Here is a 56,922-nt window from a genome sequence, read left to right as displayed (position 1 = left end):
GAGCGGTACGACATGCTGCTGCTGCCGCCGTCGTTCCCGTACGGCGGCATGGAAAACCCGCGCATGACGTTCCTGACGCCGACGGTGATCGTTGGCGACAAGTCGCTGGTGTCGCTGATCGCGCATGAGCTGGCGCACAGCTGGTCGGGCAACCTGGTGACGTTCGCCACCTCGAAGGACGCGTGGCTCAACGAAGGCGTCACGTCGTACGTGGAGAACCGCATCATCGAGGCGCTGTACGGCAAGGAACGCGCCGACATGGAGAACGTGATCGAGCGCAACGAGCTCAAGCAGGAGTTCACCGAGGAAAACAAGGCGCTGCAGTCGCTGGCCGGCACGCCGGGCGTGCTGAAGGATCCCGACGACAACCTCAGCTCGACCGTCTACACCAAGGGCGCGTGGTTCATGCAGTTCCTGGAGCAGCGCTTCGGCCGCGCGGATTTCGATGCGTTCCTGCGTGGGTACTTCGATCACTTCGCGTTCCAGTCGATTTCCTCGCAGCAGTTCGCCGACTACGCCAAGGCCAACCTGCTGGAGAAGTTCCCGGGCAAGGTGACGCAGGGCGAGTTCGACGCGTGGCTGCATGAGCCGGGCGTTCCGGCCACCGCGCCGCAGACGACTTCGGCACGTTTCGATGCCGTCGACGCCGCGCGCAAGGCATGGCTCGACGCCGGCACGATGCCCGCGAAGGACGCCAGCGCGAAGTGGACGACGCAGGAGTGGGTGCACTTCGTCGAAGGCATGCCGGAAACGCTCAAGCCGGAGCAGCTCGCTGCGCTGGATGCGGCTTACCACTTCACCGGTACGCCCAACGGCGAGATCGCGCAGCGCTGGTATCCGCTGGCGGTGCGCAGTGGCTACACGCAGGCGAACGCGGAAATCGCGAAGTTCCTGGAACGCGTCGGCCGCCGCAAGCTGATCATGCCGACCTACAAGGAACTGGTGAAGACGCCCGCGGGCCTCGCGCTCGCCGAGGAAACCTTCGCGAAGGCCAAGCCGGGCTACCACCCGATCACCACCGGCTCGGTGGAGACGGTCATCGCCGACGCGAAGGCTGCGGCTGCGAAGTCGAAGTAAGTTGATCAGCTCCGTGGACTGCGGTTCCGCCAGCTTTGGTCGAAATGGCGCAGTCTCCCTCCCTTTCGCGCAGCGAAGGGGAGGGTTGGGGTGGGGTACGAGCGCGCAGCGCGAGTTGCTCTTGGTTCCTGTAGAAGCAAACGCCAAGGCACCCCCTCCCAACCTCCCCCTTGCGCTTCGCGCAAAGGGGAGGGGTTGTCCTGCCAGTGCCTTGCACCGGTGGCGCGCACCGAAGAAGGCGCAATCGTGAAGACGCGCTTCCTCCGGGGATGTGCGGGCGTTGCGCTTGCGGTGGCGATCATCGCCACAGCGGTCGCCGTCGACCCTTATGCCCTGGTCCGCATCGAATATGCCCGCCAGCGCGTTGCCGCCAACCTGTCGCGAGAAACTATCTACGTCGCCGGCCACCGCTGGGTCTACGCCCACAACGATGACGCGCCCGCCGGCGCACCCACCGTTGTGATGCTGCACGGCTTCACCGGCAGCAAGGAAAACTGGTATCCCGTCGCGGCCCGCTTGCGCGGTCGCTACCGCCTCTTGATCCCGGACCTGCCGGGTTGGGGCGAGAGTGAACGCAAGCCGGCGACCGACTACGGCTTCAATGCCCAAGCCGGATACGTCGATGCCTTCATCCGCGCGCTTTCGCCGGGGCGGCCGGTAGTGCTGCTGGGGCATTCGATGGGTGGCGGTATCGTACCGATCGTGGCTGCACGTTATCCGCAGGATGTGAAAGCGGTCGGCCTGCTCGCCGCGGCGGGCGTGCGATTCCGCGACAACCAGTTCGGTCGCGACGTGCTGGCCGGACACAATCCATTCGCCGTCACCGATGCGGGGTCGCTGGATCATTATCTCGACATCCTTTTTTTTGATCGCGCCGCACGACCGTTCATCCCCTGGCCGGCATCGACCGGTTTGATCCGCCGACGCCGCGCTGACGGCGACTTCGAGCAATCGGTGCTCGATCACATCGGCCGCGGCGATGAACGCTTCGCGCCGGGAGAAGCCGCGGACGCCGTACGCCAGCCGGCACTGCTGCTGTGGTGTCGTCGCGACGCGGTGATCGATGCCAGTGCGATGGCGTTGTACGCTGCACGCATGCCACAGGCGCGACAGGTGATGCTCGATGGTTGCGGCCACCTGTCGCTGATGGAGCGCCCCGGTGAAGTGGCGGCTGCGGTGGAAACACTGGTCGATACGATTCCGAACGAAGGTCCACGATGATCAAAGACACGCAACTCAAGCGCGCGCAATTCCATGGCGCGCAACTCGAACGCTTGCATTTCAGGGGAGGGTCACTCGCCCTGGTGCTGTCCGCCGCATTTGTGCTCGCTGCGTGCCAGCCTGCGGAAGATCCCGCTGCTGCAGCCGCTGCCCAGGCGGCACAGGCCGCCGCGAAAGAGGCCAAGGCCGAGGAAATCGGCAAGGCATTCGACTCGCAGTTCTCGCAGCACAACTGGGAACTGGCGCGTGCGCACGGCGAGGAGCTGATGCTGACCTATCCGGACAGCCCGGTGACCGCGCGCATCAAGCCGCAGTTCGAGGAAGCCAAGGCCAAGGCCGATGAAGCGCGCGAGAAGCTGCGCCTGGCCGCGCTGTGGGATTACGCCAGCCAGCCGGTGAAGGGTGGCGACCAGTTGTCGGCTGCGCTGTATTCCAAATCGGCGGTGAACGTCGGCGGACCCAGTCCGTATCCGGTGCGGCTGATCTTCCGCGACCATCCGTCGTGGGGCACGAGCAGCTACCTGGTGCTGGAGAACGGCGACTTCGATTGCTATCGCGGCTGCAAGGTGCAGGTGAAGCTGGACGACAAGCCGGCGAAGGCGATGGCGGCGTCGCGTCCGGATACCAAGGAAGCGATCGCGATGTTCATCGAGGACGAGAAGGCGCTGTGGAAGATGGCGCGCAGCGCGAAGACGATGACGATCGAGTTTCCGGTCAAGGCCGGTGGCAAGCGCACGGCGGTGTTCGAAGTGGGTGGGCTGAACGCTTCGAAGTTGCCGAAGTGGTGAGTAAGTTGCGCTGCCGGGGTGCGGTTCGGGTGTAGTGGGGAACTTTGCGGCGGGGTGGGCGTGGGTTCGCGCTAGCGCGATGGTGGAAGGCGCGGTGGTTTGTCTGTGCAGGCCGCCCGCGCGGCCTCGTTAGATGTCGAGACTTGGGTTTGGTCGCGGGCGGGCCGCCCGCGCGGCCTCGTTGGCGCCGAGGCTAAGGGGTTAGTCGTGGGCGTTCACGCGATTCGACTGCCGCGGGAGTAAGCTCCGGTCACGGCGGCGACACCCACCCGGGGTAGTCCCGCCTGGTCGGCGCGATGCAGGATGCGCGCGCCGCGTCCACCAGCGGCGCCGCTGCACGGGACGATGGGCGGATGCCTCGCGGAGGCCGTCATGCTTTCCCCACGCCTGCACAACCTGCTCGATGAGCACCATGCGCCATACCAGGCATTCGCCCACGACCGCACCATCACCGCGCACGAAACCGCCGCGGCCACGCATATCGGCCAGCAGCAGTTCGCCAAGACCGTGATGCTCAAGGTCGATGGGCGCCTGGCGATGATGGTGATGCCCGCTTCCTACCGGATCGACCTCACGCGGCTGTCGCGCGCACTCGGCGGCGACGTGGTCGAACTGGCCAGCGAGAACGAGTTCAAGGGTGCCTTCGCCGATTGCGAAGTCGGCGCGATGCCGCCGTTTGGTCATCTGTACGGCATGCCGGTGTACGTGGATTCACGCCTGGCCCAGCAGCCGGAAATCGCGTTCAACGCGGGTTCGCATACCGATGTCGTGCGGATGCCGTACGAGGAATTCGAGAAACTCGCCCAGCCCGAACTGCTGTGGCTGGCACATGTGATGTGACGGCCTGATGTGACGGCATGATGCGACGGCAGGCGCCGTCGCTCGAGGTTGCCGGCCAGACTCCCGCAGGGCGGGAGCGTTCGCATGCGCTATTCCGCGGCAGCGGCCTGTGCGACTGCGCTGCCCGGTGCCGGCAGCGGCAGGCGCCGGCGGAATTCGCGTTGCAGCAGCACCAGGCTGATCACTGCCTGCAACGCCATCGTCGTCATCGACAGCAGCCACAGGTGGTGCAGCTGGAACCAGGGCTGGCGCGACATCCACACGGCGGGCAGCACGAAGGTCAGCAGGCGGCTGGAACTGCTCAGGAATGCAGGCAGCGTGTTGCCCAGCGCCTGGAACATGCCCGAGCAGGTGAACACCAGTCCCGAAGCCAGGAAGTTCCAGGAGATGTAGGTCAGGAACTCCGTCGCTACTGCAATCACGCCGGTGTCGTGGGTGAAGCCACGCACCAGCAATTCCGGCCGCCACTGGCACAGCAGTGTCAGCGTCACCATGATCGTGCCGCCGAACCAGGCCGCCGTGCGGAAGGTGTCCCGCGCTCGCTGCGACTTGCCGGCGCCGACGTTCTGGCCCGCGACCGGCGCAGCGGCGAACGCGATCGCCATCACCGGCAGGAAGATCGCCTGCATCACCCGCGAACCGATGCCGAATCCGGCCTGCGCATCGGCGCCGAAATCGCGGATCACCCAATAGATCACGCCCATGTAGACGAAGAGCAGCGCGAACTCGCCGCCCGGCGGCAGGCCCACGGCCAGGATCCGTCGCCACACGGTGGCACGCATGCGCATCAGCGCGCGATCGAAGCCGACGTAGTGTTCGAGCCGCACGAAGTACAGCGCCATCAGCACCACGCCCACGACTACCGCGATCGAACTGGCCAGCGCCGCGCCGGCGACGCCCATCGGCCGCCCGGTGCCCCAGCCGGCGATCAGCACCGGCGCCAGCACGGCGTTGAGCACAACGGTGATCAGCTGCACCACCATCGTCGGCTTCGCGATGCCTGTGCCACGCAATGCCGAGCCCATCGACACCAGCGCGAACTGCAGCGCGAGACCGGGCAGGAACCAGTGCAGGTAGGTGATGCCGGCGGCCGTGGTCGCCGCGTCCGCGCCCAGCGTGCGCATGTACGCGCCGCTGAATGCCGAGCCGCCCACCGCGACCAGCACGGCACAGCCCAGCGACAGCAGCAGGCTCTGGTTGAAGATCAGGTTGGCGTCCGCCTGGTCCTTGCGACCGGCGGCATGCGCGATCAGCGCCATCGTGCCCACGCCCAGCACCTGCGTGAGCGCCATGACGATGAACTGCACGTTGCCCGCGGCGCTGACGCCGGCGATCGCGGCGTCGCCGAGCTGGGCGACGAAGTACAGGTCGATCATGAAGTACAGCGTCTGGAACAGCAGGCCGATCGCAATCGGCGCGGCCATCCGCAGCAGGTGCTTCGGAATCGAGCCTTGGGTCATGTCGTGCATGGGGATATAGCGATCGGTGGGTTCTTCTAGGGTCGCATCCAGTGAATGATTCCGCCAATTTCCATGCACGGCGCGATGTCGCTTGCCCGGGACAAAAACCGCCTACTGGAAAAAAAGCGCCCTGTTAGCAGGGCGCAAGGTTCCGATTCAGATTTTTCGCTGGCGGAGCAGCCAGCCATAAAACCCCGATACGGCGCGGTAGTCACCGGCTGAGAGCTCGTGTTGGAAAGCCTGTTGCATTGTTGACCCGGGGGGGCATCCTGCGTTCGAACAGTAGGCCGCTACCTCTAGCGAGTTGGGGCCGCACCCGCCGGCCTCCCCGCAGCTGATGAGCGTCGATGCCTGAGACCAGGCTGTCATCAGTTCGGTCATTCCAAATTCCTTGCTTCCGTTAGGAATCGCCTCCGCAAGCGGGAACTGGCCCGTCTCGAGCAATATCTGCCCGGCTGAAAACAGCTGGGAATAGTCGGGCGCGGTACGTATGGCCGCCATCGATTCACTCGCGGCCACGCCTTTCCCTGACTCTCTCAGCACCTTGGACAAGTCCTTGATTGGTCCGGCGATTTTGTATTTCGAATAGTCGAAGCCTTCGCACAACTTGACCACTCGTGCGACGGCCCAGGCTCTTGTTGGATCAGCTTGAGAGTTTTCACCCAGTGCTCCGTGCGGGTCGAAGTCGTCGCCACACACAAGTGCTGCCCGCTCGATCAAAGAAATCATACGAGGGTCGCTTATCTCGCCGCTCGGGCCGGCTACAGCTTCGATGGCTGTTGCCAGCGAAGCCCCAGAATCCAGAACCGCGTATAGGCCATCCTTGGCTGCCTTTGGCGCGAAGTCTGCATCGTGAAACGCCTGATTTGGCAGGGTGTCGCTTGTGCTGGAAGGTTCGGCTAAGGAAGCATGTGCTTCAGTCGACTCGCTTCGGTGCTGACTCCAAAGGAAGTATCCGCCGAAAGCAGTCGCAACCATTGAGCCGAGGATAATTGCTCGCCTTAGATAGTTGGACATGACAGGAGGCTTCCTGGAACTGGGGCGGGGCTGATCGGATCGGAAAACAGCGGGGAGGTAATCTGCCAGCGTTCTGTAGAGCCGTCGTCGTATCTGACCCTGACCAATGCGCCACTAGTGAATATGGGCTTGCCCGTGGCAAGCCGCGCTGCCTGGGTCCTGGTAATGTCCACGGCCGCATGGAGGTGCCGGTCCATTACGTCCGACTGCAATTGGCCTCATATGGATTGTTGGCCGTATCCAAGGCGCTTCCCACGAGGCTACTGGTTCCCGTATTGATGCCTCCACCGGCACCACCCTCTCCCATTCCCCCCCCCGCCGCTTCCTCCCTCGCCGGTCCCCATGCTGTCGGTCAACCAGCAGTTTGCTGAACTTGACCCATGACGGTGCCGTATACGCATGTTATGGCGGCATTCGCATCAGTGGCTGCGAAGGTGAGTCCCAAAGCTAAGGCCGTTAGAACGTTGCTGTTCCTCATCGTAACTACACTCCATGTAGATTGGATTGCCCCCAGATTGGGGCGGGACATTTGGCCATGAGGCACACGGCCTGGCAAGGCAGCGCAGCGCGGCCAATGCAAGTGCATTACCCAACAAAAAGCCCCGCCGGAGCGGGGCTTTTCTATTCGTTGCCGAACCCGCAGCGCGGGCCGTCTCGATTACAACGCGTAGCCGAACTGCTGCCTGAACTGCTCGGCGAATTCCGCGTAGTCGAAGCGCTGGTTCTGCGTTCCCGGATGCTCGACCTTCAGCGCGCCCATCAGGTTGCCGATGCGGCCGATCGTCATCCAGTCGTAGCCCTTCTCGATGCCGAAAATCAGGCCGGCGCGGAACGCGTCGCCGCAGCCGGTCGGATCGGTGACGCGGCGTTCGTGCGCGGGCGGGATGTCATGCGTCTTGCCGTCCGCGTGGATCGTCGCGCCCTTGGGGCCGCGGGTGACGATGTATGCCTTCACCTTGCCGGCGATTTCCTGCTCGCTCCAGCCGGTGCGTTCCTGCAGCAGGTTGGACTCGTAGTCGTTGACGGTGACGTAGTCGGACTGGTCGATGAACTCGCGCAGCTCCGCGCCGTTGAACAGCGGCATCGCCTGGCCCGGATCGAAGATGAAGGGGATGCCGGCCGCGGCGAATTCCTTTGCGTTCTGCAGCATGCCATCGCGGCCGTCGGGGCTGACGATGCCGAAGGTGACGTTCGGCACGTCCTTCACGTGGTTCTCGTACGAACGCATCATCGCGCCCGGGTGGAACGCGGTGATCTGGTTGTTGTCGTGGTCGGTGGTGATGAACGCCTGGGGCGTGAACAGCTCGTCGATCACCTTGACCCGATCGAGCGGAATGTCCTGTTCAGCGAACCAGTCGCGGTACGGGCCGAAATCCTGGCCGACGGTCGCCATCGGGATCGGGTCGCCGCCGAGTAGTTTCAGGTTGTAGGCGATGTTGCCCGCGCAGCCGCCGAACTCGCGGCGCATGCGCGGCACCAGGAACGAGACGTTGAGGATGTGCACCTTGTCCGGGAGGATGTGGTTCTTGAACTGGTCCGGGAACACCATGATGGTGTCGTAGGCCAGCGAGCCGCAGATCAGGGCTGCCATCGGGTTTGGTCCTGTTTCATGGCCCCGGGGCAGGGGCCGTTCGGGTGGCGGTCGGCGCACCGATGGTCTGGCGGCGTCCGGAAGGCGGGTAGGGTAGCCGCGGGCCCCTTCCCAAAGCCAGCGCCAGTGCCGGTTTTGAGGAAAATTTCCTTGTTTGGACAATGGCCTGGGCGTAGGCTACCGGGTTCCTTGTGCCCCTTCCCCCCACGGCCAGTTCCGCTGGCAATCACGGCTGATTCCTGATGTTCAAGAAGTTCCGCGGCATGTTCTCCAATGACCTGTCCATCGACCTGGGCACGGCCAACACCCTCATTTATGTCCGCGGGCAGGGAATCGTGCTGAACGAGCCGTCCGTGGTCGCCGTGCGCCAGGACCGCGTGATCGGCGGCAACCGCTCGGTCGCGGCGGTGGGTTCGGAGGCCAAGCAGATGCTCGGCCGCACCCCGGGCCACATCAACACCATCCGGCCGATGAAGGACGGCGTGATCGCCGACTTCACCTACACCGAGGAAATGCTCAAGTACTTCATCCGCAAGGTGCACAAGTCGCGCTTCCTGCGCCCCAGCCCGCGCGTGCTGGTCTGTGTGCCCTGCGGTTCGACCCAGGTCGAGCGCCGCGCGATCAAGGAATCGGCTGAAGAAGCCGGTGCGCGTGAGGTCTACCTGATCGAAGAACCCATGGCCGCCGCCATCGGCGCCGGCATGCCGGTGACCGAGGCCCGCGGTTCGATGGTCGTCGACATCGGCGGCGGCACCACGGAAGTCGCGGTCATCGCCCTGAACGGCATCGTCTATTCGCAGTCGGTCCGCATCGGCGGCGACCGCTTCGACGAAGCCATCATCGCCTACGTCCGCCGCACCTACGGCACCCTGATCGGCGAAACCACCGCCGAGCGCATCAAGCTCGAGATCGGCTGCGCCACGCCGCAGAAGGACCCGCGTTCGATGGAGGTCTCCGGCCGCAACCTCGCCGAGGGCGTGCCGAAGATGGTGAAGCTCAATTCCAACGAAGTGCACGAAGCGCTGCGCGAGCCGCTCGCGGGCATCGTGGCGGCCATCCGCCTGGCGCTGGAGCAGACCCCGCCGGAGCTGTGCGCCGACGTCGCCGAGCGCGGCATCGTGCTCACCGGTGGCGGCGCGCTGCTGCGCGACCTGGATCGCCTGATCAGCGAGGAAACCGGCCTGCACGTGCAGGTCGCGGATGATCCGCTGACCTGCGTCGCGCGTGGCGGTGGCCGTGCGCTGGAACTGGTGGACATGCACGGCAACGAGTTCTTCGCGCCGGAATGAAAAAGCGGGAGACGGCGCGCGGAAAGCACGACTTCTGCCACACACCGTCTCCCGGTTTTACGTCAATGATGCTGTGCCCCGCGTCGCGCGTTCGCCACGTCGACCATTTCCACGATCCCCTCCGTTGATCCCCTGACGTGCCTTCCTACGCCGGTCCTTCCACCAGCCGCTCCGGTGACCTTGCTGGCACGCTGCAGCTATTGGCGTACCTGGCGCTGGGTGTGGTCCTGCTGGTGCTGGACCACCGCGGCGGCTGGCTCAGCCGCGTCCGCCAGCAGGCGCAGACGCTCGTCCAGCCGCTGCGTGCCGTGGCGGGCATGCCCGGGCAGGTAGTCAGGACGGTTTCCAACGACGCCGGCACGCTCGGCCAGCTCACCGTCGAAAACCGCCGCCTTCGCAACGAACTCCTGGTCACCCGCGCGCGCATGGCGCGGCTGGCGACCGTCAATGCCGACAATGCCCGCCTGCGCGCCCTGCTCGGCGCTGCGGAGCAGGGCAGCCTGGACGTCCAGCTGGCGCCGATACTCACCATCGACCTGGATCCGACCCGCCAGCGCCTGGTGCTCGGTGCCGGCAGTGGCGACGGTGTCCGCGTCGGCCAGACCGTGATCGACGCCGGTGGCGTGCTGGGCCAGATCATCGAAGTCGGCCCGTTGCAGTCCACGGTGCTGCTGCTGACCGATCCCGACCACGCCATTCCCGTCGCCATCGCCCGCAACGGCGTGCGCCTGGTGGCTTACGGGACCGGCCGCGTCGACCAGCTCGCGCTGGCCAGCGTGCCGCTGTCGAGCGAGGTGAAGGTCGGCGACGTGCTGGTGACGTCGGGCCTGGGCGGGCGCTTCGCCGCCGGCTTCCCGGTCGGCACGATCACCGCGCTGCGTCCGGACGAGAGCCGCGCCTTCCTGGTTGGCGACGTGAAGCCTTCGGCCGAACTCGACCGCGGTCGCGACGTGCTGCTGCTGCGCACGTTGCCGTCGCGGCCGGTGATCGGGCCGGGCACCGTGCCGGCCGCCGCGCCGGTTGAAGGAGCGGCGGCGCCAGTTGAAGGAACTTCGGCGCCAGTTGAAGGAACTTCGGCAGCAGGCACCACGCCGGGGCAAGCAACGAAGGCGGCTGCTGGCGCGCCTGCACCCGCACCTGCTGCGGGAACGACGCATGCAGCCGCATCGCGCACTGCGCAGCCTGCAGCGACCGGCCCCGCGCGCCAGATTTCATCGCCGGCTGCTGCAACGTCGACCGGCACGCCGCCGCGCACGCCGCAGGCGCCCCCGCCGCAACCCGAACCCGCCGCGGAGCACCGCTGATGCGCGCCCGCTCCTCCCCCTGGATACTGCCGCTGAGCCTGCTCGTCGCGCTGTTGCTTGGCCTGCTGCCCATGCCGAGCGTGCTGCAGCAGCTGCGACCCTACTGGCTGGCGCTGGTGCTGGCGTACTGGGTGATGGAAGACCCCGACCGCGTCGGCCTGGGCTTCGCGTTCCTGATCGGGCTGGTCGCCGACCTCGTCATCGGCAGCCTGCTGGGCGAACAGGCGCTGCGACTGGTGGTGATGACCTTCATCCTGCAGCGCTTCCGTGCGCGGATGCGCTTCTTCCCGTTGTCGCAGCAATCGCTGGCCATGGGCGCGCTGCTGGTCAACGACCGCATCGTCACCGTCGCCATCCACTGGCTGCTGGGCGTTCCCAACCTGTCCGGTGCGGCGTGGTTCGGCCCGCTGGTCGGCATGCTGCTGTGGGTGCCGGTGTTCGCGCTGGTGGACGGGCTGCGGCTGGGCTGGCGCCGGCGCTGATGTCCCTGCGTCCGCGCCGCCGCTTCATCAAGAACGCTGCGATGGAGGCGGAGCAGTTCCGCCGCCGCGCGTTCGTCGCCTTCAGCTGCGTGATGCTCGCGCTCGCCGGACTGGGGCTGTGGTACTTCCGCCTGCAGGTCTGGCAGCACAGCGAATACGCCACGCGCTCGGAAGCCAATCGCATCAAGCTGCGCCCGGTGGTGCCGGCGCGCGGGCTGATCTACGACCGCAAGGGCCGCATCCTGGCCGACAACGTGCCCGCGTTCCGCCTGGACGTGACGCCGAAGGAAGCCGGCGACACCAGCAAGTGGCTGCCGGAGCTGGCGAAGATCGTGTCGCTGTCGAAGGAAGACATCGACAGCTACGAAGCCAACCGCTTCGTCGCGCGCGGCTTCAAGCCGGTGACGCTGAAGCTGCGCATCAGCGAGGAAGAAGCCGCGCGCTTCGCCGTCGATCGCTGGCGCTTCCCCGGCATCGAGCTGCAGCCCTACCTCAATCGGCGCTACCTGTACGGCGAATTGTTCTCGCACGTGATCGGCTACGTCGGCCGCGTCGATGCGGCCGACCTGAAGGAACTCAGCGACGCCGATGCCGCGCTCAGCCACGTCGGCAAGACCGGCCTGGAGCGCTATTACGAACAGGCGCTGCGCGGCACGGTCGGGTTCGAGAAGATCGTCACCAACGTCGATGGTCGCCCGATGTCGTCGGCGGGCCGCGATCCGGCCAAGCCCGGCGCGGACCTGCGCCTGAGCATCGACCTGGACCTGCAGCAGGCGATGGTCACCGCGTTCGGCGACAAGGACGGGGCGGCGGTGGCGGTGGATCCGCGCACCGGCGAGATCCTCGCGATGGTCAGCCTGCCCGGTTACGACACCAACCTGTTCGTCAACGGCATCTCGCATAAGGACTACCGGTCGCTGATGGACAACCCGTCGCGGCCACTGTTCAACCGCAACGTGCTGGGCGGTGGCCCGCCGGGTTCGACGGTGAAGCCGCTGATTGGCCTGGCCGGCCTCGACAGCGGCCTGCGCACGCCGGAAACCAAGGTGTTTTCGACCGGCACGTTCTACATTCCCGGCCAGCGCCGCGGCTGGCGCGACGCACACGGCGGCGCGGGCTGGACCGACCTGCGCAAGTCGATCTCGCACTCGGTGAACTTCTACTACTACAAGCTCGCCTACGAGATGGGTATCCAGAAGTTCGATACCTACATGTACAAGTACGGCTTCGGCGAGAAGACCGGCATCGACCTGTCCGGCGAAACCGTCGGCGTGGTGCCTTCGCCGGAATGGAAGGCCAAGCGCAGCAAGGAAGGCTGGTACCCGGGCGAAACCGTCAATGCCGGCATCGGCCAGGGCTACTGGGTCGCGACCGCGCTGCAGCTGGTGCGCGGCACCGCGGCCATTGCCAACGGCGGCAACCTGCGCCGCCTGCACATCGTCGCCGACCGCCGCGATGGCTACGACCAGCCGTGGCGCGCGGTGCCGCAACCGGCGCCGACCCGCATCACCGACAACGCGTCGAACCTGCGCGCAGTGCAGGAAGGCATGATCGCCACGATCCACGGCGGTGGCACCGGCGCGGCGATGGCACGCGGTGCGCCGTACATGATGGCGGGCAAGACCGGCACCGCACAGAAGATCAGTCGCAAGGGCAGCGTGAGCTTCGATCCGCATTCGCTGCCGTACAACCTGCGCCACCAGGCGTTGTTCGTCGGTTATGCACCGGCTGACAACCCGACCATCGCCATTGCGGTGTCGGTCGAACACGGTGGATTCGGCGGTACCGCCGCGGCGCCGATCGCGCGCAAGGTGTTCGACGCGTGGCTGCTGGGCAAGATGCCCGAACCGGAAGTGGCGACCACGCCGCACCCCGCACCCAACACGCCGCCGCCGCCCGATGAGGATGCGGTGCAGCTGGTGGTTCCGGACGCGGGCGGCCCTCCCGCGGCAACTGTTCCCGCAACCACTACGCCCGCGCGCCCGGCACCGGTTGGCGTCGCGCCGACGCGGCCGCAGGCCGTGAAGCCGCCGGCGACGCCGGCAACCCAGCCGCCCGCCCGACGGACGCAGGAGCCGACGCGATGAGACTGCTGCTGCGCTGGCTGTTCGACATGTTGCAGCGCTTCACGCGCACGCTGGACCTGCCGTTGCTCGGCGCGTTGCTGGCATTGATGGCGATCGGCCTGGCCGTGCTGTACAGCGCCGGCGACCAGTCGATGCGCCTGGTGGTGGCGCAGGGTTCGCGTTTCGCGATGGGCCTGGGCGTGATGTGGGCGCTGTCGCGGTTGCCGACGACGCAGCTGCGCAACTGGACGCCGTGGGTGTATGGCCTGTCGCTGGTTCCGTTGCTGATCGTGCTGGTCGTCGGGCAGGGCAAGCACGGCAACCTGTGGATCAACCTGGGCGTGTTCTATTTCCAGCCGGCCGAAGTGCTCAAGCTGAGCCTGCCGATGATGGTCGCCTGGTACCTCAATCGCCGGCCGTTGCCGCCGCGCTTCAGCGTCGTGCTGCTGGCTGCGGTGATCATCGGCGTGCCGACGGGACTGATCCTGCTGCAGCCGGACTTCGGCACGGCGATGCTGGTGGGCATCAGTGGCGCGTTCGTGCTGTACCTGGCGGGCCTGCCGTGGTGGTGGTTCGGCGCGGCGTTCGGCGCGGTCGGCGCGATCGCACCGATGGCGTGGTTCTGGCTGCTGCGGCCGTACCAGAAGGACCGCATCCTCACCTTCCTCAATCCCGAATCCGACCCGCTCGGCACTGGCTGGAACATCATCCAGTCGAAGATCGCGATCGGTTCGGGCTACTGGACCGGCAAGGGCTGGGGCGAAGGCTCGCAGTCGCACCTCAACTACATTCCCGAGCACACCACCGACTTCATCTTCGCGGTGCTGAGCGAGGAGTTCGGCTGGCTGGGCGTGATGACGGTGCTGGCGCTGTACCTGTTCGTCATCGGTCGCTGCCTGTGGATCGCGGCGGGTGCGCGCGATGGCTATTCGCGGCTGGTGGCCGGCGCGCTGGGCCTGGCGTTCTGCGTGTACGTGATCGTCAACGGCGGGATGATCGCCGGGATGCTGCCGGTGGTGGGCGTGCCGATGCCGTTGTTGAGCTACGGCGGGACGTCGGCAGTGTCGCTGCTCGCGGGGCTGGGCGTGGTGATGGCGGTGCAGGCGCATCGGCCGGTGCATGCGCGGTGAGTTGCCCAGGCGCTTGCCTGAACCACGCATTCATCTGAAATCAAAGGGTTTTTACTCCTGGAACCCCGTGCTACCCTCGGCCGCAATGAGCCGATGCCCGTATTCCCACGCGTGGATGGCACTGCCTTTCGCGCTGTCGCTAACGCTTGCGGCCTGCGCCACGCAGGCAACGCCGCCCACTCCCACGCTTCCTGCACCGCCGGCAACGGCCGTGGCTGGCGCCATCGCCTATGCGCCGTCGCATCCGCCGAGCGCGGAGGAGCGCATCGCGTTCGTGAATGAAACCGCCAGCAAGTACGGCATTGCGCCGCCGGTGATCGAGTCGGTGCTCGCGCGCGCGCAGATCCGCGAGGGCACCATCGCCGCGATGTCGCGTCCGGCCGAGACCAAGCCGTGGCGCGATTACCGTCCGATCTTCATCACCCAGCAACGCATCGACGGCGGCCGCGCCTTCCTCGCCGAGCATCGCGACCAGCTGGCGAAGGTCGAGGCGAAGTACGGCGTGCCGGCGGAAGTGATCGTCGCCATCATCGGCGTCGAAACCAGCTGGGGCGCGAACACCGGCAAGACCTCGGTGCTGGACGCGCTGTACACGCTGGCCTTCAATTACCCGCGCACCAACCTGCCGGAAAAGATCGCGCGCGAGAACCAGCGCGAAGCCTTCTTCCGTGACGAGCTCGGCCAGCTGTTCGCGCTCGGCAAGGACACCGGGCTCGACGTCACCACGCTCACCGGCAGCTACGCCGGCGCGATGGGCTGGGGCCAGTTCATGCCGTCCAGCTATCGCCTGTATGCGGTCGACGGCGATGGCGACGGACGTCGCGACCTGTTCAACGACGTCGACGATATCTTCGCGTCGGTCGCCAATTACTTCGTGGTCAAGGGCGGATGGATGCGTGGGCAGCCGGTGATGGCGCGCGCGAACTACACGCCGGGCACCGTCGCGCTGGTGGATTCCAATGGCGAGCCGGTGCATTCGCTGGCAACGCTCGCGCAGGCCGGCTACACGCCGCTCGCTCCGGTGCCCGCTGGCATCACCGGCGCGCCGATCGTGCTCGATGGCGCCAACGGCGACGAATACTGGCTGACCTTCCGCAACTTCCGGGCGATCTGGAGTTACAACAACTCCATCCGCTACGCGACCGCCGTGTACCAGCTGTCAGAAGCCATCGCCGGTCGCGACGTTGCCGTGGAAGCCGCGCCCGTTCCGGCAGGGCCGGGCGCATGAGGGCGCTGCTGCCGGCAGCGCTGGTGCTGGCCCTGGCCGCCTGTGCCGGGGTGCCGAAGAAGTCTCCGCCGCCGCCCACGGCCTCGGTCGGGAAGGGCGAGGATCGCCCCGCGACGGCGTCGTCCAAGAAGCAGTCGCCCTACGCCGCGGCACAGGAAGATCCGGGCACGCGCGGCCATTACGTCGCCGGCGGCCTGTACGCGCCGCATGTTGCCGACAGCGTCCCCGACGACATCCCCGATGTCGATTCCATTCCCGAGCCCGAAGTCACCGACGAGCCGCGTTCCAGCGTCGGCAACCGCAAGTCCTACGCGGTGCTGGGCAAGAAATACCAGGTCCTCGACAGTGCGCAGGGCTACGTGGAAACCGGCGTCGCTTCGTTCTATGGCAAGAAGTTCCACGGCCGCCGCACGTCCAACCTGGAGGTGTACGACATGTACGCCTTCACCGCCGCGCACAAGACGCTGCCGCTGCCCAGCTTCGCCCGCGTGACCAACCTGGACAACGGCAAGTCGGTGGTGGTGCGCGTCAATGATCGCGGGCCGTTCCACGCGGGCCGGATCATCGATCTGAGCTATGCCGCCGCGACCAAGCTCGGCTACGTGAAGAACGGCACCGCGCGCGTCGAAGTCCGGGCGCTCACTTCGGGCGAGGACAAGCCGGAGTACGCCGGCGCCGCCAACAATCCGCCGCCGTCGAAGGATGGCACCAGGGACAGGAAGCCGGCGAAGGCCGACGCGGCAATCGCCACGCGCAAGCCCGCCGACGACAGTGCGATGGACAAGCTGCTGGCGGCGATGCCGATCGCGACCGCGTCTGCGGCGGAGACCACGTCGACCAGCGGGCTCGCCAGCGCGATGCCAGCCTCGCGGTCCGCACCGTCGGCTGCCGATTACCGCTTCGACATGCGCAAAGACGGTCGCACCATGACCGCAAACGAATTCGAAACCTGGATGAAGTCGCGACAGGTGCGCGTGGCCACCGGCAAGCCGGGGACGCCGCAGGCGACGGCGGTCCCGTCGGCACCGGTCGCGGGCTCGTCGGGTCCGGCTTCGGTGGCCGCAGCCGCTCCGCCCCCGCCGGCACCGGTCCAGGCCGCCGCAGCGGTGGCCAGCACGGTGCAGGGCGAAGACCGCGTGACCCTGCAGGTCGCGGCCTTCTCCGCGCGCGACAACGCCGACCGTGCGCTGCGGATGCTCCAGGGCGCCGGAATCGATGCGGCACGCCTGCTCGACGGCAGTGCCAACGGACAGAAAGTCTGGCGCCTGCGCGTGGGGCCGCTGGCCGCCACGACGGCGCCGGAACTGGCCGCGCGCATCGTCGGTCTGGGCTTTGGACAGCCGCAACGGGTACGGGAGTAGCATCGCCTCGTCCGTTCGCAGCGAAGGATCGCGGCCTCTGGTTTTTTCTACAGATTCAGTCATGGAGCAGGCCAACGCGCTGCTCTAGGATTTCCGCCTTTCCCGCAATTCACGGGCCGGCCATGGCCGGCCTTCCGGAGTCGTACAGATGAAAGCCCGTCCCATCGTTGCCGCCGCGCTCGTGGCCGCATCCGCCCTGGTCACCTCCGTGGCCGGTTTCGCCGTCGCCCAACAGCCCGCCCGCCCGGCCGTCGCACCCGCCAGCGACGCGATGCCCGTTCCGCCGCCGCCGAAGATCACCGGCACGGCGTGGGTGCTGGTGGATTACGCCAGCGGCAACGTGCTGGCTGGCGAGGGCTACGACACCCGCCTGGAACCGGCCAGCATCACCAAGGTGATGACCAGCTACACCATCGCGGCCGAAGTCGCAGGCGGCAAGGTCAAGCCGACCGACGCGGTGATGATGAGCGAGAACGCCTGGCGCACCGGCGGCGCCGGTACCGACGGCAGCTACAGCGGCTTCGAGGTCAACAAGACCGCGCCGCTGGAGCAGATGGAAAAAGGCATGGCGATCCAGTCCGGCAACGATGCCGCGATCGCCCTGGCCGAGCACGTCGCCGGCAGCGAGGAGAGCTTCGCCGCGCTGATGAATGCCTATGCCGCGCGCATCGGCATGAAGAACTCGCACTTCGTCAACGCGACCGGCCTGTCCGCGCAGGGTCACTACTCCACCGCGCACGACCTGGCGCTGCTGGGCCGCGCATTCATCCGCGACTTCCCCGAGACCTACGCCTACAACAGGATCAAGGAATTCACCGTCGGCCCGATAACCCAGCCCAACCGCAACCGGTTGCTGTGGCTGGATCCGGCGGTCGACGGCATCAAGACCGGCCACCATTCCGGCGCCGGTTACTGCCTGATGGCATCGGCACTGCACGGCGACCAGCGCCTGATCAGCGTGGTGATGGGATCGACCTCCGATGACCAGCGCACCACCGACAGCCAGGCGCTGCTCAACTGGGGTTTCCGTTTCTTCGAGACCCACAAGCTCTACGACGCCGGCAAGGCGATCGCCAAGCAGAAGGTGTGGAAGGGCACTGCCGACGAAGTCCAGCTCGGCCTGTCCGAGCCGATGCTGGTGACGGTGCCGCGCGGCAAGTACAACCGCCTCAAGCCGTCGATGGACCTGCCCAAGACACTCGTGGCACCGATCGCCAAGGGCCAGAAGGTCGGCACGGTGAAGGTGATGCTCGACGGCAAGATCATCGCGCAGCGTCCGCTGGTCGCGATCACGGCGGTGGAGCAGGGCGGATTCTTCAAGCGCCTGTGGGACGAGCTGTGGATGTGGTGGGAGTCGGAGTGACTTCGGGCGTCCGGGTTGGCGCGTAATCGCGGCCCGGCCCCGGTTGGGGCGCTAAGCGTGGGCTACCTCAGCGTGGCCCCCGCACCGGCAACAACACGTTGAGCGACCAGGGCTGCCTTCGGGCGGCCCTGTCTGCTTTGGACCGCCAGCGCCGCCGACACGGCGCCGATGACAACGGGCGACCGTGGTTTGACGATCCGGGAATGCGCCCCGGCGCCGGACTAAACCCGCAGGAAGTACGGAATCGCCATCAGCGCGGCGCCAATCAGGACCATACCCCAGGCGCTGGACACGAAGTACGGGAACACCATCAGCGCGATGCCGCACACCAGCGCCACCGGGGCCTGCTGGCGCCGGCCGTAGATGAAGTAGCCCAGCCCGATCGAGCTGAACACCACGCCCCACATCAGTACCGCAAAGTCCATCGGTTGGTCCGTCGGCGCGATTGGGCGCATCCTACGCTCCCTTGGATTGTCCGGCCCCGCACCCATATCGCGCCGATGGAAATCAAGTCCGAAAACGCCGAGCACGGCTTCCAGTTCCCCGGCACCTTCGAGCTGTCCGCCATGGGCGCCGCGGACAAGAACCTCGAAACCGTATTGCCCACCCTGCTGCTCGATGCCGGCATCGGGGTCGTGCAGGAGACAGTCAGCTGGAAGCATTCGTCCAATGGCCGCTATGTGTCCGTGCGGATCAGCTTCCACGCCGAAAACCGCGAGCAGTACGACCGTGCCCACGCCGTGCTGCGCGAGCATCCGGAAGTGAAGTGGACGCTGTGACCGCCCGGCAGCACGGGAGCACCTGCGCATGAACGCGAACGCCTGCCTGGATGTGTTGCCGCCTGCGGACGCGGCGGCGCCCGTGCCGGTAGCGCTGGCGCGCGACCTCGGGCGTCAGCCGTACGAGCCGGTCTGGCGCGCCATGCAGGCCTTCACCGACTCCCGCACCGACACCACGCCCGACGAACTCTGGCTGGTCGAGCATGACCCCGTCTTCACCCTGGGCCAGGCCGGCAAGCCCGAGCACGTGCTGATGCCGGGCGACATCCCGGTCATCCACGTCGACCGCGGTGGCCAGGTGACCTACCACGGCCCCGGCCAGATCGTGCTGTACCCGCTGCTGGACCTGAAGCGGCTGAAGGTGGGGGTCAAGGAGTACGTCTGCCGGGTCGAGCAGGCCATGATCGACACGCTGGCCGACTGGAACATCCATGCCCAGCGCCGCGACGGTGCCCCCGGCGTCTACGTCAACGACGCCAAGATCGGCGCCCTCGGCATCCGGGTGCGCCGGGGCTGCACCTTCCACGGCCTCGCCTTCAACATCGCGATGGACCTGGAGCCCTTCATGCGAATAAATCCTTGTGGATACGCGGGGTTGCAGGTGACCTCGATGCTAGACTTGGGCGGCCCGTCCAGCCTGGACGCGGTCAAGCCGGTGCTGGTCCAGCACATCGCCCGCCTGTTCGGGCTGTCGGTGGAAACCGCCGCGGCGCCCGAACTCCCCGCCGTCGCCTGAGTTGCCCATGTCGTCCGCTCCCGATTCCTCCGCTCCTGGCGGCTCGCTGAAGTCCATTCCCCTCGCGGTCGTGGGCGGCGATGCGCCGGCCACCCTTCAGCCGACCCCGCTCCAGGAAGGCGTGAAGCAGCTCGGTGGCGACAAGATCAACCGCTCGCCGGTGCAGTTCGCCGACGCGCCGGTGCTGCGCAAGCCCTCGTGGATCCGCGTGCGGATTCCGTCCGGCAACTCGGTGCAGCAGCTCAAGGCCAAGCTGCGCGAGAACCGCCTGGTCACGGTGTGCGAGGAAGCCAGCTGCCCGAACATCCACGAGTGCTTCAGCCACGGCACCGCGACCTTCATGATCCTGGGCGAGGTCTGCACGCGTCGCTGCTCGTTCTGCGACGTCGCCCATGGCCGTCCCAAGCCGCCGGACGCCGGCGAGCCGCTCACCCTGGCGACCACCGTCGCCGACATGGGCCTGAAGTATGTCGTGGTGACCAGCGTCGACCGCGACGACCTGCGCGATGGCGGTGCCCAGCACTTCGTCGACTGCATCGCCGCGATCCGCGAACACAGCCCGAAAACCAAGATCGAAACCCTGACGCCCGATTTCCGCGGCAAGGGCCGCATGGACCGCGCGCTGGAGATCTTCGCCAAGGGTCCGCCGGACGTGTTCAACCACAACATCGAGACGGTGCCGGATCTCTACACCAACGTGCGTCCCGGCGCCGACTACCAGTGGTCGCTGACCCTGCTGCAACGCTTCAAGGCGCAGCACCCCGACGTGGCGACCAAGAGCGGCATCATGCTCGGCCTGGGCGAGACGATGGAGCAGGTCCAGGCGACGCTGCGCGACCTGCGCGCGCACGACGTCGACATGATCACCATCGGCCAGTACCTGCAGCCGACCGCGCACCACCACCCGGTGATGCGTTACTGGACGCCGGACGAGTTCAAGGAACTGGAAACCTTCGGCTACGCGCTGGGCTTCACCCACGTGGCGTCCGGCCCGCTGGTGCGCTCGTCGTACCACGCCGACCGTTCCGCGATAGAGGCCGGCGTCGTCGCCTCGGCGTAAGCGCCGGGACGAAGCCTTCGCGGAAGCGTAGGGCGGGCTCAAGCCCGCCGCTGGTGTGGGATGTCGCGTTCAGGCTGATCTGTGCTTCACGAGGATTCGCCGGAGGGTGCCTCGACGGGTGCCGGCGGGATCGCGGATGGCGGGCTTGAGTCCGCCTTACGACCACCGGAGCACCTCATGGAATCGGCTCTGATCGTCGCGCATGCTGCGCGCCGCCCCCTGCGGCCGTGCACATTGCTGAACGCTTTCCACGCCGATTCATGGCTGTATCCGGGAAATCGGCCCGACGGCACGTTCTGATGCGTCCATGGCAGTGACAGCGCCCGCAACTTTCGGCACTGTGGGGCGGTCGAATCCCGCGACATTCTTGATCCGGGCCATACCGGCCTGCGAGCCCCCGCGATGAACTCCAAGACCCCACGCTCCTTCCCCGCACCTGCCAAGGTGCTGGTCGCCTTCCTCCTCACCGCGCCGCTGGTCCTGCTCGCCGCCGATGGCGCCGGCTCCTCCGCACGGCTCAATGGCGCCACTGCCGACCAGTCCACGGCGGCCGGCCTCGTCTATGGCCTGCTGTCCGACAGCAAGTACGCTTACCGCCCGCGCGCGCTGGACGACACGTTGTCGGCCGACATGTACAAGCGTTACCTGGAGTCGCTGGACGGCAGCAAGCAGTTCTTCACCGCGCAGGACATCGCGAAATTCGACGCGTACAAGTTCAAGTTCGATGACGCGATCAAGTCCGGCAAGCTCGATCCGGCCTACGCGATCTTCGCCGTTTACCGCCAGCGCTTCGACGCCCGCGTGGCGTATGCGCGCAGCCTGCTCAAGCAGGACATCTTCGACTTCACCGGCAGCGACAGCTTCCAGTACGACCGCGAGGACGCCCCGTGGGCTGCCGACAACGCCGCGCTCGACACGCTGTGGAAGCAGTCTGTCCGCAACGACTGGCTGCGCCTGAAGCTGGCGGGCAAGAAGCCGGAGGACATCCGCAAGACGCTCGACAAGCGCTACAACAACATGGCCAAGGGCGTGGGTGAGCTGAAGGGCGAGGACGTCTTCCAGACCTTCATCAACAGCTACGCCAACGCGATCGATCCGCACACCGATTACTTCACCCCGCGTTCGGCCGACAACTTCAACATGACGATGTCGCTGTCGCTGGAAGGCATCGGCGCGGTGCTGCAGAAGCAGGACGACGTCGTCGCGATCCGCGAGATCGTCCCCGGCGCGCCCGCCAGCAAGTCCGGCAAGCTGAAGCCCGGTGACCGCGTCGTGGCCGTCGGCCAGGGCGAGAGCGGACCGATGGATGACGTGATCGGCTGGCGCATCGACGACGTCGTCGACAAGATCCGCGGCGCCAAGGGCACCAAGGTGCGGCTGGACGTCATTCCGGCCGAAGCCGGCCTGGACAGCCATCCCAACCGCGTCGTGCTGGTGCGCGACAAGGTGCGCCTGGAAGACCAGGCGGCGAAGTCGGAAATCATCAACCTGCCGGCGACCAACGGCGCGCCCGCGCGTCGCGTCGGCGTGATCAAGCTGCCCGGCTTCTACCAGGACTTCGAAGGCCGCCGCCGCAACGATGGCGACTACGCATCGGCGACGCGCGACGTCGCCAAGCTGCTCGCACAGTTGCGCACGCAGAACGTCGAAGGCGTGGTGCTGGACCTGCGCAACAACGGCGGTGGTTCGCTGACCGAAGCCATCGAGCTCACCGGTCTGTTCATCGATCGCGGCCCGGTGGTGCAGGTGCGCGAATCCGGTGGACGCGTCGGGGTGGAAGGCGACACCGATGCCGGCATCGCGTGGGAAGGCCCGCTCGCGGTGCTGATCAATCGCGGTTCGGCCTCCGCGTCGGAAATCTTCGCGGGCGCCATCCAGGACTACGGTCGTGGCCTGATCATCGGCGAGACCACCTTCGGCAAGGGCACCGTGCAGAACCTGTTCGACCTCGACCGCTGGCCGGCGAATGAGAGCGCGCGCTTCGGCCAGGTCAAGTTCACCATGGCGCAGTTCTTCCGCGTCAGCGGCGGCAGCACGCAGAACAAGGGCGTGGCGCCGGACATCGCATTCCCGGTCACCGTGGATGCGAGCGAGTTCGGCGAAAGCACCTACGACAACGCGCTGCCGTGGACCCGGATCGCGGGCGTCCAGCACACGCGCTACGGCAACTTTGCGCCGCTGTTGCCGAAGCTGGAATCCATGCACGCCGCACGCGTTGCCAAGGACAAGGAATTCCAGTGGTGGAGCGAGGACGTCGCCCAGTTCCGCGTCGATCGCGCCAAGAAGTCGGTATCGCTCAACGAGGCTGATCGCCGCGCCGAGCGTGACCGCGACGTCGCCAAGCGCAAGCAGCGCCAGGAAGAACGCAAGGCACTGGGCCTGGCGATCGATCCGCTGGCCGACGACAGCGCCGATGACGGCCTGGCGTCGAGCGAGCGCGACATCGCCAAGGACGCGGCGCGCGAGAAGCTCGCCGAACAGCGTCCCGATCCGCTGCTGCGCGAATCCGCTTCGATCCTCGCCGACGCCGTCCAGCTGCTGAACAACGACGGCACGCTGTCGGCGCAGGTGCTGCCGGAGGCCTCCAAGCCCGGGCATTGGGCGGACTGACGGGGCATTTCCCAGGCTGCGCCCGGGAAACCCCACCCTGCGCTGCCACACCCCCATTCGCGCCTGCAGCGCGAATCGCCCCCTGACTCAGGGGGCTGTGTGCAGCGTGGAGGCTGGTCGCAAGAATCGGATATCGGGCACCTTCGGGTGCCCGTTACGCTTGGGGCCATGAACGCCATGGTCAAGAAAACCACCGCCTTTGGAGCCGGGTCGCAGGACAGGCTCGAGCTGGCCCGCAGCCTGCTGGATGCCGGCGAGCCGTCGTTGAACGAGCTGGCGGTCGCCGTCGGGCTCAGCCCATCGCACCTGCAACGCCGCTTCACCGCGCGCTTCGGCATCAGTCCCGCCGAATACCTCGCGCAGCGCAAGCTGGGCACGTTGAAGTCGGCATTGCGCGGCGGCAGCGATGTCAGCGCCGCGTTGTACGACGCCGGCTACGGTTCGCCTTCGCGTGTCTACGAGCGCGGCGCGGCGAAGCTGGGCATGACACCGGCGCGCTACCGTGCCGGCGGCGTCGGCGAGGACATCCGCTGGAGCCTGATCGATACCGCATTGGGCACCGCACTGGTGGCGACCACGCGACGCGGCATCTGCATGGTCGAACTGGGCGAGGATCCGGCACTGCTGGAGGCGAAGCTGCGCAGCGAATTCCCGCATGCCACGCTGGATCGCGTGGATGCCGGTCGTGACGAATTCCTCGCGCCGCGCCTGCGCGCCGTTGCCGATGCGCTGGCGGGAAAGCAGGCGCAGGTCGACATCGACCTCATCGGTACGGTCTTCCAGAAGAAGGTCTGGGACGCGCTGATGAAAATCCCGCGCGGCCAGACTCGCAGTTACGCGGAAGTCGCCGCGCAGCTGGGTGCGCCGCGCGGCGCCCGCGCGGTGGCAAGCGCCTGCGCGCACAACCGCGTCGCGATCGTGGTGCCATGCCACCGCGTGGTGCGCGGCGATGGTTCGCTGGGCGGTTATCGCTGGGGGCTGCCGCTCAAGCAGCAGGTGCTCGAGCGCGAAAAGGCCGCGTGACAGGTCGTCTTGGGTGGCGTTGCCGATGCGCTGTCATGACGAAGATGAATGGCCTCGCGGCCGATTCTTCATGGCGCTGCCCCGCGTCCCACAGGCAGGAAGCGATAGGGACCAGGTAGACGTGCTCAGCGCTTGCGCCGCGTGGGCGGCCGTGTCGGCAGCGCCAATCCCAGCTTGACCGGCTCGAACACCATTCGCGTTTCGTAACGCTTGAGGTTGTCGTCGCCGCCGAACAAACGCTCGGCGACTTCGCGCGTATGCGCGAGGCCGGTGGTGGCCAGGACCACCAGGTAGTCCCATTCGCCGGCCAGCACGTAGCACTGCTGCACTTCCGGTGCCGCGCGCAGGCGGGTGTAGAGGGTAGCTGCGTGCCGCGCCGATTCGCGCTCCAGCGCGACCAGCACCATGGCGAGGGTGATGTTGCTCAACTGAGCGGGATTGAGCACCGCGACCTGCCGCATCAAACCGCTGTCGCGGTAGCGCTTGATCCGGCGCTGTACCGCGCTGGCCGACAGGCCGACTTTCTCGCCCAGTTCGGTCAGGGTCACGCCGGCGTCGCGCTGGAGGAGCTCCAGCAGGCGATGGTCGAATTCGTCCAGGGTGAGGGGTGCGGACATTACGCAAAATTATTGCGTTCATGCGCATGTTTTTTCAACCGTGATGCTTGGCGCATCGATACGATTTTTCCATCACGTCGATGGCCGATCGCAAGGGAACCCCACATGATCCCGCTGGACCAGTTGTTGCTGTTCGCCGCCACCGCGCTGGTGATGGTGCTCACACCCGGGCCGAACATGGTGTACCTGGTGTCGCGGTCGGTGAGTCAGGGGCCGCGCGCCGGAGTGATTTCCCTGTTTGGCGTGGTCGCGGCCTTCCTGCTGCACCTGTCAGCCGTGGCCGCCGGGCTGACCACGCTGTTCATGGCGGTGCCGCTGGCGTATGAGGCGCTCAAGCTGGCCGGTGCAGGCTACCTGCTGTACCTGGCCTGGCAGGCGGTAAAGCCGGGCGCCCGTTCTCCGCTGCAGCCAGCGCTGCTGCCGCCGGACTCTCCGGGCAAGCTGTTCCGCATGGGCTTTCTGACCTGCCTGCTCAATCCCAAGGCGGCGGTGCTGTACCTGTCGATCCTCCCGCAGTTCATCGATCCGCATCGCGGTTCGGTATTCGCACAGAGCGTTGCGCTGGGCGCCTTGCAGATCACGATCAGCTTCACCTTCAATCTGTTGATCGCGCTGTCGGCTGCGGGCATCGCCTCGTGGTTTTCGCGCAAGCCGACGTGGATGGCGGCACAGCGCTACATGATGGGTGGCGTGTTGGGCGGGCTCGCGTTGCGCATGGCGCTGGAACCGCGGCGCCTGGCCTGACCTGGGCATCGAGGGCCGGGCACAAGGAGAACAGTGATGAACGACGCGACATTGCAGGCGCTGGCCGATTTCCCGCGGTTGCTGGCGGCGCACTATGCAGCGGTACCTGCGGGTTTCGCGCACTGGGCGCCCGCGTCGTGGGAGGGCATTCCGAGTGAGCACTTCACGCCCATCGAACAGCTCGCGCACGTGCGCGACATCGAGATCATCGGCTACCAGGTGCGCATCGATCGCACGCTGCGCGAGGATTGCCCGCTGCTTGCCGACATCGACAGCTACGCGCTCGCGGCGCAGCGTGGTTACGCCACGAATACCGATGCAACCAGGGCGCTGGAGGAGTTCAGCGTGGCGCGCCAGCACACCGTGCGACGACTTGCCACACTGTCTGATGAGGCGCTGTCGCGGCGTGCGATCTTCGACGGCGTGGGGCCGGTGACGGTACGTGGCCTCATCCATCATCTGTGCAGTCACGACCAGCAGCACCTGGCGGGATTGCAATGGTTGCTCGCACGCATCGACGCGGCGCGCCTGGAAGGAGTGCGCCCGGAAGGAGCGCGCATGAAAGGCGCACGCATGGACGCGACGCATATTGAACCAGCGCGCACGGAGGCAGCGCATACGGAAGAAGCGCGCATCAAGGCAACTTGAACGCATCCCCTGCAATTTCGTCAACGCAACCGGCCCCCAGATCATGAACACCATTGCAGCACCCGCGCCACGCACCGCCTCCGCGCTCGCCGTTGCACTCGCGCTGGCATCGGTCTACGTGCTGTGGGGTTCGACCTACCTTGCCATCCGCTTCGCGCTGGAGGGCTACCCGCCGTTCCTGCTTGGTGCGATTCGCATGACCATCGCCGGATCGCTCATGTACGCCGTGCTGCGCTGGCGCGGCGTCAAGCCGCCGACCCGCGCGCAGTGGCGCACGCTGGGGGTGCTGTCGATCTGGATGGTCGTGCTGTCGAACGCGATGGTGAATCTGGCCGAGACCCAGGTGAGTTCCGGCCTGGCCGCGATCGCGGTGGCGTCGATGCCGCTGTTCGCTGGCGTGTTCGCGATGCTGCGCGGACGGCATCCGTCGCGGATCGAATGGGTCGGGCTGGTGGTCGGATTCCTTGGCGTGATCTGGCTCAGCGTCGGCGGTGAGTTGTCGGGATCGATGCTCGGACTCGTGTGCCTGATCATCGCGCCGCTGGCCTGGGCGTGGGGATCGATCTGGAGCCGCGACCTCGACCTGCCCGAACCCTTCATGGCCGCGGCCGCGCAGATGCTGATGGGTGCCGCGTGGCTGTACCCGCTCGCGTTGCTGAAGGGCGAGCGACTCGTCGCCATGCCGTCGATGGGCGCAACGGCGGCGTTGCTGTACCTGGTCGTCGCGGGCTCGATCTTCGGTTTCACCGCGTATATCTGGTTGCTGCACCACGTGCGGCCGGCGCTCGCGACGAGCTATGCGTACGTGAATCCGCCGCTGGCGGTGTTGATCGGCGCGCTCATTGGCGGCGAAACCTTCAGCGCCCGCGACCTGGGCGCGATGGCGGTGATCCTGGTGGGCGTGGTGATCATTACCCTCGCGAAGGCGCGCGCTTCGGCGCCGTCCGCGCCGGCGTCGCCCGCCAAGCCTGTCGGCGACCCGGCAAGCGAACCCGCCAACGAGCCCGTCGCATGAATCCGGCCACGGAAAACCGCACGGGCCTGTGGGTCGCTGTTGCATCGTTCGTGCTGTGGGGCTTGATGCCGTTGTACTGGCACCTGCTCAAGGCCGTGCCGTCGTTGCAGGTGGTCGCGCACCGGGTGGTGTGGAGCACGCTGCTGGTCGTCGCGTGGCTGGCATGGAAGAACGGCCGCGCCTGGCTTCGCACCGCCCTGGCACGACCGCGCGCGGCGTGGATGCTGGCGCTGAGCGGCGCGCTGATCGGCTTCAACTGGAGCCTGTACATCTGGGCGATCAACGCCGGCCACGTTGTCGAAAGCAGCCTCGGGTATTTCATCAATCCGCTGTTGAACGTCGTGCTGGGTGTTGCTTTCCTGCATGAGCGCCTGAGCCGCGCGCAATGGGCGGCGGTTGCACTGGCGGCGCTGGGTGTTGGCTGGCTCACCGTGCAATTCGGGCAGCCACCGTGGATCGCGATCTGCCTGGCGTTGTCGTTTGCGTTGTATGGATTGCTGCGCAAGCTGCTTTCCATTGATGCCGTCACCGGGTTGGGCGTGGAAAGCGTCTACCTGTTTTTGCCGGCACTCGTTGTCCTGGGCTGGGGCGAAACGCAGGGGCAGGGAGGTTTCCTGCCGCTGCCGGGTGCGCCAGGTTGGGGCCCAGGTGTGGCCGCGCTGCTCGTATTCGGCGGCGCGCTGACGGCGTTACCGCTGATCGGTTTCGCCTTCGCAGTGCGGCGCGTGCCGTTGTCCACGGTCGGCCTGCTGCAGTACATCGCGCCGACGCTGCAGTTCCTCACCGGCGTGTTTGTGTTCCATGAAGCCTTCGGCCAGGATCGCCTGGTCGGCTTCCTTTGCATCTGGTCGGGGCTGGCCGTGTTCGCGGGCGAGAGCCTGTGGCGCAGTCGCCGATCTGCACCGATGGAATCTTCGCCGTTGAAGTCAGCACCGGTGATGCCGGTACCGGCGGTTTCGGTTGCTGCGGACGAAACCCGATGAGTACGGTCGACATCCACCGCGCCGAAACCGACGCCGACATCGCGGCGACGTTCCCGGTGATGCGCCAGTTGCGACCGCAGCTCGAACAGGAGCGCTACGTCGCGAAGATGCGCGACCTGCAGGCAAGCGATGGCTTGCGGCTGCTGGCCTTGCGGGTCGATGGCGAGGTTCGCGCCGTCGCCAGTTACCGCATCATGAACATGCTGTATTGCGGACGATTGCTGTACGTCGACGACCTGGTCACGGACGAAGCGACGCGTTCGCAGGGCCATGGCGCGCAGCTGATCGCCCGGCTGAAGGAAGAGGGCCGGGCGCAGGGCTGCAGCGAGATCCAGCTGATCTCGAACGTGAAGCGCGAGCATGCGCACCGTTTCTATTTCCGCGAAGGCTTCGGCATCGAGTGTTTCCACTTCCGGGCCAGGCTTGCGGAATCCTGACCGGATCTCGCTCCGCGTCGCGCATTCGAGCTGCTGAGAAAAAAACAGGCCGCGATCGCTCGCGGCCTGCTTCGTGTCCAATTGCGTCGTTGGACTACGCCGCGCGCAACGCCGTCGTCACGGGCATTCGCGCCGCCCGCCACGCTGGCAGCAGACCGCCGAAGAAGCCGATCACCAGCGCGATCATCAAGCCGGTGCCCACCAATGCTGGTGTGACCTTGAATGCGAACACCACCTGGGTGAAGTTCTCGCCCAGTGTCGATACCGAGAAGTTGTTGAACAGCAGGTAGGCGATCACCGCACCCAGCACGCCGCCAGCAAACGCCAGCACCAGCGACTCGATCATCACCGACGCCAACACCGGCATGCCGCCGAAACCGATCGCACGCAGCGTGGCGATTTCCTTGGCACGCGTAGCGACTGCCGCATACATGGTGTTGAGCGCAGCGAAGATCGCACCCAGCGCCATGATGAAAGTGACCACGCCAGCCAGGAAGCCGATCTGCTTGCGGAAGTTCTTGGTCTGACCGCTGAAGTACTCCTGCTGGCTCTTCACGTCGACGGTTAGGCGCGGATCGGTCTTCAGGCTGTCCTGCAACGTCTTCTGGCCGTTCGCGCCGTCCAGGCCGACCAGCACCGAGCTGTAGCCGCCGCGGTTGAACGTCGTCTGCGCGACCTCCGCATCCGCCCACAGCTCGCTGTCGTAGGCGTCGCCGGACTCGAACACGCCGACCACGGTCCAGTCCGAACCGCGCATACGCAACGTCTTGCCGATCTCGGCGCCCTGGAACTGACGGGTGACGCCGCGACCGACGATCAGTTCGCGCAGGCCGGTGCGGAACTTGCGGCCTTCGACGATCTTCAGCTGTGGGCGCAGCGCGAACGCGTTGGGCTCGACGCCGCGCACGGTGATGTTGGCACCGTTCTTCTCGTCGCCCTGGCGCACCAGCTCGGCGATCACGATCATCTCGGCCGAAGCCAGCGGCTTGCCGTCGGCGCCCTTGCGGATGCCCGGGGCCTGCTTGATGAGCGTGGCCGAATCGCGACCAAAGCCGGAATTGAGCTCGGCATCCGAGCCGCCACGCAGGATGATCGCGTTGTCGGTACTGCCAGTCGACGACAGCGTCTTTTCGAAGCCGGTAGCCATGGCGAGCAGCGCGGTGAACACGGCGACGACGCCGGCCAGGCCGACGACGATCACCAGCGAGGAGGCCCAACGCTCGGGAATGCTCTTGAGGTTCAGGCCGGTGATAGCGGTGATTTGACTCAGCATGATGTTCTCCTCAGCGTCCGGCCAATGCGTCGACGATCTTCAGGCGGCGTGCGCGCAGTGCCGGCAGCAGGCCGACGGCCAGGCTCATCAGCACGATCGCGATCAGGCCGGTCATCCACACCCAGCCGTTCACGCCCAGCGCGAACTGGCCGCCGGTGCCCTTCTCGATCATGGCGCCGAACAGCGTCGCGATGGACATGCCCACGACGCCGCCGAACAGACAAAGCGCGGCGGCTTCGGCCAGCACGAAGCCCAGCACGGTGCCGTCGGAGAAGCCCAGCGTCTTGAGTACCGCCAGTTCCGGAATGCGCTCGCGCACGCTCTGCGCCATGGTGTTGCCCACCACCAGCAGCAGGGTGAAGAACACGGCGAACAGGATCCAGCGCACGATCATGCCGATGTCGCCGATCTGCTTGATGAATCCGACGTTGAAGTCCTTTTCGGTCTGCGTCTTGGTCTCGTCCGGCGAGTTCTCGAACATCTTGTCGACGGTGCTGCTGATCTTCGCGCCATCGGCTCCGGGAGCCAGTTTCAACATGAAGAAGTTGGTGCGGCCGTTGCTGAACTGATTGGCCTCGTCGAAGTAGTCGTGGCTGATGAAGACCGTGTTGGTCTGCTTCTGCCAATTCTCGTCGCTGCCGTCGTAGATGCCGACGAGGTCAAAGGCCCAGGCCTTGCTGCCGTCCTTCTGCGGGTAGATGTTGGAACGGATCGGGATCTTCTGCCCGATCTTCCAGCCGTACTGATTCGCGACCTGGCGGCCCGCGATCATCGCGGTGCGGGTATTGGCGAATGCCTTCCATTGCGCCTCGGGCATCACCCATTCCGGGTACACGTCGTGCTGGCGTATCGGGTCGACAGCGAACACGAACAGGGGCGTGTTCTCCTGCCACACGCCGCCGAACCACTGCATGTGCGCGACGCGCGCCACGCCCGGCACGGCTTCCAGCTTGGGCATCATGCTCAGCGGGATGGGCTGGGTGAACGACACGCGCGCCTGCGTCACCAGACGGGTGGCGCCGATGAAGTCGGCGCCCGCATCGAAGATGTGGTTCACCGACTGCAGCAGGCCGAACAGCAGGAAGGCCATGATCACCGACAACAGCGTCAGGAACGTACGGGTCTTCTTGCGGAACAGGTTGGCGAATACGAATCCGGTCTTGGTCATGGGCTGATCCTCCGGTTACCGGTGCGCATCACACGCCCACGCTCTGTTCGGCGAGGCGGCCCTTGTCGAGGTGCAGGGTGCGGTTGGCGTACTCGGCGGCGAGCGGATCATGGGTGACCATGACGATCGTCTTGCCGTGTTCGCGGTTGAGCGCCTGCAACAGCTTGAGGATCTCGTCGGCGGTGGCGCGGTCTAGGTCGCCGGTCGGCTCGTCACAGACCAGCAGGTGCGGGTCGGAGACGATCGCGCGGGCGATCGCGACGCGCTGTTCCTGGCCACCGGAGAGTTCGCGCGGCTTGTGCTTGGCACGATCGGCCAGGCCCACGACCTGCAGCGCGACCTGCACGCTCTTCTTTCGCTGCGCCGCGGACAGCTTGGTCAGCAGCAGCGGCAATTCGACGTTGCCCTCTGCTGTGAGCACCGGCATCAGGTTGTAGAACTGGAACACGAAGCCGACATTCTGGCTGCGCCAGTGCGCGAGCTGGCCGCCCTTGAGCGTGTCGATGCGCTGGCCGTCGACGCTGATCTCGCCGGAACTGGGCGTGTCGAGGCCGCCGATCAGATTGAGCAGCGTGGTCTTGCCGGAACCCGACGGACCCATCAGCGCGACGAAGTCGCCGCGCGGCACGTCGATGTTGAGGCCGTGCAGCACTTCCACCTTCTGCTTGCCGCGCTCGTACGACTTGGTGACGTTGTGGATGCGGATCATCGCGTCGTGCTTGCTCATGTCGCTCATGTCGTTCATTGCCTGCCTCGATCCTTTCGACGGGTTGTTCGTGGTTCGCACACATCCGGACCGGTTCTTGCAGGCACGGCGTGCGGAGTCCGGATTATTTGCTTTCGGAGATCTCGACTTCGTCGCCGTCCTTCAGCGTTGCCGGCGCCTCGGTGATGACCTGCTCGCCGGCGCTGACGCCCGCCAGCACCTGGCGGTTGTCGCCGAGGTTGCCGCCCAGCTTCACGGCGCGCCGTTCGGCCTTGCCGTCATGCAGGACGAAAACGATGTCCTGGTCGCCGTCCTTGCGCAGCGCCGCGGCGGGCAGCTGCGTGCGCGGCGCGGACTGGGCGACGGCCGCGGCTTTCTTGTCTTCCTGCTCAAGGAACGACACGCGTACGCCCATGTCCGGCACGATCCGCGCGTCCTTCGACTTCAGCGCGATGCGCACCTTCACCGTGGCCTTGGCGCGGTCGGCGGTCGGGATGATCGCGATCACTTCGGCAGGAATGCGCCAATCCGGATAGGCGTTGAGCACGGCTTCCACCGGCATCTTCGGCTGCACGCGGCCGATGTAGGACTCGCTGACGTCGACCTCGACCTCCAGCGAATCCATGTCGACGATGGTGCCGATGCCGGTGCGGGTGAAGCCGCCGCCGGCCGACAGCGGCGAAACGATTTCGCCCGGCTGCGCCGCCTTCGCGATCACCACGCCGGCGAACGGCGCGCGAACGATGGTGTTGTCCACGCCCTGCGAAGCGATACGCAGCCCGCTGCCGGCCACCTGCGCGTTGCGCTGCGCGGTCTGCACGCGTGCACGCAGGGCGTCGCGCGTGGCGATGGCGGTGTCGAACTGCGCCTTCGAGACCAGTTGCTGCTTCACCAGTCCTTCGAGGCGCCGCGCGTTGGCTTCTGCTTCGGTGAGCTGCGCCTGCACCGCGGAAATTTCGCTGCGCGATGCCGCCAGCTGCGAAGCGGCGAGGTCACGCTGTGCATCGGCATCGATCGGGTCGAGCGTGGCCATGATCTGTCCAGCTTCGACGCGCTGGCCTTCCTCGATCAGAACTTCGCGCACCTTGCCGGTGATCTTGGACGACACCGTGGCCATGCGCCGCGCGACGACGTAGCCCGTCGCGTCCAGCACCGAAGCGCTGCCACCATTGTCGAGGGCAGTGACACTGGCGGTGCGCACCTGGATGGCGTCGTCGCCACGCAGCAGCGCCCAACCGATCCCGCCCGCCAACGCGACGGCAACGACCCCGATGACGATCCACTTGCCGCGACCAGTGTCGGCCGGAGGTGGCGCGCTGCGATCGATGCGCAGTTCCTTGAGCAGATCGGCGTTGTTCATTCCATCCTTCATTGCGTTGGCTGCAGGCGGCGCACCGCGCTTCGGGCGCCGGACAACGACGAAGTTTCGCCGTAGTGGTGCGGCGGACGCTACCTGCCGGAAGTCAGTTTCTCGCGCTGCGTACTCTGCGGCGCTCCTGTCTCACCCAGTGTGACGGCTCCCGCCGATGCCGCCAATCTCACGCAGGGTGAGGGTTCTGGCGACATATCGGGGCTGGCGCCCCTGCTGCGACCGAAGTGAATCCGCAATTCCGGGACAATCCGGAGTCAGGGGGGGCCTGATTGCGACCGGATCGCGCCCGGCCAGCCCGGTATCGCTACGATTTCTGGCCTCGCAGCCCCATGCGTGGTGAAATGCTCACCGAAGCGGGGGTACCCCGCCGGCTCGCCGGCGGTGGTTGAGACAGACCCTTCGAACCTGATGCGGTTGAGACCGCCGTAGGGAAGCTTCGCGGAGCGGCCTCGATCCGTCCCGCGCCGCCGCTTCGTCCGCGCCGCGATGAGCTTCCGGCTGCCATTGAGTCCAACGCGCCGCAGCGCGGAGGGCTTCGCAGCCGACCCACGCGCCGCTTTCCCACGCAACGAAACCGGACGAAACAGATGAACGCGGTTCCCACGCTTGATAAAGGCAGCCAGCTCCTCCAGCAGGCCGAACAACTGTCGGCCGACGTCACCCGCCCGATTCCCGGCTCGCGCAAGATCCACGTCGAAGGCTCGCGCCCGGACATCCGCGTGCCGATGCGCGAGGTCGCGCTGACGAAGACGCCGACGATGTTCGGTGGCGAGGACAACGCGCCATTCGCGATCTACGACTGTTCCGGTCCGTACACCGATCCGGAAGCGCGTATCGACCTGGCCAGCGGCCTGGCGCCGCTGCGCGCGCAGTGGATCGCCGAGCGTGGCGATACCGAGCGGCTGCATGGCCTGTCGTCGGAATTCGGTCGCGCGCGCGAACACGATCCCAAGCTCGACGCCGTGCGCTTCGGCGAGCGCCCGCTGCCGCGCCGCGCGCTGGCCGGCGCCAACGTCTCGCAGATGCATTACGCGAAAAAGGGCATCGTCACGCCGGAGATGGAATACATCGCGATCCGCGAGAACCAGCGTATCGAGGCGATCCGCGAGGCACACCTGCTGCGCCAGCATCCGGGTGAAACCTTCGGCGCCAACATCCAGAAGCTGATCACGCCCGAGTTCGTGCGCGATGAAGTCGCCCGCGGTCGCGCCATCATCCCCAACAACATCAACCACCCCGAAAGCGAGCCGATGATCATCGGCCGCAACTTCCTGACCAAGGTCAACGCCAACATCGGCAACTCCGCGGTGTCGTCCGGCATCGCCGAGGAAGTCGAGAAGCTGGTGTGGGCGATCCGCTGGGGCGCCGACACGGTGATGGATCTGTCGACGGGCAAGCACATCCACGAGACGCGCGAGTGGATCATCCGCAATTCGCCGGTGCCGATCGGTACCGTGCCGATTTACCAGGCGCTGGAGAAGGTCGATGGCAGGGCCGAGGAACTCAACTGGGAGATCTTCCGCGACACCCTGATCGAACAGGCCGAGCAGGGCGTCGATTACTTCACCATCCACGCCGGCGTGCTGCTGCGCTACGTGCCGCTGACCGCCAAGCGCGTCACCGGCATCGTCTCGCGCGGTGGTTCGATCCTGGCGAAGTGGTGCCTGGCGCATCACAAGGAAAACTTCCTCTACACGCACTTCGAGGAAATCTGCGAAATCATGAAGGCGTACGACGTCGCCTTCTCGCTTGGCGACGGCCTGCGTCCGGGCTCGATCGCCGACGCCAACGATGCCGCGCAGTTTGGCGAACTGGAAACGCTAGGCGAATTGACGAAGATCGCGTGGAAGCACGACGTCCAGACCATGATCGAAGGCCCCGGCCACGTGCCGATGCAGCTGATCAAGGAGAACATGGACAAGCAGCTGCGCGAATGCGGCGAAGCGCCGTTCTACACGCTCGGCCCGCTGACCACCGACATCGCGCCGGGCTATGACCACATCACTTCCGCGATCGGCGCGGCGATGATCGGCTGGTACGGCACCGCGATGCTCTGCTACGTCACGCCGAAGGAACACCTCGGCCTGCCCAACAAGGCTGACGTGCGCGAAGGGCTGATGGCGTACAAGATCGCCGCGCACGCAGCGGACCTCGCGAAGGGGCATCCGGGCGCGCAGGCGCGCGACAACGCGTTGAGCAAGGCGCGCTTCGAATTCCGCTGGGAAGACCAGTTCAACCTCGGCCTGGATCCGGAGCGTGCCCGCGAGTACCACGACGAGACGCTGCCGAAGGACGCGCACAAGGTCGCGCATTTCTGCTCGATGTGCGGCCCGCACTTCTGCTCCATGAAGATCACCCAGGACGTGCGCGACTACGCCGCCGAACACGGCGTCGAAGCGACCGCGGCGCTGGAAGAGGGCATGGCGGAGAAGTCGAAGGAATTCCTCGCGCAGGGCGCCGAGGTCTATCACCGGACGTGATCGGGTCGGGCTAGGCCAAGCCAGGCCGACCGCATGCGAGTTCGCCGGACCCGGCTGATCTGGTCCGGCTGGCCGGAGCAAGCAGCGCCGCGCGCTCGCCTGACAGCGCACGCGGCCGGCATTCGTACGGTTCGGTTGCCGGTTGCGAAGCCGGTGCTGTCACTTTCGCGCCTGTCGCAGCCCTTAGAATCCAGAAGGTGCAGGCGCCTCCCTGCAACGCACTGGTACGGCGAGGTCCTGCTTCGCCATACCAACGGCACAGGCTGCGCCGCGTCCGATCCCGGCATCATCCGCAGGATTCATGACCAGATCTCCGCAGCCAGCCACGTCGTTGTCGTCCGCCCGCTTCCGCGTGGGCGACTGCACCGTCGACATGGCGCTGCGCGAAGTCACCGCCCCGGGCGCACGTCGGCCGCGCCGGCTGACGCCCAAGGCGATCGGCGTGCTGGCGCTGCTGGTGGAGCACGACGGCCGCGTGGTCAGCCGCGACACGCTGCTCGCGCGGGTCTGGCCGGGCACGCTGCCGACGGACGACGTGATCACCCAGGCGATCACGCAGCTGCGCAAGGCCTTCGATGACGAACGCGGCAATCCGCGCTACATCGACACCATCGCCAAGCACGGCTATCGCCTCCTCGCGCAGGTCGAGTGGCTCGAAGGCGAGCACGCGCCAGCGACTGCGGCTCCCGCGACCGATGCTCCGGTGGCGGCTGCGGACGCGGTTCCCTCACGCGAAATCGAATCCATTGCCACCACGGCGGCGGGGCGTAGCAACCGGAACGCCGTCATCGCCGCGATCGCGGTCATCGGCGTACTGCTGGCCGGAGTTCTGGCGTGGTGGATGCTGGGTCGCACGCCACCGCGCCAGGTCGGAGCATCGGGCGCCATCGCGCCCGCGCAGGTAGCGTCACCGTCCTTCCGCCTGATCACCTCGGTGCCGGGCATCGAGGCCAACCCCAGCCTGTCGCCGGATGGCGCGCAGGTGGCCTACTCGGCGATTCCTTCCGGCCAGAAGCACTTCGCGATCCTGGTGCAGACCAGCGATCCCAGCGCGCCCCGCGCGCTCACCCATCCGGACGATGCGGACGACAGCGCGCCGACCTGGTCGCCCGACGGCCGCCAGATCGCCTTCCTTCGCGTGGCGTCCGGTCGCGACTGCAAGGTGCTGCTGATGCCGGCCAACGGCGGCGTGGAGCGCGTCGTGGGCGCGTGCGATCCGCGCAATCCGCCGAGCTTCGACTGGAACCACGATGGCGATGGACTGGTGTTCAGCAGCCGGGGCGTGCCGCATGCCGGCGTGGGTCTGCGCACCCTCGACCTGACCAGCGGCGCATGGCAGCTGCTGGACTATGGCGCCACCGCGCAGGACGTCGACTTCGCGCCGCGCTATTCCCCGGACGGACGCTGGATCGTGTTCGTGCGCAACTCGCCGGTGGGCGATCTGTGGCGCATCCCCGCCAGCGGCGGTACCGCGCTGCGGCTGACCCGCTTGCACGCGGACGTCCGCGGCTGGGACTGGACGCCGGACGGACGCAGCATCGTGCTGGCGCGCTGGAGCGGCAGCGAAAGCCGGCTGCTGCGCCTGGACCTGGCGCACGGTGGCAGCGTGCAGGACCTCGGACTGGCCGACGGCCTGGAGCCGGCGATCGCCGCCAACGTGCCGGCGATGGCGTTCATGAACGCGCGCAGCTACTTCGGCATCTATCGTTTCGCCCTGCCGGGTGGCAACGCCGGCGAACGCCTGTTCGCGTCGTCCGGCCGGGATCGCCTGCCGGTGATTGCGCCCGACGGCAACCAGCTGGTGTTCACGTCCGACCGCTCCGGCGAATTCTCGCTCTGGTGGACCGACCTGCGCCGTGCCGACTCGTTGCGCCCGATCGAAGGCCTGCGGCCGGAGTCGTGGCACCCGCCGGACTGGTCGCGCGACAGCCTCCGGGTACTGGTGGTCGGAAGCGGTGCCGAAGGCTCCGGCCTGTACGAAGTCGTTCCGGCCAGCGGCCGGGTCGCCCGGTTGCCCGTGCCCGCCAGCGAGGTGGTGCAGGCGGCGTACGCCTCGGCGGACGGCGATCGCGTACTGGTGATCACTGGCGCCGACGAAGGCCGGCTGCGCCTGGAGTTGTACGACCGCAGCACCCAGCCGTGGCATCGCGACGCGGCGATCGACGACGTCGCCGTGGCCAGGGTGGATCACGCCCATGCCCGGGTCCTGTTCACCCGCCCGGGCCGGGCGGGCCTGTGGCAGGCGGATGTCGGCCTGGGCGCGGGCAGCATCCGCCTGCTCGATCCGATGGCGCCCGATCCCGCCCGTTACCGGTCCTGGTCGGTGGCGGAGGACGGGGCGATCTACTTCCTGGAACGCGGCTCGGACTGCGCATCACTCCTGCGCCGGGCGGGCGACCCCTCCTCGCCGCGCTGCCTGGACCCGATCCGACGCGCAGGGGGCAACGGCTTCAGCCTGAGTCCGCGCGCCGACGCCGTGTTCCTGACGCTGTCGCAATGGGATGGCGGCGACATCGGCTTCATGAAGCTGCCACAGGCGCCTGAAGTGGTCGGCTCCCGTTGATATAAGTGACTGACTGGAAAGGCAAAAGACCTTTCGGAACTCCATCGGCAAAACATTCGGATGGATTTCGTACAAAAGTTCGGCAAATTTCCGGCGGCTTCGGCCCGGCTCCGGCAAATCCATATCCATCCCGGTAACGAGGTGGGTTTATGGAATCGCTGGTGTGGGCAGATCGCGGGCAAGTCCTGCAGCAACCCGACGTGGCCGCGCTCGGCCAGACCTGTCGGATCGGCGTGGCGCGGTTGGGCAGCGTGCAGTTGGACCAGGGTGGCCTGTCGGTGTGGTTGCAGCTGCGCGGCAGCGCGTGGGTGGAAGCCCGCGAGGGCCGGTTCCGGCTGCAGCGCGGCGAATGGATCGCCTTCGATAAGGAGTCCCGCCCGCTGGTGCAGAGCGACCGCCACGGCCTGTGCCTGGGCCTGCACCTGACGCCCGCCGCACTGCTGGCGGTTGCGAAGATGACCGAGGGCACCCTGTTTGCCGGACGCGGCCGCCTGTCGCGCCGTGACGCACGCATCGCCCTGCGCCTGTGGCGCGAAGCCTCCGTCACCGGCGAAGGCGAATCGATCAACGCACTGCGGCCGCTACTGCTGCACCTGATGTCGGTCCAGCGCGAACTCACCGCGCCCCTGTCGCGTTGCCCGGGTCGCTCGCGCCTGCGCAAGCGCCAGGTGTTCGGTCGGCTGCAACGCGCGCGCCTCTACCTGGAAGGCAACAGCGACCGCGTCGTGCGTGTGAGCGAACTGGCCGAACTCACCAGCTTCTCCAACTGGTATTTCTCCAAGACGTTCCAGAGTCTCTACCAGGAAAGCCCGCAGGCCGCGGCCGCGCGCCTGCGCATCGAGCGCGCCGCCGGCCTGCTGCGCGACACGACGATGATGATCGGCGAAGTCGCTGCCGCCTGCGGCTTCGACAACTGCTGCAGCTTCGCGCGTGCGTTCCGTGCGCGGCATGGCGTGTCGGCATCGCATTACCGCAAGTCCGTCGGTTCCTTCGCCGCCAAGGCCAGCTGATCCGCGTGACGGGCGCCTGCGACGGACTCGACATCGTTCTCAGGCACCAGAAGGAATACCGGCAACGCGGCTGACAACCCTCCAGCCGTGTTGCCGGTTGCCACGACTCCGCATGGGGTCGTGGCTTTTTTTTGCCCTATGAACGCCAACGAGGCGCATTGAACGGGCACCGCGAAACGAAGAAGGCCGCCCTAGGGCGGCCTTCTTTTCGACGCGAACTTTCCGACGCAGATCCGTCGCGATCAGAACTTCGGCTTGTCCGATTCGGCGTTGTAGCGCTCGATCGACTCGACCAGGATCTGCTTGGCTTCCGCCGTGCCGCCCCAGCCGTTGAGCTTGACCCACTTGCCCTTCTCGAGATCCTTGTAGTGCTCGAAGAAGTAGGCGATGCGGTCGCGCCAGTGTTCCGGCACGTCGGCGAGGTCGTTGATGTGGGCGTAGCCCGGATAGACCTTGGTGACCGGCACGGCCAGGATCTTCTCGTCGCTGCCGGCTTCGTCTTCCATGCGCAGCACGCCGACCGGGCGCACGCGGATCACGGAGCCGGGGATCAGCTGCAGCGGCATCAGCACCAGCACGTCGGCCGGGTCGCCGTCACCGCACAGCGTGTGCGGGACGTAGCCGTAGTTGCACGGGTAACGCATCGGCGTGGACAGCACGCGGTCGACGAAGATCGCACCGGAGGCCTTGTCGACCTCGTACTTGACCGGCTCGGCGTCCTTGGGGATTTCGATGATGACGTTGATTTCTTCCGGCGGGTTCTTGCCGGTGGGGACGAGGTCCAGGCCCATTGCGATGCTCCGACGTCTGCGCGCCCGGCCCGCGGGGCGGGTAGGGCGGATTGGGGAAGGGTGGGCGCGGATTCTAACCGGCCGCGTGCTGCGGCGCAGCAGCGGGGGCGTGGGACGGGCCTTGACCGCCGCCCGCGGGCGCGCCGCCGATCGGGGAACACCACCGGGCGGCGGCGATGGCGGGTCAAGACCCGCCCCGTGCGATGCGCGGTTCGCACCAGTGATTCAGGCAACTGCCGGCGCCTGAAAGAAAGACGGCGACCCTGAGGTCGCCGTCCCGTATTTCGACTGATCGCTGCAGCTATGGCGCTGCAGTCACAGCCGTGAAGTTACAGCCACGAGGCCAGCAACGGCACCAGCAGCAATGCCACGATGTTGATGATCTTGATCAGCGGATTCACGGCTGGGCCGGCGGTGTCCTTGTAGGGATCGCCGACGGTGTCGCCGGTGACCGCGGCCTTGTGGGCCTCGGAACCCTTGCCACCGAAATTGCCGTCCTCGATGTACTTCTTGGCGTTGTCCCACGCACCGCCGCCGGTGGTCATCGAGATCGCGACGAACAGGCCAGTGACAATCGTGCCGATCAGCACGCCGCCCAGCGCCTTCGGACCCAGCAGCAGCCCGACGACAACCGGAACCGCGACCGGCAGCAGCGACGGCACGACCATTTCCTTGATCGCCGACTTGGTCAGCATGTCGACCGCCTTGTCGTACTGCGGCTTGCCGGTGCCTTCCATGATCCCGGGGATGTCGCGGAACTGGCGGCGGACTTCCTCCACCACCGCGCCGGCCGCACGGCCGACCGCTTCCATCGCCATCGCGCCGAACAGGTACGGGATCAGGCCGCCGATCAGCAGGCCGATGATCACCATGTGGTCGGAGAGGTCGAAACGCAGTGCCTCGTAGGCGACGCCAGCGGCGGCCGCCTTGGCTTCGCCCACCGCATTGAGGTTGTGCGTGTAGTCGGCGAACAGCACGAGTGCGGCCAGCGCAGCCGAACCGATCGCGTAACCCTTCGTCACCGCCTTGGTGGTGTTGCCGACGGCGTCGAGCGGATCGGTAATGTTGCGCACTTCCGGCGGCAGCTCCGCCATCTCGGCGATGCCACCGGCGTTGTCGGTGATCGGGCCGTAGGCGTCGAGTGCGACGATCATGCCCGCCATCGACAGCATCGACGTGGCGGCGATGGCGATGCCGTACAGGCCGGCCAGCGCATGCGCCCCGTAGATCGCGACGCACACCGAAACCACCGGCAGCGCCGTCGCCTTCATCGACACGCCCAGGCCGGCGATGATGTTGGTGCCGTGGCCGGTCGTCGACGCCTGCGCGATGTGCCGCACCGGCTTGAACTGCGTGCCGGTGTAGTACTCGGTGATCCAGACGATAGCGCCAGTGAGCACCAGGCCGATCAACGCGCACCAGTACAGGTTCATCGAGCCGTAGGTCGAATCCGCCATCAGCTGCTGGGTGATCGGGAAGAACGCGACCGCCGCCAGCACCGCCGACACGATCACGCCCTTGTACAGCGCGCCCATGATGTTGCGGCTGCCGTCCTTCACCTTGACGAAGAACGCGCCGATGATCGAAGCGACGATCGACACGCCGCCGAGCACCAGCGGATAGAGCACTGCGTTGTGGCCGGCTTCATTGAGCATCAGGCCGCCCAGCAGCATGGTGGCGATGATGGTGACCGCGTAGGTCTCGAACAGGTCCGCCGCCATGCCCGCGCAGTCGCCGACGTTGTCGCCGACGTTGTCCGCGATCACCGCCGGATTGCGCGGGTCATCTTCGGGAATGCCGGCTTCGACCTTGCCCACCAGGTCCGCGCCGACGTCCGCGCCCTTGGTGAAGATGCCGCCGCCCAGTCGCGCGAAGATCGAGATCAGCGAGGAGCCGAAGGCCAGGCCGACCAGCGCGTGCAGCGACTGCTCCATCCCAAGGCCCATGTGCTTGTAGAGCACGACGAAATAGCCGGCGACGCCGAGCAGGCCCAGGCCGACCACCAGCATGCCGGTGATCGCACCGCCGCGGAACGCGACGTCCATCGCCTTGCTCATGCCGGTGCGCGCGGCTTCGGCGGTACGCACGTTGGCGCGCACCGATACGTTCATGCCGATGTAGCCGGCGGCACCCGAGAGCACCGCGCCGATCAGGAACCCGATCGCCGTCTGCCAGTTGAGCGCGAAGCCGATGACGAAGAACAACACGGCGCCGGCGATGCCGATCGTCGTGTACTGGCGATTGAGGTAGGCGCGCGCGCCTTCCTGGATCGCGCCGGCGATCTGCTGCATTCGTTCGTTGCCGGCGGGTTGTGCGCTGATCCAGCGCGCGGAAAAGATCCCGTAAAGGATCGCGATTACGGCGCAGACCAGCGCCAAGGCCAAACCGTACTGCTCCAGCATGAACCCTCCCCCGAGTGGACAATTATGGAATTTCTGGGAAAACCGCAGGTTTTAACGTGGCGTCGCAAGCGGTCGGAAAACACGCCCAACGAGGCAACGGCCCGACTATGGCACATTTCCCCGGGATGAACGGGAGCGATGCGTGACGGGGATCACGGCCGCGTGTTGCGCACGAGGACGATGCCCTTAACTGCGCCGGCGTCTGGAAGCATCGGCGCGGATGCATCGCGCGCGCCGCGCGGGGAGAGGTTCAGGCCGCCTGTGCCAGCCTGCGCGCGTTCCGGGGCAGTGCCCTGCGTCCAGGAGTTGTGATGCGATTGATCCTTGTGCTGGCGGCGCTGGCGAGCATGGGTGCGAACGCCGCCCAACCGACGCCGGAAATCACGCGCCCCGTCGGCACGCCCATGGCCGATGGCGTGGTCCACACCGTACGCGGCATACCCGAAGCCTGCGCGCGCCTGGAGGGCGTGTTCACCGGCGATGCGACGCAGCCGTACCGGTTCGCCCCGGTGAAAAGCCATCCCAACTGTCAACCGCGTGCGCGCTATGTCGCCTTCGACAAGGCGAAGCCATCGCGGGAGAAGGGCTGGAAGCTCAACGACGTGATCCGTGTCCCCAGTGGGCAATGTCCATCACTTCAGGCAGTCGTGCATGTGTGGCGCAAGCCGGTCCAGGTCAGGCCGCCGGAACTCGATGCGCAGGGCCGTTCACGCATCTACTTGCAGGATGCCAACGAACAGGCGAAGGCGCGGGGCGCGCCGAAAGTAACGATGTATGCCGCGCAGATGGAGCTGGAAGGCAAGGCCTGCGGAGGCTGATCTGGCTTGAACGTGGGCAGGTGCATGCTGCCGCTTCGAATGAGCAATAAGTTCGTTCGCGATCGTCGAAAACTACAAGGGCCGACGAAGCGGCCCTTGTAGTGCAGCAGCTGGCCTAGCGCGAGGCGTCGTTTCCGCTCGCGGACGTGTCGGCCGACGCAGGTGTCTCTGGGCCGGTAACGGGTGCCGTTGCGCCGTCCGCAGGCGTCGTTCCCGACGCATTGACCGCATCGGTTGTGGCTGCCGCCGCCGGGGCGCTTGCGGGCGCCGCAACGACGGTGGAAGTGGTGCCACCTTCAGATGCCGCAGGCGCTGCGGCGATATTGGCCAACGGATTCACAAGCGCCGCCGGCGTGGCAGCAACCTTTTCCGGAGCAACGTGGAACTGTTCCTTGGCCAGCAGCTGCACGCAGGTCCAACCCAGGCTGCTGGTCACGTCCTTCAGCAACTGCGCGCCATTGGCCTGGAGCTGGTCACGCGACGGAGGGTTTGCATTTTCGTGCGTGTTTGAATTGCACGCGGCATTGCTGACCTGTCGGCTGGTCTTTGTGTCGATCAACTGCACCTGGACGCTGTAGGCGACCCAGTACGAATTCCAGTCCGTCGGGAAATAGGCATACATCCATCCGCCGGAGCGCACGTCGAGGACGTAGTCGGCCTCGGGGTGCAGGGTGGCAATTTCCTTCGGCTTTGTTGCCTTTGTTGCAGTCGCATCTGTTGCAAGCAACTGCACCCCATAGGCATCGCGCAGCGCTGCCGTCAGGTTTGACCGAACGATTTCGGCTGGATCCACGACGTGGTTCTCGTCGACGAGCTTGTTGCCGGCGGCAATCATGGCGCCTGCGCCGAACAGGCCGAAACTTGCCTTGCCGGCGGTCATCGCGGTGAAGCTGGGGCGCTCATGCACGGTCAGTGCAATGGTCTTGCCACTCAGTGCGGTGGCGTCGGCTTCCGCAAGCGGAATCATCTTGTCTTTTGCTGCTGCAGAAAAAGTTGCGGCCATGAGCGCGCATGCGAGCATCGTTTGCTTCACGCAGGATTCCCCTAGTAGTTCTGAACAGCCATGCAGCTTCCTTCCCCTGGTGCATGGCCGAGATGGCGCACAGCATTCCGGCCGGCCGCGAAATTGAGCAATAACGCCGCGCGCCGTGTCAATCGAGTAACGTTCTGTGACGAAAGTCGGGAACCTCGCCTCAGCCGTTGAAGCCAGCCAGCTTGCGCTTCACCGCAACGTTGCTGAGCACCACGTATTTCGGCAGCCCATCACGCCCGTACGGCGGCGGCGCCTCGCCGCGGATCAGCGGCTCCAGGTAGCGGCGCGCGGCGTCGGTGATGCCATGGCCGTCCTTGCGGATGAAGTTCGCGGGCATCTTCTTTTCATGGTTGGCGATCTTCGCCAGCGGCGCGGCTTCGATCTTCCAGCGGTAGGGCGCGTCGCTCGTGCGCACGATCACCGGCATCACCGCGTTCATGCCTTTCAGCGCGAACTCCACCGCGGCCTTGCCGACGGCCTGTGCCTGCGCGAGGTCGGTCTTCGAAGCAATGTGCCGCGCCGAACGCTGCAGATAGTCGGGCAGCGCCCAATGCACCTTGTAGCCGAGCGCGTCTTTCACCCGACCCGCGAGGTGCGACGCGACGCCACCCAGCTGCGTGTGGCCGAAGGAATCCTTGCCGCCGCCCGCATCGGCGACGAAACGGCCGTCCGCGGTCTGGATGCCTTCGCTGGCGGCGACGACGCAGTAACCGACGCGCTCCACGGTCGCCTTCACCCGGGCGAAGAAATCCGCTTCGTCGAATGGACGCTCCGGGAACAGGATCAGGTGCGGGGCTTCATCCGGACCGTTTCCGGCCAGGCCGGCGGCCGCGGCCAGCCAGCCGGCGTGGCGGCCCATCGCTTCATAGACGAAGACCTTGGTTGAGGTGTCGGCCATGGCGGCGACGTCCAGCGCGCACTCGCGCACCGACACCGCGGTGAACTTGGCGGCCGAGCCGAAGCCGGGGCAGCAGTCGGTCACGGCCAGGTCGTTGTCGACCGTCTTGGGCACGCCCACGCAGGTGAGCGGGTAGTCGAATTCGGCCGCCAGCTGCGACACCTTCAGCGCGGTGTCGGCCGAATCGTTGCCACCGTTGTAGAGGAACCAGCGCACGTCATGGGCGCGCAGGACGGCGAGCAGGCGCTCGTACTTCGCCCGGTCCTGTTCCAGCGATTTCAGCTTGACCCGGCAGGAGCCGAACGCACCGCCCGGGGTATGGGCCAGGGCGCGGATGGCGGCTGCGGACTCCTTGGACGTGTCGATCAGATCCTCGCGCAGGGCGCCCAGGATGCCGTTCCGGGCGGCCAGCACCTTCACCTTGTGGGCGCGGGCGGTCTGGATGACGGCCGAGGCGGTGGCGTTGATCACCGCGGTGACACCCCCGGATTGCGCGTACAGGAGGGTGCCGCCGGTGGTGTTTCCCTTGCTCTGTCCCTTGGCCATATGAATCAATGCTCCAGGCTGGATGCGGTAAGCTGGCCGCCTTGTTTTTCGTCCCCGCGACGGCCTGCGGCAGTGTAGCGCCGGCCCCCGCGCGGTATTGTCATCCCGAGCGCAGCGCGACCGGCCGCAACCCGATTCACCGGTGCGCTCGGGATGACAATTCCTCAGGAGTAGATGTTGATGCGATTGGTATTGCTCGGCGCCCCGGGTTCCGGCAAGGGCACGCAGGCCGCCCGACTCAAGGACCACCTCCAGGTGCCGCACATCTCCACCGGCGACCTGCTGCGTGCGGAAGTCGCCGCTGGCAGCAAGCTGGGCCTGGAAGCAAAAGAGATCATGGCCCGCGGCGAGCTGGTCAGCGACGCGATCCTGCTCGGCATGCTCGAGGACCGTTTCTCGCGTCCCGACACCGCCAACGGCTTCATCCTCGACGGCTACCCGCGCAACCTCGCGCAGGCCGACGCGATGGGCCAGCTGCTCAAGCGCATCGGCCAGCCGATGGACTACGCCGTGCAGCTCGACGTGCCGACCGAACTGCTGGTCGATCGCATCGCCGGCCGCGCCAAGGCCGAAGGCCGCGCCGACGACAGCCCGGAATCCGTGCGTACCCGCCTGCAGGTCTACAACGACCAGACCGCGCCGGTGATCGATTACTACCGCCAGCAGGGCCAGCTCACCGTGGTCAATGGCGTCGGTTCGCTGGACGAAGTGTTCGCGCGCATCGTCGAGGCGATCGTGCCCGCGCACGAGATCGGCTGAAGTCGTTTGTCCCCCTCTCCCGCATGCGGGGGAGGGTCGGGTGGGGACATTCCTCCACCCTGTTGCTATCCGTTACTCCAGCTCCCGTCGAGGGAGCACTGAAGCCGCCTGCGAACCGCTTCGTCCGGCGTTGTCGCGATCCTGCAGAGGTTGCCGCTCTTGAAACTCCACATCCTTGGCATCGCCGGCACGTTCATGGGCGGCGTCGCCGCGCTCGCGCGCGAACTCGGCCATGAGGTCGAAGGCAGCGACCAGAACATCTATCCGCCGATGTCCACGCAGCTGGAGCAGCTGGGCATCGCGCTGCGCCAGGGTTATGCGGCGCAGAACATTTCCGCCAACTGCGACGAGATCGTGATCGGCAATGCGCTCTCGCGTGGCAACGCCGCGGTGGAGCAGGTGCTGGACGAAGGTCGCGCCTACAACTCCGGTGCGCAGTGGCTGGCCGAGAACGTGCTGCCTGGTCGCGACACGCTCGCCGTCGCCGGCACGCACGGCAAGACCACCACCACCACGATCCTCACCTGGCTGCTGCAGGCCGCCGGTCGTGAGCCGGGCTTCCTGATTGGCGGCGTCGCCGAGGACTTCGGCGTGTCCGCGCGCCGTGGCACGGGCCGCGAATTCGTGGTCGAGGCCGACGAGTACGACACCGCGTTCTTCGACAAGCGCAGCAAGTTCGTCCACTACAAGCCGCTGGTGGCGATCCTCAACAACCTGGAATACGACCACGCCGACATCTTCCCGGACGTTGCCGCGATCCAGCGCCAGTTCCACCACCTCGTGCGTACCGTGCCGCGTCGTGGCCGCCTGATCGTCAATGGCGAGGACAGGTACCTGGCCGAGGTGCTGGCGATGGGCTGCTGGACGCCGGTAGAAACGTTCGGCCTGGATGCGAGCCTGATTCCGTCGTCGGCCGTCTCGCAGTCGCACGGCGATCGCGCCGATGAAGGATCCGCTGCCCGCGCGACGTTCCACTGGACCGCGCGCCTGATCAACGAGGACGGCAGCGCGTTCGCTGTCGTCCACGACGGCAACGAGATCGGCGAAGTGCATTGGCCATTGCTGGGCCGCCACAACGTGATGAACGCGCTGGCGTCGCTTGCCGCCGCGAATGCGGTGGGCGTCGACGTGAAGTCGGTGTTGCCGGCGTTGGCACAGTTCCGCAGCGTGAAGCGCCGCATGGAAGTGATCGGCCAGGCACGGGACGTCACGATTTACGACGACTTCGCCCATCACCCCACCGCGATCGCGACCACGCTCGCCGGATTGCGCGCGAAAGTCGGCAATGCGCGGATCGTGGTCGCGATGGAGCCGCGCAGCAATTCCATGCGCCTGGGCGCACACGCCGACGCACTGGCGCCGTCGCTCGACATCGCGGATGTCGTCGTGTTCCTGCATCGCCCGGAACTGGCCTGGGATGCGGGCAAGGTCGTGAGCGGCCTGCGGGGCGAGGGCGTCGCGGTGCCTGATGTCGACCATCTCATCGCGGTGCTGCGCGAACGCGTCCGCGCCGGAGACCACGTCGTGTTCATGTCCAATGGTGGTTTCGACGGCGCGCCGCGGCGTTTCCTGGCAGCGTTGCGCGAAGGCTGATCCGGGCGCCGGGCCAGTCCCGTCGCATCTGATTGCACCGCGCTTGCCGGTGAATTCTGCTGCGCAGACCGTGGTTTAGACTTTGGCCATGCCCGCTACCGAGAGCCTCAGCCTGTTCCCGCTTCGCACCGTGCTGCTGCCGGGCGCCGCGCTGGGGCTGCGTGTTTTCGAGGCCCGTTATCTCGATCTGGTGCGCGACTGCGGACGCAATGGCCGCAGCTTCGGCATCTGCCTGATCCTGCAGGGCGAGGAAGTCGGCGAACCCGCCACTGCCGCGGCGTTCGGTACCGAGGCGCTGATCGAAGACTTCGGACAGGGCGACGACGGCCTGCTGACGCTGCGCGTGCGCGGCACGCGGCGCTTCCATGTCGAGCGCACGCGCGTGCGCGACAACGGCCTGCAGGTCGCCGACGTGCGCTGGTGCGATGCCGATGCCGCCGATGTCGTGCGTCCCGAGCATGGCCTGCTGCCGGTGCTGCTGGAGTCGATCATCGAAAAAGTAGGTGGCGAATACGCCAAGGCGGCGCGCGCGTCGTTCGACGATGCCGCGTGGGTCGGTTGGCGATTGGCCGAACTGCTACCGCTGCACGAATCGCATCGGCAGGAGCTGTTGCAGTTCGACGATCCCCATGCTCGCCTCGATCGGCTGCTCACTTTGGTGTCGTAAGGCGGGTTTTAACCCGCCGTTTTGTGTTCCGGCGTCGAGGCTGGTTTCTCGATTCCCACGCGGCGGGTCAAAACCCGCCCTGCGGGACTCTGGGCAATTCACCGTGATGGCGGTCTGAAACCGCTCTACTTCGTGCGCAGGCGTATCACTCTGCCGCCGCCATCGGGATGCGCCGCCTCGACCTGCTCGAATCCCTGCAATGCTTCGCGCACGCGCGCATGTGCCGCGCCGCCGTCGGCGACCGGCAACCACAGCGAGATCGTGCGCAGCGGTTTGCGGAACTGCAGCGTCTGGGCCGTGCCCATCCACAACGATGTGCCATCGGACAACGTCGCCGGCGCGGGCCACAGGCGCAGCACCAGGCGTTCATTGGCACGATTGCCCTCGTGCACCAGAAGCAGGGCTTCCGGGCGCGCATCCAGCGTCGCGGGCAACACCACCTGGTCGCGCACGGGTCGCTTGTCGTCGAGCAGTCCCAGCGCCGTCACCCAGTTGGCTTGCGGCTGTACGCGCCAACCCTGGGCTTCCAGCGCGCGCTGCAGCGGCGGCAGCGGTCCGGCGACCTGCACATCCAGCGGCCAGCGGCGGCGGGCGTCGCCCTCGTTGCGCTGCGCGGGCAGCATCGTCCAGGCGTGCTGCCACCAGTCATTCGCCGCGAGCGTGGTGGTCGGAGCGGCGGCCGCGAATTTCGCCAGCATGTGGTCGGCATTGCGCGGCGCGTGCCACAGCGCCGCGATGGCAAACACCAGGTAGAACGCGAACGCCAGCGGCCGCATCCAGAACGAACGCGCGACGTGGCGGCGATATGCAATGCCCAGCGCCAGCAGCCACGCGATGCCGAACAGCGTGCCGCCTATCAGGTCGCTCGGCCAATGCGCGCCCAGGTAGAGGCGGGCGAATGCGACCACGGTGGTGACGACGCCCGCGAGCAGGTACGGCCACACCCGCTGGCGGCCCGGCAGTTCGCGTGCGATCAGCACGGCGAAGAAGCCGAAGACAATTGTCGTCATCGTCACCGCGACCGAAGGGAACCCGAATCCCTGTGGCGCCGTCGGCGGACGCGGCATGTCGATCAGCGCTTCCAGTCCGTTGGTGAACACCAGCCCGAACACGATCGCCGCGATCCAGTGCGCCGCGGCCATCCAGCGCTTGCGCCACAGCAGGTACAGCAATGCGACCAGCGCGGCGGGGCCCAGCACCTGCGCGTCGCCCAGCGTCGCCAGGCCGGCCATGAGGCGGTCGGCGAGCGGATTGCGCAGTTGCCACATGAAGTCGTGCACGGTGTGGTCCAGCGCCAGCGGGCCACCGGTCGCCAGCAACGACGCCAACAGCGTGAACCACGCCCAGCTGATGGCCAGCAGGCACACCGCAAGCATCAGCAGCGACGGGGATTCGGGGCGGTTGGGGTCGATCAATGCCTCGGCATACGGCCCGAGGTGTGGATGCGCGCGCGTCCACTTCAGCGCGCGGGCCAGCAGGTTGTCCGCGTGTCCGGCGAACCAGCGCCACGTGTACAGCACGCAGGCCCACACCAGCGCGACTGCCAGCGCCAGTCCGGCCAGCACCAGCGCCAGGCGATCGGCGACCGCGGCGACAGCGTCGTAGGAGGCCCCGAGTGCCCAACCCGGCGCCAGGAACAACGCCGACCAGAGGAAGCAGGCGGACAGGTTCGGTGGCACGTATTTGCGCAACGGCATCCGCAGCATGCCGGCGATCGCCGGCACGAACGGCCGCACCGCACCGATGAAGCGCGCGATGAAGATGCTGCGCATGCCCTTGCGACGGAACAGCGTCTCGCCGCGGTCCAGCCAATCCGGGTAGCGCACGAACGGCCAACGCTGCCTCAGCTGCGGGCCGTAGCGATGCCCGATCCAGTAACTTAGGCCGTCGCCGCAGAACGCACCGAGCGTCGAACACACCAGCGCATAGGGACCATTGACGTGGCCCAGCCCGGCCAGCGTCCCTACCGCGAACAGCAGCGGCAGCGCGGGGACGAAGAAGCCCAGGATCACCAGCGCGTCGCAGAAACCAATCAGGAAGGTGACAGCGCCCGCAGCGAGCGGATGTGCGCTGATCCACGCGCTGGCGCTTTCGATCCAGGTCAAGTCCATGCCCGGATTATGGCGGGGCTGGCTTGCAGGCGATACCGCGGCGCCCGCGGTGCGAGGAAACCTGCACGTGCCGGATAGTCGCGCATGGTCGCCATGCGGCGCTTTTCGGATTCGCCACCCGCGCGACGTAAACTGGCGCCATGGCATCACAACCCGTTGAAATCGCCGCGCTCAAGGCCGACAGCTTCGGCCGCATCGCACTCATGCAGGACGGCGACGGCCTGTTCGTCCGCCGCGACCTGGTGCACGTGCCGCTGTGGCTGCGCCTGCCGGCGTGGTGGCTCGCGCGCCGCGAAGCCCAGGCGTTGCAGCGGGTCTGCGGATTGCCGGCCATGCCGCAACTGCTGCGCTGGGATGGCAGGCGGCTGGATCGCAGCTACCTCGACGGCGCGGCGATGTACCAGCGTCCGCCGCGAAACGACGTCGCGTACTTCCATGGTGCGCGGCGGTTGCTGCAGAAGCTGCATCGCAGGGGCCTGGCGCATAACGACCTGGCCAAGGAAGCCAACTGGCTGGTGCTCGCCGATGGCTCGCCGGCGATCATCGATTTCCAGCTCGCCACGCGCGGCCGCCCGCGTTCGCCGTGGATGCGCCTGCTGGCGCGCGAGGACCTGCGCCACCTGCTCAAGCACAAGCGCACCTATTGCCCGCAGGCGCTGACGCCGGTGGAGCGTCGCGTGCTCAAGCGCCACTCGTGGTTGCGCGAGGTGTGGTTCGCCACCGGCAAGCCGGTGTACCGGTTCATCACCCGCAAGGTGCTGAAATGGGAAGACAACGAAGGGCAGGGGCCGAAGCCGTAGCCGGTAACGGAATTGCCCTGGTGTTGTGCCGCCTCTTTGGCGCTTTCCTTGGATCGTCATCCCCGCGAAGGCGGGGATCCAGGGACGTTCTCTTGGAAACAACCGGCAACAAAGGCGCTGGGTCCCCGCCTTCGCGGGGATGACAAACACAGGCAAGATCCACCTGAATCCCGAATCCTAATCAGAAGCCATGAAATACCTCCACACCATGGTCCGCGTGCGTGACCTCGCTGCCTCGCTCCGTTTCTATTGCGACGGTCTGGGTCTTGTCGAAACCCGTCGCATGGACAACCCGGAAGGCCGTTTCACGCTGGTGTTCCTCGCCGCGCCCGGCACGCCCGATGCCGAGGTCGAGCTGACCTGGAATTACGACGACGAGGACTACGGCTCGGCGCGCAACTTCGGCCATCTCGCCTTCCGCGTCGAGGACATCTACGAAACCTGTGCACGCCTGCAGGCGATGGGCTACACGATCAATCGCCCGCCCCGCGACGGCCACATGGCCTTCGTGCGCTCGCCGGACCTGGTTTCGATCGAGCTGCTGCAGGACGGCCACCTGCCGCCGGCCGAGCCCTGGGCATCGATGCCGAACACGGGCCGCTGGTAGCCGCCATTCCCGCGCAGGTCGCGACTGCGCTTCGGAGTCCGGCGGCCGGGGCGGATGGACATCGGGCAGAACGCGACAAGCGCAGCGCCCCGCAATCGGCGAAAATCGCCACTTTCCCGCCACGCTGCCCCGATGACCACTTCCGCTGACCTATTTGCCCTGTCCGAACGCTATTTCCTGCCGGTGTACCGCCCGCGCCGGATCGTGCTCGATCACGGCAAAGGCTCGCGCATCTGGGATCGCGATGGCCACGAGTACGTCGACTTCGGCGCCGGCATCGCGGTGAATGCACTGGGCCATGCGCATCCAGCCCTGATTGCCGCATTGACGGAGCAGGCCGGCAAGTTGTGGCACACCAGCAATGTCTTCGTCAGCGAACCGACCCTGCGGCTGGCGGAAGAACTGGTGTCCGCGTCGCGCTTCGCCCAACGCGTTTTTTTCTGCAACTCGGGTGCGGAAGCCAACGAAGCTGCGATCAAGCTCGTGCGCAAGTGGGCTGCCGCGCAGGGGCGACCACCCGAGCGCCGAACGATCCTGAGTTTCCGTGGCAGCTTCCACGGACGCACGCTTGCTGCCGTCACCGCGACGGCGCAGCCGAAGTATCACGAGGGTTACGAGCCGTTGCCGCCGGGCTTCGCCTACAGCGATTTCAACGACCTCGCCGCCGTCGAATCGGCCATGGCCGCGGGCGATGTCTGCGCAGTGCTGGTCGAGCCGGTGCAGGGCGAAGGTGGCGTCACGCCCGCAACGCCGGAGTTCCTGCGTGGGCTGCGTAGCTTGTGCGACCGCCACGGCGCGTTGCTGGTTTTTGACGAGATCCAATGCGGCATGGGACGCACCGGGGAGCTGTTCGCAGCGCATGCGTTCGACGTGACGCCCGATGTGGTGACGTTGGCGAAGGCGCTGGGCAGTGGCTTCCCGATCGGCGCGATGCTGGTTGGTGCGAAGGCGGCGGACGTGATGCAGTTCGGCGCGCACGGCACGACGTTTGGCGGCAATCCGCTGGCCGCGGCCGTGGCGCGCGCGGCGCTGCGCGAGCTGTCATCGCCCGACATGCGGGCGAATGTCGCGCGCCAGTCGCAGGCCATCCGCGACGGCTTGACTGCCATCGATGCGGAGTTGGGTCTGTTCTCCGAAGTCCGTGGCATGGGACTGATGATCGGGGCGCAGTTGCGCGAGGCCCATGCCGGCAAGGCGGGCGAGATTCTCGATTGCTGCGCCGAACACGGCCTGCTGACGTTGCAGGCGGGGCCGGACGTGTTGCGATTCGTGCCGGCGCTGAACATCAGTGATGCCGATGTCGCGGAAGGCATGTCGCGGTTGCGCGCGGCGCTGCGCGCATTCGTGACCGCGTAAGCGCGAAACACCGTCCGCCGGTTCAGGGTCGGATGTTCCTGGGTGTGCAAACCAAAAAAGCCGGCGTCGAAACGCCGGCTTTTTCGTCGCGTAAGGTGTTGATTCGCGCGGAATTCAGCTCGCCACTTCCGCAAACGCTTCGCGTGCCGCGGCCAGCGTGTGTGCGATTTCCGCCTCGCCGTGCGCGCTGGACATGAAGCCCGCTTCGAACGCCGACGGTGCCAGATACACGCCGCGCTCGAGCATCGCGTGGAAGAAGCGGTTGAATCGGGCGGTGTCGGACGCCTTCGCGTCCTCGAAACTTTCCACTGCACCCTCGCGGAAATACAGGCCGAACATGCCCGGCGCGCGCGTGGTGGTGAAGGCGACGCCGGCATCGCGCGCGGCCGCCTCCAGTCCATCGCACAGCGCCTGCGTACTGCGTTCCAGCGCGTCGTGGAAACCGGGGGCGCGGATCAGGTCCAGCGTGGCCAGGCCCGCTGCCATCGCCACGGGATTGCCGCTGAGCGTGCCGGCCTGGTAGATCGGGCCGCTCGGCGCCACCTGCGCCATTAGGTCGCGACGGCCGCCGTAGGCGCCCACCGGCATGCCGCCGCCGATGATCTTGCCGAACGTGCTCAGGTCCGGGCGGATGCCGTACAGCTGCTGCGCGCCGCCGAGCGCGACGCGGAATCCCGTCATCACCTCGTCGAAGATCAGCAGCGCGCCGTGCTTCGTGCACAGCTCGCGCAGGTGCTGCAGGTAACCGGTGCGCGGCAGGATGCAGTTGGCGTTGCCGACGATGGGTTCGATGATCAGGCCGGCGATTTCACCGCCGACTTCGTCGAACAATTTCGTTGCGGCATCGAAATCGTTGTACGGCAGGGTGAGCGTCAGATCGGCCAACGCGGACGGAACGCCCGGCGAATTGGGCAGTCCCAGCGTCATCACGCCGCTGCCCGCCTTCACCAGGAAGCTGTCGCCGTGACCGTGGTAGCAGCCTTCGAATTTCACGATGCGCGACCGCCCCGTCGCACCGCGCGCCACGCGGATGGCAGAGAGCGTGGCTTCGGTGCCGGAATTCACCATGCGCACCATTTCGCAGCTCGGCGCGATCTGCGTGATGGCTTCGGCCATCGTCACTTCCAGTGCATTGGGCACGCCGAAACTCAGGCCGTCGCGCATCGTGCGGGCGACCGCATCGAGCACCTGCGGGTGCGCGTGGCCGGCGATCATCGGTCCCCACGAACCCACGTAGTCGATGTATTTGTTGCCATCGACGTCGAACAGGTACGCGCCCTCCGCGCGCTGCGCGAAGAACGGCTCGCCGCCGACCGATTTGAACGCGCGTACCGGCGAATTGACGCCGCCAGGAATCAGTTCCCGGGCGCGGGAAAACAGGTCGTGCGAGCGATCGTTGTTCATGGTCTTCAGGAAATCCGGAAAAGGGCGGGTCTGCTCAGTCGAAGCAGGCCAGGTAGGCGCGCGTGGCGGCGGCCGGATCGGGCGCATCGAATACGCCGCTGATCACGGCGACCAGGTCCGCGCCGGCTTCGACCAGCGGGCGCGCATTGTCGGGGGTGATGCCGCCGATCGCCACCTTGGGCACGGGCAGGGAGGCGGCTTCGCGCAGGAGTTCGAGGGTGGCGCGGGGTGCGTTGGGCTTGGTGGGCGAGGGGTGGAAGGCGCCGAACGCCACGTAGCTGGCGCCGGCGAACACGGCCTGGCGCGCGAGCCGGAGCTGGTCGTAGCAGGAGGCGCCGAGGATCGCTCCTCCGCCCATGTCATGCCGCGCAAGCGCGAGCTCGCCGTCGTCCTGGCCCAGGTGTGCACCACCGGCGCCGATGGCGGCTGCAAGGGCCCAGTCGTCGTTGATGATCAGCGGGACCTCGAAACCGCGGCACAGCGGCTGCAGGGCCAGCGCCTGCTCCGCGCGCAGGTCGTCACTGGCCGCCTTGTTGCGGTACTGCAGCCATGTCGCGCCGGCGCGCAGCACGGTTTCCACGCGCGACAGCAGCTGTCCGGTGTCCGGCTCGTCCGGGGTGATGGCGTAAAGGCCGCGGCGTTTCCAGCGCGGGTTCATGCTTGAGCATCCTTGGTCCGGGGGAGACAATGCGCGCTCCGCCAACGCGCATAGCCTGCATTATCGACCCATGAGTGAAGTTGCCGCGACCGTTACCTACCGCACCTGGATGTGCGTCGTCTGTGGATTCATCTACGACGAAGCCAAGGGACTGCCCGAAGAGGGTATCGCTCCGGGCACCCGCTGGGAGGACATCCCCGATACCTGGACCTGCCCGGACTGCGGCGTCACCAAGGACGACTTCGAGATGATGCAGGTCTGAGTCTTCAGGGCTGGGGAATTCCCGGCCCGAACTTCATTTCCACCCCGTCCTTCAGCCGCAGCCGCGCCGCCTGGCCGGCATTGAGTTCCAGCACGTAGCGCGCCGGCGCCGTGCTGGGGTAGGGCGGGCAGCCGTTGCCCAATGCGCACGGCGGAACGTCCCGCTGCTGGGTGACCAGCTTGCGGGCATTGTCGAAATACAGGATATCCAGCGGAATCTTCGTGTTTTTCATCCAGTAGGCCTGCATGTCCTGGGTGTCGTGGATGAACAGCATTCCGTGGTCGGCGGCCATGCTCTCCCGGAACATCAGGCCCATTTCGCGCTCGGCGTCGTCGTCAGCCAGTTCCACCGAATAACGGTGTCCTCCCAGCTCCACCCAGTTGCCCGCCCCCGCACATCCGGCAACGGAGAGGGCGGCGCTGGCCAGCAGGAGCAATCGCATCAGGGGCATCGTCGAGGTTCCGTTTGCAGGGGTGGCTGACCATCTGCGACGAGCCGGCGAGGCGTCAAGAGCCGGACGTTGAAATTTTCGTGTTTCAACCCCTTCCCAAAATCATTGTGCGTGTGCACAATGCGCGCCCCGCCGAGGTGGACGAAGTTTCCTTCGACGGGGCGCACTGAAGGGGTTACGAAAACGGTTGACGGTTTCGGAACATCCGGTAAGATGCGCGGCCCCGCCAACCGGGACGCTCTTTGGGGCAGAACGGCGAGGCAGGGGAGGCGAAAAAAGGGTGCGGTGAGGTGTTGACGGCCCGGAAATTCGCTGTATGATGTGC

At 66.7% G+C, this 56,922-nt stretch carries 48 protein-coding genes, 2 pseudogenes and 1 riboswitch (1 of these 51 only partly in view); of the genes and pseudogenes, 33 read left to right on the top strand and 17 right to left on the bottom strand.

Going from position 1 to position 56,922, the window contains the following annotated elements; genetic code table 11:
- From ACYVD7_RS13770 to ACYVD7_RS13755, 4 genes are all read left to right on the top strand, one after another.
- Positions 1-1,077: the 3' portion of a M1 family metallopeptidase gene (locus tag ACYVD7_RS13770; RefSeq protein ID WP_460764541.1), read on the top strand. It extends 900 nt beyond the left edge of the window; only the last 1,077 of its 1,977 coding nucleotides appear in the window; its start codon lies beyond the left edge, outside the window; its stop codon occupies positions 1,075-1,077.
- A gap of 246 nt (positions 1,078-1,323) precedes the next feature.
- A complete protein-coding gene (locus ACYVD7_RS13765; protein WP_460764345.1) occupies positions 1,324-2,298 on the top strand; it encodes an alpha/beta fold hydrolase in 975 nt (324 codons plus the stop codon).
- Positions 2,295-3,086, top strand: coding sequence for a hypothetical protein (locus ACYVD7_RS13760; protein ID WP_460764343.1), 792 nt, complete (start codon positions 2,295-2,297; stop codon positions 3,084-3,086). The genes ACYVD7_RS13765 and ACYVD7_RS13760 overlap by 4 nt, the downstream gene beginning before the upstream one ends.
- Before the next feature lie 372 nt (positions 3,087-3,458).
- Entirely contained in the window at positions 3,459-3,926 is a 468-nt protein-coding gene (locus ACYVD7_RS13755; RefSeq protein ID WP_460764341.1) for an aminoacyl-tRNA deacylase, read from the top strand.
- Positions 3,927-4,015: 89 nt separating this feature from the next.
- Here the strand turns inward: ACYVD7_RS13755 and ACYVD7_RS13750 are convergent, their stop codons facing one another.
- The 3 genes from ACYVD7_RS13750 to ACYVD7_RS13740 all read right to left on the bottom strand — a co-directional run bounded on the left by ACYVD7_RS13750 (position 4,016) and on the right by ACYVD7_RS13740 (position 7,994).
- Complete coding sequence (locus ACYVD7_RS13750) at positions 4,016-5,395, bottom strand: MATE family efflux transporter (RefSeq protein WP_460764339.1); 1,380 nt, start codon at positions 5,393-5,395, stop codon at positions 4,016-4,018.
- Positions 5,396-5,542: 147 nt separating this feature from the next.
- Positions 5,543-6,403 (bottom strand): hypothetical protein, encoded by an 861-nt coding sequence (locus tag ACYVD7_RS13745; protein ID WP_460764337.1) that lies wholly within the window; start codon positions 6,401-6,403, stop codon positions 5,543-5,545.
- 658 nt (positions 6,404-7,061) lie between these two features.
- Complete coding sequence (locus tag ACYVD7_RS13740) at positions 7,062-7,994, bottom strand: carbohydrate kinase family protein (protein ID WP_460764335.1); 933 nt, start codon at positions 7,992-7,994, stop codon at positions 7,062-7,064.
- A 242-nt stretch (positions 7,995-8,236) separates the two neighbouring features.
- Here ACYVD7_RS13740 and ACYVD7_RS13735 point away from each other — a divergent pair, with 242 nt between their 5' ends.
- From ACYVD7_RS13735 to ACYVD7_RS13700, 8 genes are all read left to right on the top strand, one after another.
- Positions 8,237-9,283 (top strand): rod shape-determining protein, encoded by a 1,047-nt coding sequence (locus ACYVD7_RS13735; protein ID WP_460764333.1) that lies wholly within the window; start codon positions 8,237-8,239, stop codon positions 9,281-9,283.
- A 137-nt stretch (positions 9,284-9,420) separates the two neighbouring features.
- A complete protein-coding gene (mreC, locus tag ACYVD7_RS13730; RefSeq protein WP_460764331.1) occupies positions 9,421-10,587 on the top strand; it encodes a rod shape-determining protein MreC in 1,167 nt (388 codons plus the stop codon).
- Complete coding sequence (gene mreD / locus ACYVD7_RS13725) at positions 10,587-11,069, top strand: rod shape-determining protein MreD (RefSeq protein WP_460764329.1); 483 nt, start codon at positions 10,587-10,589, stop codon at positions 11,067-11,069. The genes mreC and mreD overlap by 1 nt, the downstream gene beginning before the upstream one ends.
- Positions 11,069-13,156, top strand: coding sequence for a penicillin-binding protein 2 (gene mrdA, locus ACYVD7_RS13720; protein ID WP_460764327.1), 2,088 nt, complete (start codon positions 11,069-11,071; stop codon positions 13,154-13,156). Before mreD ends, mrdA begins: the two co-directional genes overlap by 1 nt.
- Positions 13,153-14,265 (top strand): rod shape-determining protein RodA, encoded by a 1,113-nt coding sequence (rodA, locus tag ACYVD7_RS13715; RefSeq protein WP_460764325.1) that lies wholly within the window; start codon positions 13,153-13,155, stop codon positions 14,263-14,265. The genes mrdA and rodA overlap by 4 nt, the downstream gene beginning before the upstream one ends.
- A 115-nt stretch (positions 14,266-14,380) precedes the next feature.
- Complete coding sequence (mltB, locus tag ACYVD7_RS13710; RefSeq protein ID WP_460764323.1) at positions 14,381-15,493, top strand: lytic murein transglycosylase B; 1,113 nt, start codon at positions 14,381-14,383, stop codon at positions 15,491-15,493.
- Positions 15,490-16,854 (top strand): septal ring lytic transglycosylase RlpA family protein, encoded by a 1,365-nt coding sequence (locus ACYVD7_RS13705; protein WP_460764321.1) that lies wholly within the window; start codon positions 15,490-15,492, stop codon positions 16,852-16,854. The genes mltB and ACYVD7_RS13705 overlap by 4 nt, the downstream gene beginning before the upstream one ends.
- 148 nt (positions 16,855-17,002) lie before the next feature.
- Positions 17,003-18,217, top strand: coding sequence for a D-alanyl-D-alanine carboxypeptidase family protein (locus ACYVD7_RS13700; protein ID WP_460764319.1), 1,215 nt, complete (start codon positions 17,003-17,005; stop codon positions 18,215-18,217).
- A 221-nt stretch (positions 18,218-18,438) separates the two neighbouring features.
- Here ACYVD7_RS13700 and ACYVD7_RS13695 read toward each other — a convergent pair whose 3' ends face one another.
- Complete coding sequence (locus ACYVD7_RS13695; RefSeq protein WP_460764317.1) at positions 18,439-18,672, bottom strand: hypothetical protein; 234 nt, start codon at positions 18,670-18,672, stop codon at positions 18,439-18,441.
- A 45-nt stretch (positions 18,673-18,717) separates the two neighbouring features.
- Between ACYVD7_RS13695 and ACYVD7_RS13690 the strand changes: the two genes are divergently transcribed.
- The 5 genes from ACYVD7_RS13690 (at position 18,718) to ACYVD7_RS13670 (ending at position 24,425) form a co-directional block, all read left to right on the top strand.
- Positions 18,718-18,996: a DUF493 family protein gene (locus tag ACYVD7_RS13690; RefSeq protein ID WP_460764315.1), complete on the top strand. Its 279-nt coding sequence runs from the start codon at positions 18,718-18,720 to the stop codon at positions 18,994-18,996.
- 28 nt (positions 18,997-19,024) lie between these two features.
- Positions 19,025-19,732 (top strand): lipoyl(octanoyl) transferase LipB, encoded by a 708-nt coding sequence (gene lipB, locus ACYVD7_RS13685; protein ID WP_460764313.1) that lies wholly within the window; start codon positions 19,025-19,027, stop codon positions 19,730-19,732.
- A 7-nt stretch (positions 19,733-19,739) separates the two neighbouring features.
- Positions 19,740-20,792, top strand: coding sequence for a lipoyl synthase (gene lipA, locus ACYVD7_RS13680; protein ID WP_460764311.1), 1,053 nt, complete (start codon positions 19,740-19,742; stop codon positions 20,790-20,792).
- Positions 20,793-21,194: 402 nt separating this feature from the next.
- On the top strand, positions 21,195-23,402 hold the full coding sequence (locus ACYVD7_RS13675; protein WP_460764309.1) for a carboxy terminal-processing peptidase: 2,208 nt from the start codon (positions 21,195-21,197) through the stop codon (positions 23,400-23,402).
- Positions 23,403-23,570: 168 nt separating this feature from the next.
- On the top strand, positions 23,571-24,425 hold the full coding sequence (locus ACYVD7_RS13670) for a bifunctional transcriptional activator/DNA repair enzyme AdaA (RefSeq protein WP_460764307.1): 855 nt from the start codon (positions 23,571-23,573) through the stop codon (positions 24,423-24,425).
- Between the two features lie 125 nt (positions 24,426-24,550).
- On the opposite strand, the gene ACYVD7_RS13665 is transcribed toward ACYVD7_RS13670, so the two are convergent.
- A complete protein-coding gene (locus ACYVD7_RS13665) occupies positions 24,551-25,042 on the bottom strand; it encodes an Lrp/AsnC family transcriptional regulator (protein ID WP_460764305.1) in 492 nt (163 codons plus the stop codon).
- A 105-nt stretch (positions 25,043-25,147) separates the two neighbouring features.
- Between ACYVD7_RS13665 and ACYVD7_RS13660 the strand changes: the two genes are divergently transcribed.
- The 5 genes and pseudogenes from ACYVD7_RS13660 (at position 25,148) to ACYVD7_RS13640 (ending at position 28,869) form a co-directional block, all read left to right on the top strand.
- Complete coding sequence (locus ACYVD7_RS13660) at positions 25,148-25,786, top strand: LysE family translocator (protein ID WP_460764303.1); 639 nt, start codon at positions 25,148-25,150, stop codon at positions 25,784-25,786.
- Positions 25,787-25,822: 36 nt separating this feature from the next.
- Positions 25,823-26,434 (top strand): DinB family protein, encoded by a 612-nt coding sequence (locus tag ACYVD7_RS13655; RefSeq protein ID WP_460764539.1) that lies wholly within the window; start codon positions 25,823-25,825, stop codon positions 26,432-26,434.
- A gap of 43 nt (positions 26,435-26,477) precedes the next feature.
- Positions 26,478-27,365 (top strand): annotated as a pseudogene (gene yedA, locus ACYVD7_RS13650) (drug/metabolite exporter YedA); the annotation flags it as partial.
- An 80-nt stretch (positions 27,366-27,445) separates the two neighbouring features.
- A pseudogene (gene rarD / locus ACYVD7_RS13645) lies at positions 27,446-28,345 on the top strand (EamA family transporter RarD); the annotation flags it as partial.
- Positions 28,346-28,428: 83 nt separating this feature from the next.
- Positions 28,429-28,869, top strand: a complete 441-nt coding sequence (locus tag ACYVD7_RS13640; RefSeq protein WP_460764301.1) for a GNAT family N-acetyltransferase — start codon at positions 28,429-28,431, stop codon at positions 28,867-28,869.
- Between the two features lie 94 nt (positions 28,870-28,963).
- Here ACYVD7_RS13640 and ACYVD7_RS13635 read toward each other — a convergent pair whose 3' ends face one another.
- The 4 genes from ACYVD7_RS13635 to ACYVD7_RS13620 all read right to left on the bottom strand — a co-directional run bounded on the left by ACYVD7_RS13635 (position 28,964) and on the right by ACYVD7_RS13620 (position 33,376).
- Positions 28,964-30,142, bottom strand: coding sequence for an ABC transporter permease (locus tag ACYVD7_RS13635; protein ID WP_460764299.1), 1,179 nt, complete (start codon positions 30,140-30,142; stop codon positions 28,964-28,966).
- 10 nt (positions 30,143-30,152) lie between these two features.
- On the bottom strand, positions 30,153-31,310 hold the full coding sequence (locus ACYVD7_RS13630) for an ABC transporter permease (protein WP_460764297.1): 1,158 nt from the start codon (positions 31,308-31,310) through the stop codon (positions 30,153-30,155).
- A gap of 28 nt (positions 31,311-31,338) precedes the next feature.
- Positions 31,339-32,055, bottom strand: a complete 717-nt coding sequence (locus tag ACYVD7_RS13625; RefSeq protein WP_460764295.1) for an ABC transporter ATP-binding protein — start codon at positions 32,053-32,055, stop codon at positions 31,339-31,341.
- A gap of 85 nt (positions 32,056-32,140) precedes the next feature.
- Positions 32,141-33,376 carry an efflux RND transporter periplasmic adaptor subunit gene (locus ACYVD7_RS13620; RefSeq protein ID WP_460764293.1) on the bottom strand — a complete coding sequence of 412 codons (1,236 nt, stop codon included), beginning with the start codon at positions 33,374-33,376 and terminating at the stop codon, positions 32,141-32,143.
- A 357-nt stretch (positions 33,377-33,733) separates the two neighbouring features.
- A riboswitch (TPP riboswitch) is annotated at positions 33,734-33,838 on the top strand.
- Positions 33,839-33,975: 137 nt separating this feature from the next.
- Between ACYVD7_RS13620 and thiC the strand changes: the two genes are divergently transcribed.
- The 3 genes from thiC to ACYVD7_RS13605 all read left to right on the top strand — a co-directional run bounded on the left by thiC (position 33,976) and on the right by ACYVD7_RS13605 (position 39,441).
- Positions 33,976-35,868, top strand: a complete 1,893-nt coding sequence (thiC, locus tag ACYVD7_RS13615; RefSeq protein WP_460764291.1) for a phosphomethylpyrimidine synthase ThiC — start codon at positions 33,976-33,978, stop codon at positions 35,866-35,868.
- Positions 35,869-36,169: 301 nt separating this feature from the next.
- A complete protein-coding gene (locus ACYVD7_RS13610; RefSeq protein WP_460764289.1) occupies positions 36,170-38,431 on the top strand; it encodes a winged helix-turn-helix transcriptional regulator in 2,262 nt (753 codons plus the stop codon).
- Positions 38,432-38,580: 149 nt separating this feature from the next.
- Complete coding sequence (locus tag ACYVD7_RS13605) at positions 38,581-39,441, top strand: helix-turn-helix transcriptional regulator (RefSeq protein WP_460764287.1); 861 nt, start codon at positions 38,581-38,583, stop codon at positions 39,439-39,441.
- 242 nt (positions 39,442-39,683) lie between these two features.
- On the opposite strand, the gene ppa is transcribed toward ACYVD7_RS13605, so the two are convergent.
- Positions 39,684-40,232 (bottom strand): inorganic diphosphatase, encoded by a 549-nt coding sequence (gene ppa / locus ACYVD7_RS13600; RefSeq protein WP_460764285.1) that lies wholly within the window; start codon positions 40,230-40,232, stop codon positions 39,684-39,686.
- 329 nt (positions 40,233-40,561) lie between these two features.
- Entirely contained in the window at positions 40,562-42,634 is a 2,073-nt protein-coding gene (locus tag ACYVD7_RS13595) for a sodium-translocating pyrophosphatase (RefSeq protein WP_460764283.1), read from the bottom strand.
- A gap of 311 nt (positions 42,635-42,945) precedes the next feature.
- Here ACYVD7_RS13595 and ACYVD7_RS13590 point away from each other — a divergent pair, with 311 nt between their 5' ends.
- Positions 42,946-43,452 carry a hypothetical protein gene (locus ACYVD7_RS13590; RefSeq protein WP_460764281.1) on the top strand — a complete coding sequence of 169 codons (507 nt, stop codon included), beginning with the start codon at positions 42,946-42,948 and terminating at the stop codon, positions 43,450-43,452.
- 115 nt (positions 43,453-43,567) lie between these two features.
- Here the strand turns inward: ACYVD7_RS13590 and ACYVD7_RS13585 are convergent, their stop codons facing one another.
- Complete coding sequence (locus tag ACYVD7_RS13585; RefSeq protein ID WP_460764279.1) at positions 43,568-44,485, bottom strand: hypothetical protein; 918 nt, start codon at positions 44,483-44,485, stop codon at positions 43,568-43,570.
- Between the two features lie 160 nt (positions 44,486-44,645).
- Positions 44,646-45,929, bottom strand: a complete 1,284-nt coding sequence (locus ACYVD7_RS13580; protein ID WP_460764277.1) for a 6-phosphofructokinase — start codon at positions 45,927-45,929, stop codon at positions 44,646-44,648.
- A gap of 180 nt (positions 45,930-46,109) precedes the next feature.
- On the opposite strand from ACYVD7_RS13580, the gene ACYVD7_RS13575 reads away from it, so the two are divergent.
- The 3 genes from ACYVD7_RS13575 to ACYVD7_RS13565 all read left to right on the top strand — a co-directional run bounded on the left by ACYVD7_RS13575 (position 46,110) and on the right by ACYVD7_RS13565 (position 48,948).
- Positions 46,110-46,688, top strand: coding sequence for an adenylate kinase (locus tag ACYVD7_RS13575; RefSeq protein WP_460764275.1), 579 nt, complete (start codon positions 46,110-46,112; stop codon positions 46,686-46,688).
- Between the two features lie 195 nt (positions 46,689-46,883).
- Positions 46,884-48,281, top strand: a complete 1,398-nt coding sequence (locus ACYVD7_RS13570) for a Mur ligase family protein (RefSeq protein WP_460764537.1) — start codon at positions 46,884-46,886, stop codon at positions 48,279-48,281.
- Between the two features lie 88 nt (positions 48,282-48,369).
- The gene (locus ACYVD7_RS13565) at positions 48,370-48,948 is read left to right on the top strand and encodes an LON peptidase substrate-binding domain-containing protein (RefSeq protein WP_460764273.1); all 579 of its coding nucleotides are present in this window, start codon (positions 48,370-48,372) and stop codon (positions 48,946-48,948) included.
- A 125-nt stretch (positions 48,949-49,073) separates the two neighbouring features.
- Here the strand turns inward: ACYVD7_RS13565 and ACYVD7_RS13560 are convergent, their stop codons facing one another.
- Positions 49,074-51,059 carry a bifunctional DedA family/phosphatase PAP2 family protein gene (locus tag ACYVD7_RS13560; protein ID WP_460764271.1) on the bottom strand — a complete coding sequence of 662 codons (1,986 nt, stop codon included), beginning with the start codon at positions 51,057-51,059 and terminating at the stop codon, positions 49,074-49,076.
- 140 nt (positions 51,060-51,199) lie between these two features.
- Here ACYVD7_RS13560 and ACYVD7_RS13555 point away from each other — a divergent pair, with 140 nt between their 5' ends.
- The 3 genes from ACYVD7_RS13555 to ACYVD7_RS13545 all read left to right on the top strand — a co-directional run bounded on the left by ACYVD7_RS13555 (position 51,200) and on the right by ACYVD7_RS13545 (position 53,822).
- A complete protein-coding gene (locus ACYVD7_RS13555; RefSeq protein ID WP_460764269.1) occupies positions 51,200-51,859 on the top strand; it encodes a protein kinase family protein in 660 nt (219 codons plus the stop codon).
- A gap of 190 nt (positions 51,860-52,049) precedes the next feature.
- Complete coding sequence (locus tag ACYVD7_RS13550; protein WP_460764267.1) at positions 52,050-52,466, top strand: VOC family protein; 417 nt, start codon at positions 52,050-52,052, stop codon at positions 52,464-52,466.
- A 132-nt stretch (positions 52,467-52,598) separates the two neighbouring features.
- Complete coding sequence (locus ACYVD7_RS13545) at positions 52,599-53,822, top strand: acetylornithine/succinyldiaminopimelate transaminase (RefSeq protein ID WP_460764265.1); 1,224 nt, start codon at positions 52,599-52,601, stop codon at positions 53,820-53,822.
- A gap of 114 nt (positions 53,823-53,936) precedes the next feature.
- Here the strand turns inward: ACYVD7_RS13545 and hemL are convergent, their stop codons facing one another.
- Positions 53,937-55,226: a glutamate-1-semialdehyde 2,1-aminomutase gene (hemL, locus tag ACYVD7_RS13540; RefSeq protein WP_460764263.1), complete on the bottom strand. Its 1,290-nt coding sequence runs from the start codon at positions 55,224-55,226 to the stop codon at positions 53,937-53,939.
- Between the two features lie 34 nt (positions 55,227-55,260).
- Complete coding sequence (gene thiE, locus ACYVD7_RS13535; protein ID WP_460764261.1) at positions 55,261-55,884, bottom strand: thiamine phosphate synthase; 624 nt, start codon at positions 55,882-55,884, stop codon at positions 55,261-55,263.
- Between thiE and ACYVD7_RS13530 the strand changes: the two genes are divergently transcribed.
- A complete protein-coding gene (locus ACYVD7_RS13530) occupies positions 55,883-56,146 on the top strand; it encodes a rubredoxin (protein ID WP_460764259.1) in 264 nt (87 codons plus the stop codon). The genes thiE and ACYVD7_RS13530 overlap by 2 nt on opposite strands.
- A 4-nt stretch (positions 56,147-56,150) precedes the next feature.
- On the opposite strand, the gene ACYVD7_RS13525 is transcribed toward ACYVD7_RS13530, so the two are convergent.
- Positions 56,151-56,597: a DUF192 domain-containing protein gene (locus tag ACYVD7_RS13525; protein WP_460764257.1), complete on the bottom strand. Its 447-nt coding sequence runs from the start codon at positions 56,595-56,597 to the stop codon at positions 56,151-56,153.
- Positions 56,598-56,922: the final 325 nt, after the last annotated feature.

The organism is Lysobacter fragariae (assembly GCF_054779775.1).
Note: the sequence above shows the minus strand (reverse complement) of the source record. Positions and strands in the feature narration are given on the sequence as shown.

Excerpts from the sequence above, each read along its gene's own strand:
- ACYVD7_RS13760 (WP_460764343.1), top strand. The coding sequence starts at position 2,295 with ATGATCAAAGACACGCAACTCAAGCGCGCGCAATTCCATGGCGCGCAA.
- ACYVD7_RS13755 (WP_460764341.1), top strand. The coding sequence starts at position 3,459 with ATGCTTTCCCCACGCCTGCACAACCTGCTCGATGAGCACCATGCGCCA.
- ACYVD7_RS13750 (WP_460764339.1), bottom strand. The coding sequence starts at position 5,395 with ATGCACGACATGACCCAAGGCTCGATTCCGAAGCACCTGCTGCGGATG.
- ACYVD7_RS13745 (WP_460764337.1), bottom strand. The coding sequence starts at position 6,403 with ATGTCCAACTATCTAAGGCGAGCAATTATCCTCGGCTCAATGGTTGCG.
- ACYVD7_RS13740 (WP_460764335.1), bottom strand. The coding sequence starts at position 7,994 with ATGGCAGCCCTGATCTGCGGCTCGCTGGCCTACGACACCATCATGGTG.
- ACYVD7_RS13735 (WP_460764333.1), top strand. The coding sequence starts at position 8,237 with ATGTTCAAGAAGTTCCGCGGCATGTTCTCCAATGACCTGTCCATCGAC.
- mreD (WP_460764329.1), top strand. The coding sequence starts at position 10,587 with ATGCGCGCCCGCTCCTCCCCCTGGATACTGCCGCTGAGCCTGCTCGTC.
- mrdA (WP_460764327.1), top strand. The coding sequence starts at position 11,069 with ATGTCCCTGCGTCCGCGCCGCCGCTTCATCAAGAACGCTGCGATGGAG.
- rodA (WP_460764325.1), top strand. The coding sequence starts at position 13,153 with ATGAGACTGCTGCTGCGCTGGCTGTTCGACATGTTGCAGCGCTTCACG.
- mltB (WP_460764323.1), top strand. The coding sequence starts at position 14,381 with ATGGCACTGCCTTTCGCGCTGTCGCTAACGCTTGCGGCCTGCGCCACG.
- ACYVD7_RS13705 (WP_460764321.1), top strand. The coding sequence starts at position 15,490 with ATGAGGGCGCTGCTGCCGGCAGCGCTGGTGCTGGCCCTGGCCGCCTGT.
- ACYVD7_RS13700 (WP_460764319.1), top strand. The coding sequence starts at position 17,003 with ATGAAAGCCCGTCCCATCGTTGCCGCCGCGCTCGTGGCCGCATCCGCC.
- ACYVD7_RS13695 (WP_460764317.1), bottom strand. The coding sequence starts at position 18,672 with ATGCGCCCAATCGCGCCGACGGACCAACCGATGGACTTTGCGGTACTG.
- ACYVD7_RS13690 (WP_460764315.1), top strand. The coding sequence starts at position 18,718 with ATGGAAATCAAGTCCGAAAACGCCGAGCACGGCTTCCAGTTCCCCGGC.
- lipB (WP_460764313.1), top strand. The coding sequence starts at position 19,025 with ATGAACGCGAACGCCTGCCTGGATGTGTTGCCGCCTGCGGACGCGGCG.
- lipA (WP_460764311.1), top strand. The coding sequence starts at position 19,740 with ATGTCGTCCGCTCCCGATTCCTCCGCTCCTGGCGGCTCGCTGAAGTCC.
- ACYVD7_RS13675 (WP_460764309.1), top strand. The coding sequence starts at position 21,195 with ATGAACTCCAAGACCCCACGCTCCTTCCCCGCACCTGCCAAGGTGCTG.
- ACYVD7_RS13670 (WP_460764307.1), top strand. The coding sequence starts at position 23,571 with ATGAACGCCATGGTCAAGAAAACCACCGCCTTTGGAGCCGGGTCGCAG.
- ACYVD7_RS13665 (WP_460764305.1), bottom strand. The coding sequence starts at position 25,042 with ATGTCCGCACCCCTCACCCTGGACGAATTCGACCATCGCCTGCTGGAG.
- ACYVD7_RS13660 (WP_460764303.1), top strand. The coding sequence starts at position 25,148 with ATGATCCCGCTGGACCAGTTGTTGCTGTTCGCCGCCACCGCGCTGGTG.
- ACYVD7_RS13655 (WP_460764539.1), top strand. The coding sequence starts at position 25,823 with ATGAACGACGCGACATTGCAGGCGCTGGCCGATTTCCCGCGGTTGCTG.
- ACYVD7_RS13640 (WP_460764301.1), top strand. The coding sequence starts at position 28,429 with ATGAGTACGGTCGACATCCACCGCGCCGAAACCGACGCCGACATCGCG.
- ACYVD7_RS13635 (WP_460764299.1), bottom strand. The coding sequence starts at position 30,142 with ATGCTGAGTCAAATCACCGCTATCACCGGCCTGAACCTCAAGAGCATT.
- ACYVD7_RS13630 (WP_460764297.1), bottom strand. The coding sequence starts at position 31,310 with ATGACCAAGACCGGATTCGTATTCGCCAACCTGTTCCGCAAGAAGACC.
- ACYVD7_RS13625 (WP_460764295.1), bottom strand. The coding sequence starts at position 32,055 with ATGAACGACATGAGCGACATGAGCAAGCACGACGCGATGATCCGCATC.
- ACYVD7_RS13620 (WP_460764293.1), bottom strand. The coding sequence starts at position 33,376 with ATGAACAACGCCGATCTGCTCAAGGAACTGCGCATCGATCGCAGCGCG.
- thiC (WP_460764291.1), top strand. The coding sequence starts at position 33,976 with ATGAACGCGGTTCCCACGCTTGATAAAGGCAGCCAGCTCCTCCAGCAG.
- ACYVD7_RS13610 (WP_460764289.1), top strand. The coding sequence starts at position 36,170 with ATGACCAGATCTCCGCAGCCAGCCACGTCGTTGTCGTCCGCCCGCTTC.
- ACYVD7_RS13605 (WP_460764287.1), top strand. The coding sequence starts at position 38,581 with ATGGAATCGCTGGTGTGGGCAGATCGCGGGCAAGTCCTGCAGCAACCC.
- ppa (WP_460764285.1), bottom strand. The coding sequence starts at position 40,232 with ATGGGCCTGGACCTCGTCCCCACCGGCAAGAACCCGCCGGAAGAAATC.
- ACYVD7_RS13595 (WP_460764283.1), bottom strand. The coding sequence starts at position 42,634 with ATGCTGGAGCAGTACGGTTTGGCCTTGGCGCTGGTCTGCGCCGTAATC.
- ACYVD7_RS13590 (WP_460764281.1), top strand. The coding sequence starts at position 42,946 with ATGCGATTGATCCTTGTGCTGGCGGCGCTGGCGAGCATGGGTGCGAAC.
- ACYVD7_RS13580 (WP_460764277.1), bottom strand. The coding sequence starts at position 45,929 with ATGGCCAAGGGACAGAGCAAGGGAAACACCACCGGCGGCACCCTCCTG.
- ACYVD7_RS13575 (WP_460764275.1), top strand. The coding sequence starts at position 46,110 with ATGCGATTGGTATTGCTCGGCGCCCCGGGTTCCGGCAAGGGCACGCAG.
- ACYVD7_RS13570 (WP_460764537.1), top strand. The coding sequence starts at position 46,884 with ATGGGCGGCGTCGCCGCGCTCGCGCGCGAACTCGGCCATGAGGTCGAA.
- ACYVD7_RS13565 (WP_460764273.1), top strand. The coding sequence starts at position 48,370 with ATGCCCGCTACCGAGAGCCTCAGCCTGTTCCCGCTTCGCACCGTGCTG.
- ACYVD7_RS13560 (WP_460764271.1), bottom strand. The coding sequence starts at position 51,059 with ATGGACTTGACCTGGATCGAAAGCGCCAGCGCGTGGATCAGCGCACAT.
- ACYVD7_RS13555 (WP_460764269.1), top strand. The coding sequence starts at position 51,200 with ATGGCATCACAACCCGTTGAAATCGCCGCGCTCAAGGCCGACAGCTTC.
- ACYVD7_RS13550 (WP_460764267.1), top strand. The coding sequence starts at position 52,050 with ATGAAATACCTCCACACCATGGTCCGCGTGCGTGACCTCGCTGCCTCG.
- ACYVD7_RS13545 (WP_460764265.1), top strand. The coding sequence starts at position 52,599 with ATGACCACTTCCGCTGACCTATTTGCCCTGTCCGAACGCTATTTCCTG.
- hemL (WP_460764263.1), bottom strand. The coding sequence starts at position 55,226 with ATGAACAACGATCGCTCGCACGACCTGTTTTCCCGCGCCCGGGAACTG.
- ACYVD7_RS13530 (WP_460764259.1), top strand. The coding sequence starts at position 55,883 with ATGCTTGAGCATCCTTGGTCCGGGGGAGACAATGCGCGCTCCGCCAAC.
- thiE (WP_460764261.1), bottom strand. The coding sequence starts at position 55,884 with ATGAACCCGCGCTGGAAACGCCGCGGCCTTTACGCCATCACCCCGGAC.
- ACYVD7_RS13525 (WP_460764257.1), bottom strand. The coding sequence starts at position 56,597 with ATGCCCCTGATGCGATTGCTCCTGCTGGCCAGCGCCGCCCTCTCCGTT.